Origin of the sequence: Streptomyces olivochromogenes (assembly GCF_001514115.1) — a bacterium.
Classification (GTDB): domain Bacteria; phylum Actinomycetota; class Actinomycetes; order Streptomycetales; family Streptomycetaceae; genus Streptomyces; species Streptomyces olivochromogenes.
Window position 1 is genome coordinate 56,498 of the sequence record NZ_KQ948458.1, and the last position, 45,761, is coordinate 102,258.

The following is a 45,761-nucleotide window of genomic DNA, read 5'->3' on the forward strand; positions in this document are numbered from 1 at the left end:
GAGCGCAGCAGCTGGCACAGACTGCGCACCTGTGGGAGGTCGCGCCGGCCGTCGATCAGGATGACGTCGGCACCGGGGGTGTCGACGAGAGCGGGGCCTTCCGCCGGAGCCACTCGCACGTTGTGCAGGAGCAGGCCGAGAGCGGGAAGCACCTCCGTCGACGGCTGAAGAGCATTGGTCAGGAGCAGCAGAGAACTCATCGCGCCCCACCTGCCTGGGTCGTCCTACGGTCATGCAAGGTTCGCTCGCCCATAACGTCTGGTTCCTCCTCGGTCCCTGCGAGGACGTTTGCGGCACTGCTTCCTACGGTGCGGCTCCCGCGCCCCTGGGAGTCGCCGGACGGCCCACTGGGGGCCGCCACACGTTCTATGCGTTCACCGGCTTCGTACACCTGCGGTTTCCCGCTTCGTATACAACGCTTCAGAAAGCACAAAAGGACCCGGGGGCTACGCTGCCCGAGTCCTCTGCCCAGCAGAATAGCCCACATGAGCTCAGGTCCGGCAGGTCAAGCGACGGGATCTTCCGATCGTCCACCCCTTGAGACGCCCCCGCGCACCCCTTTGCGGAGGTTTCTGCACACGGTCGACGGGGTGACGATCGATGCGGCGTACGACCCTGGAACGCGGCCTTCTGGTGACTCGGCCACTGGTTTGAACGACGTGGTCATTGTCGTCGCGCACGGCTTCACGGGCGATCTGGACCGTCCGCACGTGCGCCACGCCGCGGCCGTTCTCGCCCGGCACGCGGCGGTGGTCACCTTCTCCTTCCGTGGTCACGGCGCCTCCGGCGGCAGCTCCACGGTCGGTGACCGCGAGGTCCACGATCTGGCCGCCGCGGTGGCCTGGGCCCGCGAACTCGGGCACACGCGTGTGGCCACCGTCGGCTTCTCGATGGGTGGTTCGGTGGTGCTGCGGCACGCGGCGCTGCATGGTGGCCCGGACGGTGGCTCGGCCCGGGGCGCGGAGATGGAGCACGAGGGGCGCACCGAGGCGCGTACGGACGCCGTGGTTTCGGTGAGCGCACCCGCCCGTTGGTACTACCGGGGTACGGCCCCTATGCGGCGCCTGCACTGGCTGGTAACCCGGCCGGTGGGCCGCGCGGTCGGCCGATACGGCCTGCGCACCCGGATCCACCACCGTGACTGGGACCCGGTGCCGAGCTCCCCGGTCGAGTCGGTCCCGCTCATCGCGCCCACTCCGCTGCTGATCGTCCACGGCGACCAGGACGGCTACTTCCCGGTCGACCACCCCCAGATGCTCGCCGCCGCCTCCGGCGGCCACGCCGAGCTGTGGATCGAGCACGGTATGGGCCACGCCGAGCACGCGGCGGACGACGAGCTGCTCGGCCGTATCGGGGCATGGGCCGTCGCGGCGGCGGGCTAGCCTGACCGTGTTCACAGAAACCACTGATGACTGATCCGTGTTCACGGAAAACACCGATTGAGGAACGAGATGGCAAAGGGCACGGTGCGTTACTGGGCCGCCGCCAAGGCCGCGGCGGGCGTCGCGGAGGAGCCGTACGACGCGGGCACGCTCGCCGAGGCGCTCGACGCGGCCCGTGTGCGACACCCCGGCGAACTCGTCCGCGTGCTGCGGCGATGCTCCTTCCTCATCGACGGTGACCCCGTGGGCACTCGCGAACATGAGACGGTACGGCTGGCCGAGGGCGGCACGGTCGAGGTGCTCCCGCCGTTCGCAGGAGGGTGAGCGAGACGATGAGCGACCAGCCGTACGAGGGCCGGTACGAGGGTCCCTACGAGGGGTACGACCCGTATCCACAGCCTCAGCAGCAACAGCAACAGCAGCAGGGACAGGGGCAGCAACAGCCTCAGCAGCAACAGCCGCCGCAGCAGCCCGAGTGGCAGCAGCACACCCAGCAGTGGGAGGGGCAGACCTGGGAGACCCAGGTGCAGCCCTCGATGCCGGCGGCGGACACGACGTATCTGCCGCCGCGGGGCTACCAGGCGTACCCCGAGCCGCAGACGTACGGCACGGTCGGGCAGCCACTGCCGCAGGAGGCGCCGACGCCGACGCCGGCACCGGAGTGGACGCCCGCGTACCAGCCCCCCGTCCAGCAGGCACCCGGCACCGGTACCGGCAGCGCGGTCACCCCTGAGACCGCCTCCGGCTACGGCCCCCCGACCGTCACCGGCAACACCCGCGTCACCGACGCCCAGCGCGCCCGGGCCGAGGGCCGCTCCCCGATCATCGAACCCGGCATCCAGCCCGCCGCGCTCACCGCGGTGCTCGGGCTGCTGCTCTCCGGGACGGCGGCGATCGGGCAGTACGCCCTGGTCGTCCCCCTCGTCCTCCTCCAGGCCGTCACCGCGGCGGGCTGGTTCCGGCTGAACGGGATGTGGCCGGCCCGTCAGGGCATCGCGCTGGCGTTCCTCGGCGCGGTCACCGCGGACGTCGCGCTCCTCGCGGCGGGCCGGGAGAACGCGCCCGCCGCGATCCTCGGCACCCTCGGCGTGTGGGTCCTGCTCACCCTCGTCCTGCAACTGCGCAGCCACGCCGACCCGGACACCCGGATGTACGGCCTGATGGCGACCGTCACCTCGGCGGCGCTCGCGATCATCGCGACGGGGCACCTCGCGGCCGAGCCGGACGCCGTCACGGTGGGCGCCGCCGCGGTCGCCGTCGCGATCCTCGCCCGCGCCCTGCCGCTGCCCACCGCGGCCTCCGTGGTGGTGGCGCTGCTGGCCGCCGCGGGTGCCGGTATCGCGGTCGGCGGGATGACGGACCTGGGCAGCAAGGGGGCCTTCCTCGGCCTCGGCGCCGGGGTCTGCGCGCTGATCGGCCACCGGGTCGCCAGCTACGACTACCCGTCCCGCTTCGTCCACTTCACCGCGGGCGTGGCCCTGCCGCTGGCCGCCGCGGCCCCCGCGGTGTACCTGCTGGGCCGCGCGCTCGGCTAGGGCCTGTCGTTTGGATCAGGTCGTTTCAGGCGACCGGGCTTGATCAGTGCCGGTGAGCGAGGTCTGGTGCGTGCAGCTGCAAGGCGGAGGAGGGAGTCATGGCGGAGCCATGGCGACCGACGACAACGCCGCAGATGTGCGTGCCAGACCGCGCGGCCCAGGCCTGATCCAAACGACAGGCCCTAGGAACCGGTCCGGTGGCTGTTCGTCACAGGTGATCTACAACTACTTCGGAGGGCCCCCGTCGCGGGGCCCTTCGGGGTTAGGTTCGCGAGGGAGGGCCACTCGGTCGTCCGGATCCGTTCGAGGTGGGGGAACACCGCGCATGCGTGCACTGCGAATAGTCCTGATCGTCACCGTCATCCTGGGCGGCCTGTTCGTGATCGCGGACCGGGTGGCGGTCGGTTTCGCGGAGAACAAGGCTGCGGACCGGATCAAGAGCACCGAGGGCCTGGCGAGCACGCCGGACGTGTCCATCGAGGGCTTCCCCTTCCTCACCCAGGTCGTCGGTGGCGAACTCGACGACGTGAAGATCGGCATCAAGGACTACGAGGCGTCGACGAGCGGCGCGGGCAGTGCCGGCGGCGCCGGCACCATCCGTATCGACGACCTGAACGCCGAGATGCACGGCGTCGCCTTCAACGGCGACTACAGCTCCGCCACCGCCAGCAGCGCCACCGGCTCCGCGTCCATCGGGTACGCCGAGCTGCTCAAGACCGCCAAGTCCCAGCCCACGCAGGTCGGTCCCGGGGTCACCGCCCGGGTCGTCGGCCTCTCCGACGGCGGCAACGGCAAGATCAAGGTGGCGGTCGAGATCAGCATCGGCGGCACCAAGGTGCCCCAGCCGGTCTCCGTGCTCAGCTCGGTCACGGTCGTCGGCGGCAACACGGTCAAGGTGCACGCGGACTCCCTCCCCAAGATGGGCGTCGAGCTCGCCGAGAACCGGGTGCGCGCGATCACCGACTTCGAGCAGAAGATCGGCGAGCTGCCGGGCGGCATCCAGCTCGACACGGTCCAGGCAGCCGCGAACGGCGTGGACGTCTCCGTGAAGGGTTCGAACGTCAAGCTGGTCGGGTAGAAGGGTCAGCGGCTAGAGGCCAGAGGCCAGAGGCCAGAAGGCAGAGAGCAGCGGGCAGAGGCGCGGGAGGGTGCGGCCCGAGAGCTGTCCGAGGGGCGAGACGTGCCCGTCCGTACCGCAGATGTGCGGTCGGCGTGACGACGGATATGGCCGCCCAGAATCCTCACGGGGACCGCTCCGGCGGTGAGGGCGTCCCACATCCCGGACGATCGCATCTCAACATCCGACACACCGGTGACATGCCCGCCTGTCCGTCCCTACGATCGGACCCATGAAGCGACAGGCGGATCTCACGAAGCGGCGGGCAGTAGACCTGTGCCGCGTCGCCGCCATGCTCTGTCGCACCTTCTGAGCGGGACATTCGTCCGTCCGCCCTCCCCTGGCCCCTCTTCGTCAGGGTCCCCGTGCGCGCCGCGCAGCCTCGACAGGCATGACCGCGCACCCTCTGTCTAACGCACCGCCCCGCCGCAACTGCCCCGGAGGAGAAACAGCATGAGCCGCAGCGACGTCCTGGTCGACGCCGACTGGGTCCAGGACCACCTGGACGACGCGAGCGTGGCCATCGTCGAGGTCGACGAGGACACGTCCGCGTACGAGAAGAACCACATCAAGAACGCGATCCGGATCGACTGGACCAAGGACCTCCAGGACCCGGTCCGCCGTGACTTCATCGACCAGGAGGGCTTCGAGAAGCTCCTGTCGGAGAAGGGCATCGCCAACGACACGCTGGTGGTCCTCTACGGCGGCAACAACAACTGGTTCGCGTCCTACGCCTACTGGTACTTCAAGCTGTACGGCCACGAGAACGTCAAGCTCCTCGACGGTGGCCGCAAGAAGTGGGAGCTCGACTCCCGCGACCTGGTCGTCGAGGTGCCCACCCGCGCCACGACCGACTACAAGGCCAAGGCCCAGAACACCGCGATCCGCGCCTTCCGCGACGACGTCGTGGCGGCCATCGGTTCGCAGAACCTGGTCGACGTCCGCTCGCCCGACGAGTTCAGCGGCAAGCTGCTCGCCCCGGCGCACCTTCCGCAGGAGCAGTCGCAGCGTCCGGGCCACGTCCCGAGCGCCCGCAACATCCCGTGGTCGAAGAACGCCAACGACGACGGCACCTTCAAGTCGGACGACGAGCTCAAGGAGCTCTACGTCGAGGAGCAGGTCGACCTCGCCAAGGACACCATCGCGTACTGCCGTATCGGTGAGCGTTCCGCGCTCACCTGGTTCGTGCTGCACGAGCTGCTCGGCGTGGAGAACGTCAAGAACTACGACGGCTCCTGGACCGAGTACGGCAGCCTGGTCGGCGTCCCGATCGAGCTCGGCGCCAACAAGTAACCCTCAAGGCCTGAAGGACGGAATCGAAATATGTGTGGAGCGAAGGCCGGCGGCCCCGACGCCTCGACGATCAAGCCCGGTGAGACCACCATCCAGGGCCAGGTGACCCGCGACGGCGAGCCCGTCACCGGTTACGTGCGCCTGCTGGACTCGACCGGCGAGTTCACGGCGGAGGTCCCCACCTCCGCGACGGGCCAGTTCCGCTTCTACGCGGCCGAGGGCACCTGGACCGTACGCGCCCTGGTCCCCGGTGGCACGGCGGACCGCACGGTCGTCGCCCAGACGGGCGGCCTCGCCGAGGTCGCGATCGCCGTCTGACGGCACTTCTGAGTGGCCGAAGGGCCGCACCCCAGGGTTGGACGCTCGGGGTGCGGCCCTTCGGCATGTACGGGCCTACGCTTGAGGTATGTACGCACGACGGCGACACGTCTACTTCGCCATGATGGGGACGTGCATCGGTCTTTTCGTCCTGGCCTGGGGAGTCGTAAGGATCTGGTCGATTCCCGTGGCCGTGGGGATGTGTGTGGTGGCGATGGTGATTCCGCCGTTCGCCGCGATGGTCGCCAACCGGCGGGGGCCCGAGGACCGCTGGTGGGACGACCCGTCCGGGGATCAGAAGTCCGACGAGTGGTGGGACGAGCTCGATGGCAAGAAGCGCCGCCCGTAGCCGGACGGCAAGAAGTGCCGCCGCCCGTAGGAGGGCGCGCGCAACATCTTCAGCACGCGCAGCACCTTCAGTAGACGAGCGCCTGGGTCTCGTCCGCCATCGCCTCCTGGACGAACACCTGGGCGCCCGCGATGCGTACGCCGTCGATGACGTCCTTCTCCGTGATGTCCCGGCGCGCCGCGCACTGGGTGCACAGGGTGAGCCGGCCCGCGGCCAGGACCGAGTCGATCAGATCGGGCAGCGGCGCCGCGTGCGGCAGCTCGAACTCGGCGGCCCGGCCCGGCAGCGCGAACCACGCGGACTCGCCGGTCAGCCACAGGGAGACCTCGACCCCGCTGGCCACGGCCACCGCCGCGACCGTGAACGCCTGCGAGCAGCGCTCGGGGGCATCGGCCCCCGCCGTCACCTTGATCACGAGCTTCTTCGCCATGGCCGCATGGTAGTCCGGGGGCGTTCGGGGGGAGTCCGAATCGTGATCATGTTCCTTACAACCCCGTGAGATTCCCATGGGTCACCTGTGCGCGCGGATACGGAATCCGCGCGTCGCGTTCCGTGGGGGGATGTCGTGGAAGTCGAAGAGATGGATGAGGAGATCCGCGAGGAGATCCCTGAGCAGAGCCCTGAGCAGAGCCAGGAGGAGATCCAGGAGGAAACGCCTCGCGTACGTCGGCGGGGGCGTACGGCCCTGTTGATCACCACGGCCGCCGTGCTGGGACTCGTCGGGGGCACCTGCGCCGGCTATCTGATCCAGGCCGACCGGGAGCCGACCAAGCTGCCGTCGCTCTCGCAGCCCGTGGTCGCCCAGGCCAAGGGCGCCGGTCCCGAACCCCTGTCCGCCGCGCAGGACCGCCGGGTGAAGACCGAAGGCGACCTGCGCAAGCTGCTGGTCAAGCGGCCGAAGGGGGCGCGGGACGCCGAGTACGTGCCGGGCCACGAGGGCTGGATGGGCATCGCCGACTACGCGGAGGAGTACACCAAGCCGGCCGGCGCCTTCGGCGACCTGGTCAGCGCCGAGTTCCGGCGTGCGGCTGCCACCGGCTGGACGGTGGGCAGCACGTACAGCGTGGAGGTCCGCCTCATCCAGTACCGGCAGGAGGAGAAACTCGGCGCCTCCGACGCCGCCGAGGGGGCCCGCTACTGGGCGAACACGAAGAGCGGCACCCATGTCTGGGCCGTCCCGGGGACGGGCGACGGCATGGCCTACGTCCACACCAGGCCGGACACGAAGCCCGGTTACCTCCCGATGTACGCGGCCGAGGCGCACGCCTGGCGCGGGGACATCGCCATGGAGATCTGGATCTACGACACCAAGCCGATTTCCAAGGCCAAGATCATGGACCTGGCCGAGCGGCAGATGGAGCGGCTGTGACCGACGAGCAACCGATGAGCGAGCAGCCGGTCCAGGAGCCTGTTCAGGAGCCCGCGCCCGAATCCGTCGCGCCCGAATCCATCGCCCCCGTCAAGAAGCCCAAGAAGCCCAAGAAACCCAGGAAACCCCTCCGCCGGGGGCGCGTCGCCGCAGTCGCCGGTTCCGTGCTCCTCGTCGCGGCCGTCCTCGGCGGTGCCGGCTACACCGTCGTGACCGTCCAGGACGCCGACCGGGCCCCCGGCGCGCCCTCCTGGACCTTCCCGGTTCCCGTCCCCAACGACGCCAAGACGGCGAAGACCGCCTCGGGACTCGCCGCAATGCTCGTGCCGTACGGCACCGAGGGCTGGAGCCGGGGCCCGGACATCGGCGAGTTCGGCTCCGACACCTCGCTCAGCGGGCCCGAGGCCACCGCTCTGCGCAAGGAGGCGCTGCGCGACCTGCCGCGTTCCCAGCGGCGGGAGCTGGAGAAGCGCATCGACAAGCAGCACACCAAGGGCATCGCCATGCGCAGCTACCTCAGCACCTCCAGCGGGTTCAACTCCACGCTGTATGCCGACAGCGGCTTCACCATGAGCGTCGAGCTGGCCCAGATCGAGGACAAGGCGGCGGTGAAGGGCATGTCGACGTTCCAGAACGAGTTCTTCGCCGCCCTCAAGATCTTCCGCAAGGGGCCCGAGATCAAGGGCTACAAGAACGCCAAGTGCTTCCTGCCGCCCAAGGACAAGGACGAGAAGCTCGACATGATGGTCTGCTCCGCCTACCAGGGTGACGTGCTGGTCAGCGCGACCGCCCACGGGGCCAAGCCGTTGGACACCAAGGGTGTCGCGATGCTGCTGCGCGAGCAGCTCGACCGCATCGCCGAGCCGGGGGAGGCGGCATGACCGAGCAGACGAGCTCCGTCGAGGACGCGGCGGCGACGCCGGTCGAGGACGCGACGCCGACACCCGTCGAGGACGGGACCACGACTCCGGTCGAGGCGCCTGCCGCGCTGCCACCCGCGCCCGAGGAGGCGCCGGCGGTCGCCGCCCCCGAGGCCGTGCCCACGGCTGTCGACCCGGAGGTGCCGTCCACGGCCGTCGGGGCCGAGGTGCCCCCGGCCCCGGTGCGCAAGGACCGCCGGGTGCTGCGGGCCCTGCTGCGCTGGACCGCCGCCACCGTGGTCTTCGCGGCGGTCGGCACGTCGGTCGCGTACGGCATCACCCGCATGGACCGCACCGACGTACCCGGCCTGGCGACGGAGTCGGACGGGCGCTGGGACTACCCGACGATCACCCGGCCGCCGCTGCCCTCCGGCAGCCCGCGCCCGCTCGCCGAGTCGAACAGGACCGGTACCCACTACGCCGACCTGCGGCGGCTCGTGCTGCCGGCCCCGAAGGGCGCACACGCCGACGCGGCGCTGCGCGGGACGGACGGCTGGCTGGCGACGAAGACGTTCCTGGCGGAGTACGCCACGCGGGACGACCGGGAGACGGTCGGGCAGCAGTTGACCGACAACGGTCTGCGGCACATCGCGGCGCGCGGCTGGACGACGCCGGACGGTACGCACACGCGGATCTACCTGTTGCAGTTCGACTCGGTCGTCGTCGCGGACGAGGTGAACTCGCCCGGGCTGACCAGCTACAACATGCCGAACTACGCGCTGCGCGGCGCCGAGCGGACGATGGCCGACGACCGGTTCCCGGACCGCGCCGCGGTCGACGACGTGGTCCGTCACGCGTACGACGAGATCAAGCCGTACGGCGCCGAGCAGGTCCGCCAGGCGTACCTCTCGGCCGGGGACACCCTCGCCCTGATCGTGCAGTCCCGCAAGGGCACCGCGAAGGCGGTCCCGTTCCAGCAGACGGTGGTCCTCCAGAGCCAGCTGCTCGGCTGAACACGCCTGGGCGTACCCCGCGGAGAATCGCCCAGGAGTACCTCGCAGAGAGCCCCGAGCCCCGGCCCACTAAGCTGGGGCTCGGCTCTTGTACCGCCCACCCCGCTCATCCGAGGAGCACCCCGTGGAGATCTTCTTCGAAACCCTGCTGGTCCTGGTCTGCGTCGGCGTGCTCGCCTTCGCCGGGCTGACCGTGAAGAAGCTGTACCAGGGCCAGCGCTGACCCCCATCGAGGAACTGCCGAGCTCATGATCGAGATCCCGTCCGACCTGCACAAGGACCTGCTACCTATTGCCTTCCTGCTCGGCAACTGGGCCGGTGCGGGCGTGCACGACTTCCCCGGCTCCGAGAAGTGCAACTTCGGGCAGGAGGTCACCTTCACCCACGACGGGCGTGACTTCCTGGAGTACCACTCGCACACCTGGGTGCTCGACGCCGACGGGAACAAGGTCCGGCCGCTGGAGAGCGAGTCCGGCTTCTGGCGCGTCGACTCCGACCGCAAGGTCGAGGTCGTCATGACCCGCGACGACGGTGTCGTCGAGATCTGGTACGGCGACCTGGCCGCCAAGACGCCGCAGATCGACCTGGTCACCGACGCCGTGGCACGGACGGCGGCCTCGGGTCCCTACACCGGCGGCAAGCGCCTCTACGGCTATGTGAAGAGCGACCTCATGTGGGTCGGTGAGAAGCAGACCCCCGAGGTCGAGCTGCGCCCCTACATGTCGGCGCACCTGAAGAAGGTCGTCACTCCGGAGGACGTCGAGCGCTGGGCCAAGGCTCTCCCGGACGACATGCCGGACGACGGAATCGCGTTCTTCAAGTAGTCGGGCAGCAGTTCGGAAGCCGGTCGGGCAGCAGTTCGGAAGTGGTCCGGCCGGTTCGGCGGTTCTCCTCAGGTCGTCACATCCCGGAATGGTCCTAGACTTCCTGTGTGGTGAGCACCGACTGGAAGAGCGACCTGAGGCAGCGCGGCTACCGGCTGACGCCGCAGCGCCAGCTTGTCCTCGAAGCCGTGGACACCCTGGAGCACGCGACCCCCGACGACATCCTCATCGAGGTGAGGAAGACGGCGTCGGGGGTCAACATTTCCACCGTCTACCGGACCCTGGAGCTCCTGGAGGAGCTCGGTCTGGTCAGTCACGCCCACCTCGGGCACGGCGCGCCGACCTACCATCTCGCCGACCGGCACCACCACATCCACCTCGTCTGCCGGGATTGCACGAACGTCATCGAGGCCGATGTCGAGGTGGCGGCCGAGTTCCGGGCCAAGCTGCGCGAGACCTTTGGCTTCGAGACGGACATGAAGCACTTCGCGATCTTCGGCCGGTGCAAGGACTGTTCTCTCAAGAGTTCAACTACCAAGTCGTAGGCTAGGTGTATGAAGAGCCCTCTCCTGTCCCTGCCCGGCGCCGTCCCCGCCGAAGGCGTGGATGAACAGGTCGCAGCCCATTACGGCGACCTGTTCCGCGAGCAGCGCGCCCTCGCCGACGGCAACGGCTTCGTGGACCTCTCGCACCGCGGCGTCGTCGCCGTCACCGGTGAGGACCGGCTGAGCTGGCTGCACCTGCTGCTCACCCAGCACGTCACGGACCTCCCGGCGAACCGCGCCACCGAGGCGCTGATCCTCTCCGCGCACGGCCACATCGAGCACGCGCTGTACCTCGTCGACGACGGCACCACGACCTGGGCCCACGTCGAACCCGGCACCCAGGACGCGCTGCTCGCGTACCTGGAGTCCATGAAGTTCTTCTACCGCGTCGAGACCGCCGACCGCACGGACGACTTCGCGGTCGTGCACCTGCCGGCCGGTTCGATCGCCGAGGTCCCCGAGGGCGTGGTCGTTCGCGAGACGCCGTACGGGCGTGATCTCTTCCTGCCGCGCGCGGACCTGGAGTCCTACGCCGAGAAGGCCGGTCCGGCGGCCGGGCTGCTGGCCTACGAGGCGCTGCGCGTCGAACACCACCGCCCGCGGCTCGGTTTCGAGACCGACCACCGCACGATCCCGCACGAGCTGGGCTGGATCGACACCGCGGTGCACCTCCAGAAGGGCTGCTACCGGGGCCAGGAGACCGTCGCCCGCGTACAGAACCTGGGCAAGCCCCCGCGCCGGCTCGTCTTTCTGCACCTGGACGGCAGCGAGGTCCATCTGCCGCCGCACGGCGCCGAGCTCCGTCTCGCGGACGACGGCCCCGACGGCCGGAAGATCGGCTTCATCACCACCTCCGTACGCCACCACGAGCTCGGCCCGATCGCGCTCGGCCTGGTGAAGCGGAACGTGCCGCTGGACGCGCGGCTGTTGGCGGACACGACGGCGGCGGCGCAGGAGGTCGTGGTCGAGCCGTAGGGGCGACCTGATCCGCCGGACAAGCCCTAGGCAGGTCGCGTTTCCGGGGTCACATTTCCTGGGCCACCATTCCTGGGTCACATTTCCAGGAGCACGGTGAACGGGCCGTCGTTCGTCAGCGAGACGCGCATCTGCGCGCCGAACCGGCCCGTCGCCACCGTGGCGCCCAGCGCGCGGAGTTGGGCCACGACCTCGTCGACGAGGGGTTCGGCGACATCGCCGGGGGCGGCCGCGTTCCAGGTGGGGCGGCGGCCCTTGCGGGCGTCGCCGTACAGGGTGAACTGGCTGATGACGAGCAGCGGCGCGTCGATGTCGGAGCACGACTTCTCGTCCGCCAGCATCCGGACGGACCAGAGTTTGCGGGCGAGTTGGGCCGCCTTCTCCTTGGTGTCGTCGTGCGTGACACCGACGAGGACGCACAGCCCCTCGCCGTCGATCGCCCCGACCGTTTCCGGACCGTGTTCCCCGTTCACGACGACGCTCGCGCCGTCCACCCTCTGCACCACCGCACGCATGGGAACCATCATGCCGTGCGGGACGCAGCCCCCCTTCACGGGGCTCAATGCCTTCCCTTCGCGGGGCTCAATGCTTTCGCGCGTGATCTCCTGACCTCTTTCGAGGGGTCCTTTGGGGGTTTCTTTTTGCTCCTTACCCCCCCATCTGGGGCCGATCGGGGGCACTCGGTCACATAGCGGCCACTTGGGGTGGCACGATGCGTGTGTTGCGGTGCAACCGTGGGGTGGACCGCGCCGGTCGAGGGGACGGTAGAGGCACATGAGCACACCGAGTACCGGGCAGCAGCCGCCCGGGGCTGTGTCGTTGACCCGTACGAGTCCGCGGGCGGGAGGCGGTCGTACGGGGGTTCATCGTCCTCCCGTGCAGCGCACCGACAGCCCGCTGAACCCGGACCCGCCCGCGCCCGATCTGCCCCTGCTGCGGCTGCCCGAACTGCGGACCCTGCGGCGCGACGCGCAGCGCGACGAGGCCGACCTCAGCTATGTGCGGCGGCTGCTCCAGGGGCGCATCGACATCCTGCGGGCGGAGCTGGCGCGCCGCGGGGGACTGCGGGCGCCCTCCGCGACGTCGGGAGCGCCGCTGGTCTCGGGCTTGGGAACGAGTCCGGGGCTGCGTCCGGCCGGGGGGAGGGGAGCGGGTTCCGGCTCGGGCTCCGGCTCCGGTTTCCGTGAGGCGTCGGTCGTCGACAGGCTCCCCGAGATCCTTGCGGACGCGCCCGCCCGGCACCGTTCGTCGGCCCGCCATGTGACAGTGGGCACACCGTACGGCGAGGAGTACCGGAGGCTGGCCGCGGACATGCTCGCCGAGGTGGAGCTGTCGGACCTGGAAGCACGTACGGACGACGAGCTCGGCGCGGGGATGGGACGGCTGGTGCGCTACGAGCAGCAGGTCTCCCGGCGGCGCCAGCACCTGCAGCGCACCGCCGACGATTGCAGCGCCGAGATCGCCCGCAGGTACCGTGATGGGGAAGCACAAGTAGACGACCTGCTCATGTGACGCGGTGGCCCCCGGCGATCCCGGGGGTGCGAGCGACGGCTGTGGCGGCGCCGGCGGTCCGGGACATCCGGGGCCGGGCCCCATGGCCGCGCCCGGTTCCGCGGTCGCGGCGGCCGCGCCCGGGAACGGCCCGGGTCGCGGTCGTGGGGCTCGGCCGGGGACACGCCCGCGGGGAACCTCCCGTACGGCGCCGCGGTTCGATCACCGGGCGGGTCCCTGTCATGGAAGGCCACCGCCGATGTCCGCCGCCGCTCCTGCCGTCTCCGCAGACCCCTTCATACCGCCTGTTCTCGCCGAGGTCGTCCGTTCGGGATTCGTCGAGGGGCGGCATCGGGGCAGCCTGGTGCTGCTGGCCGCGGACGGGTCGGTCGAGCTGGCGCTGGGCGAGGTGACCGCGCCGGTCTTCCCGCGCTCGTCGAACAAGCCGATGCAGGCGGCGGGTGTGCTGCGGGCGGGGCTTGACCTGGCCGGCGAACGGCTGGCTCTCGCCGCCGCCAGCCACTCCGGGGAGGCCTTCCACCGCGATCTCGTCCAGAAGATGCTGGCCGAGCACGGGCTGGACGCCGGGCAGTTGCAGTGCCCGCCGGATCTGCCGCTGGACCCGGCGGAGGCGGAGACGTATCTCGCCGGGGGCGCGGTCCGTGACCGGGTCACCATGAACTGCTCCGGCAAGCACGCGGCGATGCTCGCGGTGTGCGCGCTGCGAGGCTGGCCCCTGGACTCCTACCTGGACCCCGGGCATCCGCTCCAGCAGCTCATCCACACGGTGGTCGAGGAGGCGGCGGGGGAGTCGGTGGCGGCGGTCGGTACGGACGGCTGCGGTGCGCCGCTGATGGCGATCAGCCTCACGGGCCTCGCCCGTGCCTTCCGCTCCTTCGTCCTCGCCGCCCCCGGCTCCGCCGAACGCCGTGTCGCCGATGCCATGCGCGCCCACCCCGAGTACGTCGCCGGCACGCGCCGTCCCGATACCTGGCTCATGCGGGAGATACCGGGTGCCCTCTCCAAGATGGGCGCGGAGGCCGTCCAGGCGGTGGCCCTCCCCGACGGCAGGGCCCTCGCCTTCAAGATCGACGACGGCGCGACCCGGGCACTCGGCCCCGTCCTCGCCCGCGCCCTGTCCCTCCTGGGCACGCAATCCCCGATCCTCTCCAAAATCGGCCACGCCCCCCTGACAGGCGGAGGCGTCGAGGTCGGCGAGATCCGAGCAACGTTCTAGCCCCGCGCCCCTAAAGGGGCGCTGCGCGCATCTTTCAGCCCGTCCGGCGTTTGAGGACGAGGCCGTTCAGGCCGATGCGGGGGTCTGGGGGCGCAGCCCCCAGGGATGGGACGGGTAGGGGCGGCGGGGGCGAAAACGGTGCGACAGGGGCGTGTTCGGCGCCCTAGCGTGCCCCCATGAGCCGTCGCGAAGACATCGACGTACGAACGATCACAGAGACCGAGATCCCGGCCTGGATCCGTGCGCTGAACACGGGGTTCCTACGCTCCCCGGCCGTATCGGACGAGGAGATCACCAACCGCGGTTCGAGCATCCTCCTCGAGCGGACCCTCGGCGCGTTCGACACCGACCACCCCCACTCCCGACTTCGCTCGACCGGGGGGACCCCCATCGTCGCCACCTTCCGATCGTTCCCGCAGCAGCTCACCCCCGTCGGCGGCACCCCCGTCCCCGCCGACGCCATCACCAACGTCTCCGTCAACCCCACCCACCGCCGCCGAGGCCTCCTCACCCGCATGATGGCCACCGACCTCACCGCGGCGAAGGACCGCGGCGACGTGGTCGCTACCCTCATCGCCGCGGAGTACCCGATCTACGGGCGGTACGGCTTCGGCCAGGCCACCACCGCCACCGAGTGGACCATCGACGTCTCCAGGTCGGGCCTGGACCCCCGCTGGTCGGGGCCGACCGACGGCGCCCGTATCGACCTGGTGGACGGCGAGGAGGTACGCGAGCTCGGCCCGGACCTGCACGAACGCCTCCGTCGTACCCAGCCGGGCGCGGTCAGCCGCGACGAGCGCTGGTGGCAGATCAACACCGGCGTACTGAGCCTGAGCGGCGACCCCTGGAAGGAGCCCTTCTACGCCGTGTACCGCTCGGCGACCGGCGAGGTCGAGGGCCTGGTCTCGTACGAGTCGGACGACAACTGGGGCGACGCCAAGCAACCGCTGAACACGGCGGAAGTGAACTGGCTGATCACGGTGACGCCGGCGGCCGAACGCGCCCTGTGGCGGTACCTCTGCTCGATCGACTGGATCGCCCACGTCAAGACCGGCTGGCGGGCCCCCGACGATCTGCTCCCGCACTTCCTCCCCGATCCGCGCGCCGCCCGCATTACGATTCAGGCGGACTGGCTGTGGGTGCGGATCCTGGACGTCGTACGGGCTCTGGAGGCGCGTACGTACGCGGGGTCCGGGACCTTGGTCCTGGACGTCACCGACGGGGACGGACTGTCCGCCGGGCGCTACCGCCTGGAGGCCGGACCCGACGGGGCGACCTGCGCACCGACCACGACGGCCGCCGACCTCACCCTGGATGTGGGCGAGTTGGCGGCCCTGTGGCTGGGCGACGAGTCGGCGGTGCGGCTCACCGCGCTCGGGCGGGTGCACGAAGAACGAGAGGGCGCCGCCGTCGTCGCCGACGCCCTGCTCCGTACGTCCAGGCGACCGTGGTGCCCGGACATCTTCTGATTCAGACGCTGATTCCGATTCCGATTCCGATTCCGATTCCGATGCTGATGCTGATGCCGATTTCCGAATGGTGCGGCCTGTAAGGGAGGTGTGGTGCTCCTTCCGGTTCTGTCGGTGAGTGGTGGTGCACTGCATCCGTAGCCGTGCGGTTGTGTGGTTGTTCGACGGTGCGGTGGTGCGTGGTACGGACTGACCGAGCTCCCGGCTCCCCTCCGGAGGGGAGCCCGGTCAGCCGGACTGCCGGACGGTGGCGTCCGATCAGCCGGACTGGGCGAGCAGCATCACGAGCAGGACGGCTCCGATGCCGCTGATGGTGGTGTTCTTGGCCTTGAGGCCGACGGACAGCGCGACGAACGCGATGATGCCCAGCGGCCCGTACTTCCACTGGATGAGTTGCTCGAATCCGATGGCGAGGGCGGCGACGGCGAGGGCGATGAGCGGCATGACGTTCCCTCCTTGGGGTCCTGGGGAGGACGACTCTGGCGGCCAACCCTCGGGAAGTGTGACCATGTTGTGCAAGTTGGCAACCAACTCACTGATACTTATCTCCGCGTTGGGTCGACTCATAACCACCTATCCCGCAACTGCCCAAAGATGGCGCGAAGTTGTAGTGTTTGGTCGTGGAACCGGAACACGCCTCCGTCAATGGACGGAACAGGTCACCACGGCCACAGAGGTCACACCGCGAGGTGGCCGACGAGCTGCGCAGCCGGATCAGGTCCGGCCAGCTGCGGCCGGGGCAGCGCATGCCCACGCAGGCCAAGCTGGCCGACGAGTTCGGTGTCGAACGCGGGGCGGTCCGGCAGGCGCTGCGCATCCTGCAGTCGGAACATCTGCTCGTCAACGTGTCCAAAGGGAGCCCGGCGACCGTCGCCGACACCCTGGGACGGGCTCTGACCGGCCCGGAAGCCTCACCGCAGCCCACCACGGTGGCACTCGGCGGCCGGATCACGGCCGCCTTCGAAGCTCCGCACGTGGAGATCGACGCGCTGTGCCTGACGTCGATATCGCTCACCCTTGCCATGGGCGAACCCCTCCGGCAAATTCACGCGGGCCGAATAAAACCGGCCAGGGTGGACGTCCGCGTGCTGCTTCCCAGCAGTGACATCGACCTCGCCTTTCCCGCGCCGGTGGACGCGCCGGTGGACGCCGCGACGGCCGGCCGGCTCCAGCGCAGTTGGCTGACCAACCGCAACGCCCAGGGCCAGGTGCTGCGTCACAACCTGCTCGCCCTGCGCGCCACGCACGGCATCGACGTCAACGTCACCTTCCGCGCGCTCCCCTTCACCCCGCCGGTGAAGTTGTACCTGCTCAACGGGGTCGAGGCACTCTTCGCGTACTACACGCTGACCAGGCGCGAGGAGGAAGTGGACCACGAGTACCTGGAGATGTACGACGTCCAGGGCACCCAGTCCATGCTGTTCCCCTTCGCGCAGGGGACCGGGCTGCGGGACACCACGTTCGTGGAGCAGTCCCACCTCTGGTTCAACGCGCTCTGGGAGACCATCAGCTCGAAGCTGCTGCTCTCGAGCTGACCGACTCTCCCCTGCACGTCACAGGGCAGGACCCGCGACCATCAGGGCGAGGACGACCGCGCCGATGGAGCTGCAGGTGGGGCTCTTGGCCTTGATCCCGATGGTGAGGAGCAGCAGGCCGATGACGCCTGTCGTGCCGTACTGCCACTGCACGAACTGGTCGAAGCCGACGACGAAGAGGGCGGAGAGAAGGGCTATGGCGGGCATGGGCGGTTCTCCTGCTTCTACTGTGGCGTGGTGGTTCCTCTGGGGTGTGCGAGGGTGAGGCCGGGTGAGTCGGTGACGGACTCGGGTGGGGGAGGCAAAACTTCCGCCAACTTGGCTAAGTTGGTGACCAACTCTGATTAAGTTGTCCCCACTTGGCTACTAGCCATAAACAACTTTCAAACAACTCCCCGTAGATGGAGGAGAGTTGTAGCGTTTGGTCGTGACCCAGGAGAACGTTGCAGTGAACGGCAGCAGAAGGCTCTCGCCCCAGGAGATCGCCGACGTCCTGCGGGATCGGATCCGAGCCGGTGACCTCAAGGCGGGCGACCGCCTGCCAACCCAGGCCGAGTTGGCAGAGGAGTTCGGTGTCGAGCGGGGCACCGTCCGGCAGGCCCTGCGCGCGCTCCAGGACGACGGACTGCTGAGCAACGTCAGCAAGGGCAGCCCCCCGCGGATCGCGGAGCCGTCGGCCTCGGCCCGCAGCGAACCGCAGACGACGATGGTCGGACTGGCTCCCCGGCTGGCGGACGCGTTCTCCGCGCCGCACGTCCGGGTCGACGCGGCCTGCCTGACCGCCGAGACCCTGATGCTCGCGCTCGGCGAACCGGTCCGGCTGATCCACGAGGGCCGCATCCGCCCGGAGTCGATCGACGTCCGCATCCTGCTCCCGTCCCGGGACATCAACCTCGCCTTCCCGGTCCCCGTCGACGGCCGCGGTGACGACGACCCGGTCCACGGACGCTGGCTCGCCCAGCGCAACGCCCAGGTCCACGTCCTCCAGCACAACCTGCGCGCCCTGCGCTCCTCGCACGGCATCGACGTACGCGTGGCGTTCCGGGCCCTGCCCTTCACCCCGCCCATCAAGCTGTACCTGCTCAACGGCGCCGAGGCTTTAATCGCCTACTACATGGTCACCCGGCGCGAGGAGGAGATGGCCGACGTGACGCTGGACATGTACGACGCCCTCGGCTCGGACTCCCTCCTCTTCTCCTTCGAGAAGCGGACCGGTCAGCGGGACGCCGCGTTCGTGGACCAATCCCAGAAGTGGTTCGACGCCCTCTGGGAAACCATCACCACGGACCTGACACTCTCCTAGTGACTTCTGATACGGCGCAGACTGAACCTGTGGCAGCAGAGACCGAGAACCTGCGGGAAGTGATCGAACGCGCTCGCTTTGTGCTCTTCGACTTCGACGGGCCGATCTGTCGGCTGTTCGCGGGGCACTCCGCGGAGGACGTGGCGAAGGACCTGGTGGAGTGGCTGGAGCGGCAGGGGCTGCGGGGACTGCTCACCGAGGAGGAACAGGTCCACCCGGACCCGATGGTCGTCCTCTACGCCGTCCACCGCCGCCACCCGCACAGCGATCTGGTGAGCGAGCTGGAGGAACGTCTCACTCAGCAGGAACTCAAGGCGGTGCCGTCCGCCTGGCCCACCGCGTACGCGGACCCGCTGATCCGCACCTGGAGCGCCGTCGGCGCGCGGCTGGCCATCGCGACCAACAACTCGGCCCGCACGGCCACCGGTTACCTCGCGAGCCGGGACCTCACCAACTGCTTCGCCCCCAACATCTACGGCCGGGGCCAGGACCTGCACCACCTCAAGCCGGACCCGCACTGCCTCAACCGCGCCCTGAACGCCCTGGGCGCCGCCCCCGCCACCGCCCTGATGATCGGCGACGCCCCCTCGGACTACGAGGCCGCCCGCCAGGCCGGCGTCCCCTTCCTCGGCTACGCCCGCACCGCCTACAAGGAGAAGCTCCTGCGCGAAGCGGGCGCCGAGGACGTGGTGAACTCACTGGAGCCGGTGCTGAGGGTGCTTCGGGGGTCGGCGTGAAGTGTCGGGCCTGAAGTGTCGGGCCCGGAGGTTTCGGGTCTGAGGCTTCGACCCGGAGGTTTCGGGCCTGGAGGTTCCGGGTCTGAGGAGGTCAGGCCTGAAGCCGAAGGGTCAGCAGGACGAAGAGGCCGGCCAGGGCTCCGGCCGACCAGCGGACCAGGCGGGGATGCTCCGCCTTTACGCCCACCAGGGCCATCGTGAACACGACCAGACCTGCGAACCCGAGTCGTGTCTGCACCAGCTGGGACACGCAGAATTGGACCCCTATGCCCACCAGTTGAAAGAAGATCATGGTCCCCACCCCCGTCCACTTCAGTGAATCGATCAACTAACTGTCCAATTGGACTGGTTGCCTTGAATCTGGTCTGCCCTAACTCTTTGATCCCTTAACGAGTCAGTCCACTTCCAGCTTTCGGCGGCCAAATCCAGCCGCCAATGTGACTGGAAGCGGTTTGTTCGTGAGGTGAGCGAGGTACGGTCGCGGTGTGACGGAAGAACGCGGCGACGGAGGCGGAACGGAGTTCGAGCGCGTCATGGAGACGCTGCGCGCCCGGATCGCCGACGGCACGTACGCGGTGGGATCCCAGTTGCCCCCCCAACGCGAACTCGCCGAGGAACTCGGGGTCTCACGCGACACCGTGCAACGCGTGGTGCGGGAGATGAACAGCGAAGGCTGGATCAAGTCCCGGCAGGGCAGCGGAACGCGGGTGGTGAAGAGCCCGATACACCTGGAAGCGCCGCCGAAGGAGGCGCCCAGGGTGCGTGCGGCCCTGGGTCCCTTCATCGCGCGGGCCTTCGCCCAACCCGTTGTCCGGTTGGACGTGTTCACGCTCACGTCCGAGTCCCTGGACACCCATATCCGCTTGCAGGCCGAGAGCATCCGCCTCGGCATGGTGCGGCCCGACCGCATCGAACTGCGCATGCTGCTGCCCTCGGAGTCCCTTGAGCTTCCGTATCCACGCGCCAAGGAGCCGGAGGACGGTGCGGAGCCTCAGGAACCCGGCCAATTGGAACGTCTGCACGGGCAGCTCCAGGAACGGCTGCGCGCCATCACCCGTCGGCACACGATGTCGCTGCGTGCCGCTCTGCGTGATCTCCAGGGCGAAGGTCTGGTGCCGTCCGTACGGGTGGAGATCCGGCACGTACCGCTGGCCCCGGCATTCAAGCTCTATCTGCGCCCCGGGGCCGAGGCATTGTTCGGGCCGTACGAAATAGTGCGGCGGGCTGTCCTGCTGGACGACGGCACGGAGCTCGACGCCACGGACGTACTGGGTCTGGGGGCGACCCTGACCCGTCACGTCAACGACGAGGGTGATGCGGACTCCCCAGGTTCTGTGTTCATGGAGAGCATGCAGGCCTGGTTCGACTCCTGCTGGCGCCTGCTCGCGGAAGCGCCCTGAGGCGACTCACATTCCACCGGGCCTCCAACGGAGTAACGCCGTGGAGATATACAACTCTCTTTCAAGTAGGCACAGATTCTGCAGTCGGCTCTGCCGTACCCGCGGGTGGGCACTAAGGTGTGCTCACCCCGGTCGGGGCGCATGAACATCTGCAATGACGCACAGTTATTCAGGAGTGACCCGTGGGCGTTCCGCCGATGCCGGGACCGCCTGGCCCACCTGCTCTGGAAAGGGCGGCGGACGCGGCGTACGACGACTTCGTGCGCTACGCCAGGGCGCTCGGCTCGTTCGGCCGAGGACACCACAACCTGAATTACATGGTGCGGCCGCTCACCGAGGACGAGTCCCGCCTGGTGGCGTGCGACGACGGGGCGCCGGTGACGGTACGGGCGCGGATTCCCTCGGCGCTGCCCGTGGTCATCAGGACGTGGCCGGACGAGGCGGAGATCCTGAACACGATCTGCGGTGTGCTGCCGCACGTTCCGCGGTGCCTGGTCAAGCACGCAGACGTGACCATCCTCAGTTATGTGGACGGTGTTCCGCTGTCGAGGGTCTGTCCCAACGGCACCCATGTGGACCCGGGCCTCGTCGCCGCGCTCGCGGACCTCCTCGCGGACATGACGCAGGTGCGCAGGCAGCACCTTCCTCCGCTGCCGGCGTCCTGGCCCCGGTCCAGCCGGGACAGCAGAGCCTTTCTGCGAGCGTTGGCCTTCGCGGCGGAGGAGCAGATCCGGCAGCGCAACCGGGCCGAGTTCGGCGGGCTCTTCGCGATGCTGGGCATCCCGGAAGACGCGATGGTGCGCTTCGCGGAACGGTTGCCGGCGCTCGTCAGCCGCCCCTTCAGCCTCCTCCACACGGACCTGCACCGGGACAATGTGATCGTCTCCTACGCCGGTGTTCCCCCCTTGATCTGCGTCGACTGGGAGTTGGCGACCTATGGGGACCCGCTGCACGACCTCGCCACACATCTGGAGCGGATGGAGTATCCCGATCACCAGTGGCCCGCGGTGATCGAGGCGTGGCGCGAGGCCATGGGACGGCGGCGCCCCAAAGCCGTGCACGGTCTCGACCGCGACCTCAAGCACTATCTGGCCTTCGAGCGCGCCCAGTCCGTCTACCCGGATGTGATGCGGGCCGCCTCCTCGCTCGGCGACTCCTTCGACCAGCAGAGGCTGGACGCCGCCACCCGTGCGGTGCACCGGGCGCTGCTGAAGGCCGAGGAGCCACTGCGGCTCATGAGCGTGCCGGACGAGAGCGAGATCGAGCGCACCCTCTTCCGCTGGAACGAGTCCCACGGAGGCCTGCACAACCGCGACCGGTCGGTCTCGGAGATCGTCTGGGAACGCGACCTCCGCGTCCCCCCGCATCCGGAGTTCCCCGCTTCGGCTGTCAGCAGGGCACTGTTCGAGGAGGGGGCGGCGGCCGCGGACCGCGTGTTCAAGGGAACGGCTCATCTCAACACGGCCGTGCGGGTGCGAGGAGTGGCGTTTCCCGTCATGGTCCGCCGAAAGGTCGGCGCGGCGGACGCCCGGGAGCGCCGTTTCCTCAATGAGCACGCCGTCCTTGAGGCCATCGAGCGGTCAAACGTTTCCCCGCGGGTCCCGGGTACGAGTCCGCGGGTGCGTGCCCCGCGCGTGCTGGCCCTGGGCACCAGTGGACTGAAGGAACAGTTCACCATCCATTCGTACGAAGGGTCGGCCGACGAGTTCCGGCCACCGGAACACCCCGCGGACGGACTCCGGCCGCACGAGGCGGACGACCTCGTGGATCAGCTCCTGGCGCTCACCTTCGTCGACTGCGAGCGGCTGGACCCGGATCTACGGGGGTGGGACTTCTACCGGGGCCTTCGCGACGAACTGGTCCGCATGGTGAACCACCTCCCCAAGGCCACCGGTGACCTGGCGCGGGAACTGGGTCTGCCCAACGGCTACCGACTCGGTGAGATCCTGGACCGCCACACCCTGGTCATGCGTCGGCCCGTGTTGCTGCACGGGGATCTCAACCCATGGAACCTCGTGCGCCAGGACAACGGCGGTCTGATCCTCATCGACTGGGAGATGGCGATCGTCGGTGACCCGCTGTACGACCTGGTCCGCCATATGCACCTCACCCCCACACGCCCCGAGATCCGCGAGCGGCTGTTCTCGCGCTGGGACCGGCTGTTGCCGGAGGAGTGCACCAAGGGCTGGCGCGAGGACTGGCGCGTGTACCGCTGGATGGAGGTCGTGCGCTCGGCCTACGTGGATCTCGACCGGCTGGTGACCGGCGACAGTCTGGACGCCCCCAACGTCCGCCGGGCGGTGGACACCTACGCGATGACCTTGGCCGAGGCCACGGCGGCGCTGGGACTGTCGGGCAAATTGACGGCGAACCCCTATCTTGCCCGCGCGCTGCCGCACGGGGACCATGGAGGCCGACGGACAGCCGGGGTCTCCGCGGACCTCTGACCCCCCGCGGACGTCCGACTCTCCGCTGGGCGCTTCGGCACGGGGGAGGGGACTGCGGATGTCCGGCAACGGGAGCAGATCTGCCCACGGTGGCATGGGCGAACGCCTGAAACGGTTCCAGGCGCGCTACGAGCCGGTGTTCACAAGGATTCTGCTGCTGTTCCTCTTCGTCACCGAGGTGACCGCCCAGTTCGTGACGCCGCTCGGAGACTTCCTGCGGGACAAGGCGTTCATCGGCGGTGCGGTGCTCAGCCTGGTCGGCTATGTGCTGTACGACTCGGTGAAGGACCTGGACGGTTCGCTTCGCCGGCCGAACCGTTTCCAGGTCAAGTCGCATGAACTGGGTACTTTCGTGACCGAGGCCTTCCGTGCCCGCACGGTGGACATCAGATTTCTCGGCTACACCGGCGAGACGCTCTACCACGAGCTCTACCACCGCCTGGAGCGTCTCCTCGACGACCCCGGGCCGACCAGGCACGTATGCATAAGGGTGCTGATCCCGGACTTCGGGCAGCCGATGACCGTTCCGTCGAGGGTCGGTCCGGACGGCAGGCCGCAGGACGACCCCGCCTACCGCAGAGGCCTCGAAGCGCAGTGCCAGATGTACGACCAGCGATTGTCGGCGATCGCGGAGCGGCTCACCTCGGGTGGGCGGGTGACGGCGGAGTGCGAGTACCGCCTCTACCCGGGCATACCGCGGGACAAGATCTGCGTCTTCAACCGGGAGTTGGCGCTGCACGGTCTCTACGACGTGGTCACCCGGACCGTGCAGCGCAGTTCGGAGCCCGAGTTCTACGACCCCAAGGGCTACCGCACCGACCTCAATGTCTGGTCCAGGGAAGGTGACGAGGACTCCAAGTCCGTCGTCGCCACCTGGAACAAGCATCTCGACGACCTGTGGAGCCTGTCGTCGGCCCCGAGCTGGCGCACTCTCACACCTACAGCACCTCCAGCACCACCTTCCCCACCAACCCCCGCCCCTCGATAGCCGCATGCGCCTGCGCCGCCCGTTCCAGTGGGAACACCTCCCCGATCACCGGCCGCAGCCGCCCCGCCGCGGCCTCGGCATAGGCGTCGGAGGTGAAGCGGCGCAGGTCGGTGGGGCCGAACTGGACGTCGGCGATGCCGAAGACCTTGATCCCCCGGCGGGTGGCCTCCTCCGTGTCCAGGGGAGAGAAGCCACCCGACGCCGCCCCGTGGGCGGAGAACCGGCCGCCGTCGACCGTCAGGGGCAGGGCCGCGGCCCCCAGGTCGCCGCCCACACCGTCCAGGACGACGTCCGCCCCCTCCTCGGCCCCGCCGAGCGCCTTGCGGGCGGCGGACACCCAGTCGTCCCGGGTCGCGTCCACCACGTCGTCCGCCCCGAGGTCCCGTACCAGGGCCAGTTTGGCGTCCCCGCGGGCCACGGCGACCACCCGCGCCTCGCGCTCGTGGGCCAGCTGGACGAGCAGCGTGCCCATGCCACCGGAGGCGCCGAGGATCAGTACGCGGTCGCCGGGGCCCACGGCGGTCAGGTCGAGCAGGCCGCCCGCGGTGACGCCGTCGTGCACCAGGGCCGCCGCGCCGCGCAGGTCCAGGCCGTCGGGTACCACCGTCAGCGCCGACACCGCCGCCACGGCCCGCTCCGCATAGCTGCCCGTGACATAGGACGTGACCCGGCGCCCCAGCCACTCGTCGGGAACGCCCGCCCCCAGGGCGCCGACGACACCGGACACGCCGCCCCCGGGGACGTACGGCGGAGCCACCTGGAACCACTCCCGCCCCCACCCCGCCCGCACCTGCGTCTCCACGAAGATCGTGTCCACGTACGCCACGTCGATCACGACCTCCCCCGGCCCCGGAACCGGATCGGGAAGCTCCACGGGAACCAGGATCTCGGGGCCGCCGAACTCCTTCACCTGCACTGCACGCATCGCAACGCTCCTCAAGGCCGAAGACAGGCATGGCCGAACGCCGGACAGTCTTCGACCTGAAGCCTGGTTGAGGTCAAGGAGGGCCAAGGCGGGTCGAGGAGGTGTCGGGGCGGGTCGGGGCGGGCCAAGGCGGGTCAAGGAGGTGTCGGGGCGTGCGTAGGCTCGGGGCATGGGTGAGATCGGACTGCGCGAGCGCAAGAAGCAGCGGATGTACCAGGCTGTCTCCGACATCGCGATCGGACTCTTTCTGGAGAAGGGGTTCGACGCCGTGTCCGTCGCGGAGGTGGCCGCCGCCGCCGAGATCTCCAAGCCGACGCTCTTCCGGTACTTCCCGTCCAAGGAGGACCTGGTCCTGCACCGGTTCGCCGATCACGAGGACGAACCCGCGCGCGTCGCCGCCCGCGGACCGTCCCCGCTGACGGCGCTGCGCCGGCACTTCCTCGACGGGCTGGAGCGCCGCGACCCCGTCACCGGCCTCAACGACGCCCCTCAGGTCCTGGCCTATCACCGCCTCCTCTACGGGACGCCCTCCCTGGCCGCCGGGATGTTCAGATACCTGGAGCGGTCCGAAGCCGCGCTCGCCGGGGCGCTCGGCGGCGACCTCGGCGCCCGGCTCGCCGCCGGTCAGATCATCGCCGTACAGCGCGTCCTCGCCCTGGAGAACTGGCGGCGGATCGCCGACGGTGAGGCCGTCGAGCGGGTGCGGCCCGACGCGGTCGCCGCGGCCGAGGAGGCGTTCGCGCAGCTGGAGGCGGGTCTGCCGCGCTATGCGTAGCTCCATGGGACTCCATGGGACTCCATGGGGACTCCATGGGGATGAGGGACTGGGCAAAGAGAGCTACTGAGTAAAGAATGTTACTCAGTAACGTTATTCGGTATCCTTGGCCGAGTGACGTCAACCGACCCCGCCCTCGCCCGCTCCCTCACCCATGAACGCGCCCACCACGACGCCTGCCGGGCCGGCCTCGCCGCGATGGTCGACGGCGCCGAGGAGCAGGTCGTCACCGGCGAGGACGTCTCCGCCTCCGGTGCCGACGCCGAAGTGCTCGGCCGGCAACTGCGCGGCCAGGCGAGGGATCTGCGCGAACTCCCCGAAGGCCCGCTGTTCTTCGGCAAGCTGGAATTCGCCCCCGGCGGCGGCGAACACGCCGGGCAGAGCTACCACATCGGCCGCCTGCGCATCACCGAACACCCCGCCGCCCCGCCCCTCGTCGTCGACTGGCGCGCCCCCGTCTCACGCGCCTTCTACCAGGCGAGCGCCCGCGACCCCCAGGGCGTGGCCGTGCGCCGGCGCTTCGGCTGGGCGCCGGGGAGCAGGGGGGACTCGGCGGACCTCACCGGCCTGGAGGACGAACACATCGGAGGGGGCCGACCGGATCGGGACGGCCACCGGGATGAGGGCGGTCGCGGGGATCGGAGCCATGAAGGCACCTCGGTTCCGGAGAGCCGCATTCTCACGGGCGAGATCGAACGCCCCCGTGTCGGCCCCATGCGGGACATCGCCGCGACCATCCAACCCGAGCAGGACCACCTCGTCCGCGGCGACCTCGCCATGTCCGTGTGCGTACAGGGCGCCCCCGGCACCGGCAAGACGGCCGTCGGCCTGCACCGGGCCGCGTACCTCCTCTACACCCACCCCCAGCGCATCCGCCGCGGTGGACTCCTGATCCTCGGCCCCAACCCCACCTTCCTCGCGTACATCGCCGAGGTGCTGCCCGCCCTCGGCGAGAGCGGGGTAAGGCAGTCGACGCTCGGGGACGAGATCGCCCGCCACCCCGTCACGGCGCTGGACGACGAGCGCGCCGCCGCCGTCAAACACGACGCACGGATGGCGGAGGTCCTGCGCCGGGCCCTGTACGGGAACATCGGCACGTACGCCGACCCCCTCGTCGTGCCCGACGGTTCGTACCGGTGGCGGGTGTCGGCCGAGGAACTGAACCGCATCGTGGACGGCGTACGGGCGGAAGAACCCCCGTACGGCATCGGGCGCGAGCGGGTACGGACGCGGGCCGTGCGGCGTCTGCGGGAACAGGCCGAATGGCGCGCCGGACCCCAGACGAACGCCTGGGCGCGGAAGGTCTCCGGGTCCCGGCCGGTCGGCTCGTACGTCGACGCGGTCTGGCCCCGGACGCGGCCCGAGGAGGTCCTCGCCCGGCTCCTCACCGACGCCGAGGCGCTGGCCGGCGCGGCGGACGGGCTGCTGGACGCCGACGAGCAGAAGGCGATCCTGTGGGCGAAGCCGCCCCGCTCGTACAAGTCGGCCCGGTGGTCGGCCGCCGACCTCGTCCTCCTCGACGAGGTCGCCGGGCTGGTCGAACACCCGGAAGGCTACGGCCACGTGGTCGTCGACGAGGCGCAGGACCTGTCGCCGATGGAGTGCCGGGCGATCGCGCGCCGGGCCCCCTTCGGGTCGCTCACGGTGCTCGGGGATCTCGCCCAGGGCACGACGCCCTGGGCGGCCCGGGAGTGGGGCGAGCTGCTCGGGCATCTCGGGAAGCCGGATGCGGCCGTGGTGCCGCTGACGATCGGGTTCCGGGTGCCGGAAGCCGTCGTCGGGCTCGCCAACCGGCTGCTGGCACGACTCGACGTGCGCGTACCGCCGGCTCGGTCACTGCGCCGGGACGGGGAACTGACGGTCCGCGCGGTCCCCGACGCAGGGGACGTACTGCCCGCCACCGTCGACGCGGTGCGCGGCGCGCTCGCGCACGAGGGGTCCATCGGCGTCATCGCGGCCGACCCGGACGTCGGAAGGGTGCGCGAGGCGCTGCGCGCCGCCGGGGTTGAGACCGCGGGGCCCGAGGAACTGGGCGCACGCGTCGCGGTGGTGCCCGCCACCCTCGCCAAGGGACTCGAGTACGACCACGTGGTGGCCGTCGAACCGGCGGCCGTCGCCGAGGCGGAGGCGCGCGGCCTGCACCGGCTGTACGTGGTGCTCACCCGGGCCGTGTCGCGGCTGGAGGTCGTACACGCGCGGCCCCTGCCCTGGTGACCCGACGGCTACCGGGGCCAGGACCGACCGTGCGACCCGGCGGCTACCGAGGCCAGAACCGGCCGTGCGACCCGGCGGCTACCACGGCAGGGGCTGCCCGTCGCGGAAGAAGCCGCCGGTGGGGCCGTCGTCCGGGAGGGTCGCCGCCCATACGACGCTCGCGGCGCCCTCCGCGACCGGGCGCCCGCCGGGACCGCCCATGTCGGTGGCGACCCAGCCGGGGCAGACGGCGTTCACGAGGACCCGGTCGGGGCCCAGTTCGGCGGCGAGCATGCGGGTGAGGGCGTTGAGGGCCGTCTTGGTCGCCGTGTACGCGGGGGTGCCGCCGCCCATGGACGTGAGGGACGCGACCTCGCTGGAGACGTTGACGACCCGCGGGTGCGCGCTAGCACGCAGGAGCGGGAGCAGCGCCTGCGTCAGCCGCCAGGGCCCGTAGAGATTTGTCTCGGCCGCCTCCCGTACGACGTCCAGGTCGGCGTCGGTCGCGCGCTGCCAGGTGTCGTACGTGATCGCCGCGTTGTTGACCAGCACGTCCAGGGCGGTGAGGTCCCGGGCGACCGCGGTGATGTCCGCCTCGGACGTGACGTCCAGGCGCAGCGGGTGCGCGTCGGGTCCGGTGGTGCGGGCCGCTTCGGCGGCGGCCTCGGTGGATCTGGCCGTCAGATACACGGTGTGGCCCGCGGCGGCCAGCTGCCGGGCGACCTCGCGGCCGATGCCGCGGTTGGCGCCGGTGACGAGCGCGATCATGTGGGGTGCTCCTCGGGGCGGTGACCGGACCACGGTAGGCGTACGGGGGTCCGGTCACCGCTCGCGCCACTCGGCGGAGGCCGACCGACTTCAGGAGCGGGTCAGGGGGTGGCCACTGCCTCCAGGGCCGGGATCAAGTGCTCTTCCTCGTAGGCGAGATGGGCTTCCAACTCCTCCGTCAGGCGGACCACCTCGGGGAGTGCGCGGGTCGGGTCCGCGGGCCGCTCGCCGATCACCCGGCGCAGCTCCTCGATCAGCACCGCGATCCGTTCGTGTTCGCCGCGCAGCCGGTCCAGGACCGGGATGAGGGCGGGGTGGCCGTCGGCGAGGACACGGAAGAGACCGAGGTCCTCGCCGGTGTGGTGCTGGTGCAGGCCCCGGCAGAGGGAGAGGCAGTTGACCCGCAGCTGGGCGCCGAGGGAACTGCCCGAGGCGGCGAACTCTTCGCGGATGAGCGCCAGTTCGCGTCGGAAGGCGTCGTGGACGGCCTTCAGGGCCTCGCCCGTCGAGCCCGCGTTGACCTGCGGCGGGCCGTCCCGCGGGATCTCGCGGAGCGCGACGACGGGGATCACCCGGTCCGTCTTCGCCTGGTACTCCGCCCATCCCTGATCGGCCTCCACCGCGCGGGCGAAGAGCCGGTCGCGCTCGGCGCCCTCGAGGACGACGGCCTCGGCGTCGTAGATGAAGACGCCGCTCTCGACCCGCACGCGCGGGTGGGCGACGAGGTTGCGGTACCAGTCCGGGTGCCGGTGCGCGCCCCCGGCGGAGGCGATGACGATGACGCGCTCGCCGCCGTCGGGGTAGTAGCCGACGGGGGTGGTGTGCGGGGTTCCGGTGCGGGCGCCGGTGGTGGTGAGCAGAAGGAGCCGGGCTCCCTCGAAATGTCCGCCGACTTTCCCGTGGTGGGCGCGGAACTCTTCGATGACTTTCTGATTGAAGGGGTTGGGCATGCGTCGCTTTCTTTTGTTTTCGGGCAGGGTGAATTGCCGCGGGGCGTTTTGGGGCGCGACGCGGTAAGGGGGTGCGGGAGAGCGCGCGGAATTCCGCGAGAAGCGGACACGCGGTGAGGTGAAGAGGTGATGCGAAGAAGAGGGCGGTCGGGGTGGGCGGGGCTCTACCCCGCCTCGGCCTCACTCGGAGGCCGGGCAACCAACTCGCTCACGGCACAAGGCCGACCCGGCAGTCATGGGCGCAACGGTAATGCCGTACACGCGTCGAGGCAATCCAGTATCGAGGGAAATACGGGATTGCCTCGCGATCTACTGAAAGCCCGGCCGCGGCCGCCGGCTACGGAAAGGGGGCTGTCCGAAGGGGTTAGCTGTCGGAAGGGGGATACCCAAAGGGGGCTGCCCGCTCCTTTCCACTCTCAACGTATAGCGCACAGGGGGGCTTGCGGCAAGGCCCGGGGCGTGCCGCAGAATGGCCGGCCAAGGCCAGTACCTGCGGAAATGGCGGATTCGCGACGTGCGTGCGGTGATGTCGGCGTATGGCCGAAATCCAATCTCGTTGAATGGGTGTTCGATGATTGACGTGATCGTGGTCGGCGGCGGACCGACCGGTTTGATGCTGGCCGGCGAGTTGCGGCTGCACGGCGTGCACGTGGTCGTGCTGGACAGGTTGACCGAGCCGACCAAGGAGTCCCGCGGGCGCGGCCTGCACACGCGCAGCGTCGAGATGATGGATCAGCGCGGTCTGCTGGACCGGTTCCTCGCGGTCAGTGAGAAGTTCCAGGTCGGCGGTTTCTTCGGCGGCATCCTCAAGCCGTGGCCGGACAGGTTGGACACGGCTCACCCGTACGGTCTCTCCACCCTGCAGCCGGCCACCGAGCGGCTGCTCAACGAGCGTGCCCTCGAACTCGGTGCCGAGATCCGGCGCGGCTGCGAAGTGGTCGGGCTGAGTCAGGCCGACGACGGGGCCGGGGCCGGGGCCGGGGTGAGCGTCGAGCTGGCGGACGGCACGCGTCTGCGCTCGCGCTACCTCGTCGGGTGCGACGGCGGCCGCAGTGTGGTGCGCAAGGAGCTCGGTGTCGGTTTCCCCGGTGAGCCCGCCAAGGTCGAGACGCTGCTGGGCGACATGGAGATGACCGAGGATCAGGCGACGGTCGCCGCCGTCGTCGAGGAAGTCCGCAAGAGCCAACTGCGGTTCGGCACCATCCCCAACGGGGACGGGACGTACCGCGTCATCGTGCCCGCCGAGAGCGTGTCCGAGGACCGTACGACCGCGCCGACCCTCGAGGAGTTCAAGCAGCGGCTGCGGGCCGTCGCGGGCACCGACTTCGGCGTGCACTCACCGCGCTGGCTGTCCCGGTTCGGCGACGCCACCCGGCAGGCCGAGCGCTACCGGGTCGGCCGGGTGCTGCTGGCAGGCGACGCGGCGCACATCCACCCGCCGACCGGCGGGCAGGGGCTCAACCTCGGTGTGCAGGACGCGTTCAACCTCGGCTGGAAGCTGGCCGCCGAGGTCAACGGCTGGGCACCGGAGGGGCTCCTCGACAGCTACCACGCCGAACGGCACCCGGTGGGCGCCCGCGTGCTGGACAACACCCGCGCGCAGATCACGCTGCTGGGGACCGATCCGGGTGCGACCGCGCTGCGGGAGCTGTTGTCGAGGCTGATGGACTTCGAGGAGGTGAACCGGTACGTGACCGGGATGATCACCGCGGTCGGGGTCCGCTACGACTTCGGCGAGGGCCATGAACTGCTCGGCCGGCGGATGCGGGACGTGGGGCTGGAGCGGGGGCGCCTTTATGAGCTGATGCACGGCGGCCGCGGGCTGCTGCTCGACCAGACAGGCCGGCTCTCGGTGGCGGGCTGGGCGGATCGGGTCGACCACGTCGTCGACGTCAGCGAGGAACTGGACGTGCCCGCGGTGCTGCTGCGGCCGGACGGCCATGTGGCGTGGGTCGGTGAAGACCAGCAGGATCTGGCCGGCCGACTGCCGGAGTGGTTCGGCGCCGCCGTCGGCTGAGCGCGCGGACACTCTCGTCGTGGCGCAGCGCGCAGGCACCCCCTTCGTGGCGCAGCGCACTTTTGCAAGCGGGTGCTTGCAATTGTTAGCGGAAGTGCGGCAAGGTGGAGTCATGGCATCACTCAACGTCGGCAATCTCGGTGAGTACCTGCGCGAGCAGCGGCGCAACGCGCAGCTGTCGCTGCGGCAGCTCGCCGACGCCGCCGGGGTGTCCAACCCGTATCTGAGCCAGATCGAGCGCGGGCTGCGCAAGCCGAGCGCGGAGGTGTTGCAGCAGGTCGCGAAGGCGCTGCGGATCTCCGCCGAGACGCTGTACGTGCGAGCCGGCATCCTCGACGCCGAGCGGGACCGGGACGAGGTGGAGACACGTGCCGTCATCCTCGCCGATCCCACGCTGAACGAGCGGCAGAAGCAGGTAATGCTCCAGATCTACGAGTCCTTCCGCAAGGAGAACGGATTCGAGATCACGCCGGACCTGGCCCAGGGCATGGCCCGGAACGTGACCCAGGACATGGCGCAGGACGAGGCGCAGGGCATGGCAGAGCACATATCGGGCACCCAGCAAGCGCCGGACACCGCCGTCCGGGGCCCCCGCACGGCCGACGGCAGCGATGCCGATCCGCAGCAGACCGCCAGTTGACGACAACGACGTGCAGCACCGCCGGCCCCACGCGGGCCTGCGGGTCTCGCCGCGGAACACCAAAACCCTCAGCTGAAAGCGACCGGAGGACCATCACCATGGCCATCACCGACGACATCCGCAAGGCCGCCACGGACCCCACCCCGCTGTACTTCCTGGCCGGCACCGCCGACCTGGCCGTCCAGCAGGCGAAGAAGGTCCCCGGCCTCGTGGAGCAGATCCGCACCGAGGCCCCGGCGCGGATCGAGACCGTGAAGAACATCGACGCGAACACCGTTCAGGAGAAGGCCGCCACCCGCGCGAAGGAAGCGCAGGAGACCATCCAGGCCAAGGTGACGGAGTTCATCAGCACCCTCGACACCGACCTGAAGAAGCTCGGTGAGTCCGCTCAGGACCTCGCCCTGCGCGGTGTCGGCGTCGCCGCCGAGTACGCCGTGAAGGCCAAGGAGACGTACGAGAAGGTCGCCGAGCACGGCGAGCAGACCGTGAAGACCTGGCGTGGCGAGGCCGCCGAGGAGATCGAGGAACTGGCCATCGCCGTCGAGCCGAAGGGTGAGCCGGTCGAGGTCAGGTCCGAGGACAAGCCGGCCGCGACCGCCGCCGTGCCCGCTCCGGCCAAGAAGCCCGTGGCGAAGAAGGCACCGGCCCGCAAGATCACCGCCAAGAAGACGACGCCGCCCGTGAAGTAGCAGACGACGGGACTCCTCGTCCCAGGACGAGAGGTCCGGACGAGAGGTCCGGACGCAGGGGCAGGATGACGGGCCGGGCACTCTCAGAGTTCCCGGCCCGTTCTGCGGGTACGGTGGCGTAGAGATGAATCGACTCGGGCGGTGGGCATAGTGCTGTTGACGGCATTCGGCGGCTTCTTGTCGCTGATCTTCCTTGCCATGCTGGTGCTCGCCGTGGTGGCACTGGTGATGGCGGCGGTGGCCCGCGAAGACGCGTACCGCGCGGCCGACAAGCAGAACAAGATGTTCTGGCTGATCATCCTGGGCATCACGGTGGCCGTGAACCTGCTGGTCCCGGTCATCTTCCTGCAGATCGCGGGGCTGGTCGCCACGATCGTCTTCTTCGTGGACGTACGCCCCGCGCTCCGTCAGGTCTCCGGCGGTGGCCGGGGCCGCGGCGGAAGCAGCAGCGACGGCCCGTACGGCCCCTACAACGGAGGCCGCTGACCACCGGCGGTCGAGCAAGTCGACCACCGGCGGTCAGTCCCGCAGGCCTGAGGGTTACGCAGGCCGGTCCGTCGGACGGGCCCGACGGTCACGCGGTCGTACGGCGGTAACGGCGTGACCGGCACACGGTGGTACGGCGGTCACGGCGTCCGGTCCAGCAGAAGTACCGCCACGTCGTCCGTCAGCTCTCCGCCGTTGAGGTCCCTGACCTCGTTCACCGTCGCCCGCAGCAGCTCCTCGCCCGCCAGGCCCTCGGCGAGCCGACGGCGTACCAGGTCCACCATGCCGTCCTGGCCCAGCCGCTCCTTGCCCTCGCCGATGTGACCCTCGATCAGGCCGTCGGTGTAGAGCATCAGACTCCACTCGCCGCCCAGCTCCACCTGCCGGCGCGGCCAGCGGGCACCGGGCAGCAGGCCGAGCGCCGGGCCGCCGTTCTCGTACGGCAGTAGCTCGGCGGGGCGGCCGGGGCGGGAGATCAGCGGGGACGGATGGCCCGCGAGGCAGAGCCCGGCGCGGCGCCCGTCCGGCGCGATGTCCACCGAGCACAACGTCGCGAAGATTTCGTCGTTCTCGCGCTCGTGCTCCAGGACCTGCTGGAGGGTGGACAGGAGTTCGTCGCCGCACAGGCCCGCGAACGTCAGCGCCCGCCAGGCGATGCGCAGCTCCACGCCGAGCGCGGCCTCGTCGGGCCCGTGTCCGCAGACGTCGCCGATCATGGCGTGCACCGTGCCGTCGGGTGTACGGACCGTGTCGTAGAAGTCGCCGCCGAGCAGGGCGCGGGAGCGCCCCGGGCGGTAGCGCGCGGCGAAGCGGAGCGAGGAGCCCTCCAGGAGAGGGGTCGGCAGCAGACCGCGCTCCAGGCGGGCGTTCTCCTGGGCGCGCAGCCTGGACTCGGTGAGTCGCCGCTCGGCCTTGTCGGAACGTTTCCGCTCCACTGCGTACCGGATCGCGCGGCTCAGCAGCCGTCCGTCCAGCTCGTCGCGGAACAGATAGTCCTGGGCGCCGACGCGCACCGCCTCGGCACCGCGCTCGGCGTCACCGGAGGCGGTGAGCGCGAGGACGGCGTGCCGGGGCGCGAGCCGCAGCACGTGCTTGAGCGTGGTCAGCTCGTCGTCGCTCTGGGTGGCCGCCCGGCCGGGGGCGGGCAGCGCGAGGTCGAGCAGGATGCAGTGGACGTCGTCGGTGAGCAGCCGCTCGGCCTCGGTGAGGTTGCGGGCGGTGCGGATGCGGATCGGCTTGCCGGCCGCGTCGAGCATCTCGGGCACGCTGAGCGAACCCGCCGGGTCGTCCTCGATGACCAGCAGGGTCAGGTTGGTGGTGCTGTCGACCGGGGTCGTGGCGGCTTGGGGCGCCGGTACTGCCCCGGCCGGGCCGCCGGTCGCTTCTCCGGATGGGCCGCCGGGTGAGAACGCGCCTTGAGCCTGACCGCTCTCCGCGGCCGGGATCGCTCTCTGCCGCGGTATGGGTACGGGCATCGTGTGGGTTCCTTCCCTCCCCCCGAGGGCGTGGTGGGGCGAAGGTCCTCGACCCACCGACGGGGACCATAGCGGTAGCGGACGCCGCAACGGAATGGTGTGCGTCATGGCGTCCGGCAGGCGGCCACCGTCATATGCCGCATCCTGTACCGCACTTGGACAGGATGCGGTTGCGCCCAGGATGACGAACGTCACGTCCGCGAGGTTGAGGGGTATGTACAACCGTGGGGTGGGTCACGTGCGGTGCATCACGAGGGGCGGCGCGTTTTTTCGGGGTTGATGGCGGTTTGGTCGCTCGGGTCGCTCGGTCGGCCCGAGCCGCATCGGCTCCCTGCGCCCCGCCCCGTCACGCGTCGGGTCGTACGACCCCCAGTATCGGCATGGACCCGGCCCCCGTGATCGTCACCGTCCGGCCCGGCCGGGGGGCGTGCACGATCGCGCCGTCGCCGATGTACATCGCGACATGGCTGGCGTCGTCGAAGTAGATGATCAGGTCGCCGGGGCGCATGTCCTTGACGTCGACATGGGGAAGCTGCTTCCACTGCTCCTGTGAGGTGCGCGGAATGCCGTGGCCGGCGGAGGCCCAGGCCTGTGAGGTCAGCCCCGAGCAGTCGTACGAGCCCGGGCCCTCGGCGCCCCACTCGTACGGCTTGCCGATCTGGTCGGTGGCGAACTTCACCGCCTTCTTGCCCTGCTCCGACGCCTTGCCGCTGATCTCGGCGAGGACGCCGGAACTCAGCCAGGCCGTCTGCGCCTTGTACGCGGCCTCTTCCTCGAGCTTCGCCAGCCGCTCCTTCTCCTTCTTCTCGAGCTGGGACTCCAGCTTCTCGGCGGCGGCGATCTGCTTCGTGATCTCCTTCTGCGCCGTGGCCTTGGCCTGGCGGTTGGCCTCCAGCTTCTGCCACTGCGCGGAGGCGTCCTTCGCGTACTGCTCCAAGTCCTGCTGCGTGCGGGTCATCTCGGCGAGCAGCCCCTTGGTCGCGTGCTCGCCCTGGAGCACCCGCCCCGCGCCGTCCAGGTACTGCTGGGGGTTGTCGCTCAGCCACAGCCGCATCTCGGGCGGCAGCCCGCCGCCCCGGTACTGCGCCCGGGCCGCGGCGCCCGCGCGGTCCTTCAACTCGTCCAGCTTGTCCTGGCCCTTGACGATCTCGCGGGCCAGGTCGACGATCTCGGCCGACTGCTGCTTGGCCTGCTCCTCGGCGGCGTTGTACGCGTCCGTGGCGACCGCCGCGTCGTGGTAGAGAGCGTCCAGCTTCTTGCGGATCGCCTCAAGGTCCTTGCCGGCCGACGAGGTTGTCGGAGTCGGTGTCGGTGTGCGCGTGGGCGCTGGTGTCGGGCTCGCGTACGCCACACCCGGTGCTGACAGCACCGCGCAGGCGCAGGCCAGAACCATGGCCGCCGTGGTCAGGCTCCGCTTGCCGGATCCCATTGCTCCGCCCCCAAACTGATTTACCGTCAGTAACTTACGGACGCCTGGGGGATCGTGCCATGTCGGCGCGCAATGCGACAGAGGTGGGCAAGAACTCCCTTCCCCCCGGCTCGCCTCCGTGAAACGATCTCCCCGCCTGTGTGACGAGTCAGTCACGCAGTTCGTTCCGTGCAGCTCACGGGCGTGCGGTGGCCACCCCTCCACCGATGAGGCACGCCCGCACGACCCTCGGCGTCAACTGCCCGCACGACCCTCGGCGTCAACTGCCCGCACGACCCTCGGCGTCAACCGCCCGCGCGACACTCCGACCTCGCACACCCGTGCGTCCCGGTTCGTCGCACCCCAGCCTTCAACGCCCGCGCCTCGCCCGGGTGTCCGGTGTCTGTGCGGCGTTCGACGCCCGTGAGTCATCCAGACGTCGCACGCCTGTCCGGCACCCCCGCGCCCCGCGCCCCGCGTTTACGCGAAGGTCCCGCGGGGAGCCAGCGCCTCCCAGCGCACCGTGACTTCGCCCTGGCGCCAGCGGGATATTCCGTCCGTCACCGGCCAGTCCGCCGTCAGGTCGCCGACCGTGCGTATCCAGCGCTGCCGCGCGCCGTACGAGGCGTACGGCGCGGCCGCGGCCCAGGCGCGGTCGAAGTCGCGGAGGAACGCGTGCACGGGCTCGCCCGGGATGTTGCGGTGGATCAGCGCCTTGGGCAGGCGCTCGGCGAGGTCGGAGGGGCGGTCCAGGGAGCCCAGGCGGGTGGCGAAGGTGACCGTGCGCGGGCCCTCGGGGCCGAGGGCGACCCAGACGTGCCGGCGGCCGATCTCGTCGCAGGTGCCCTCGACGAGCAGCCCGCCCCGGGAGCCGGGGCCCGCCGGTGCGAGGCGTGCGCACAGACGCTGCCAGACCTCGGCGACCTGCTCCTCGTCGTACTGGCGCAGCACGTTCGCCGCGCGGATGAGCGAGGGGCTGCCCTGTACCGGGACCTCGAAGCCGCCGTGCCGGAAGACGAGTCCTTCGCGCTCGTACGGCCGGGCCGCCGCTACCCTCGCCGGCTCGATCTCCACGCCCACCACGCGGGTGCGGGGGGCGGCCGTGCGCAGGCGGGCCAGCAGCTCGACCGCGGTCCAGGGAGCCGCCCCGTATCCGAGGTCGACCGCCACCGGGTCGGCGCTTCTGCGCAGCTCGGCGCCGTGGGTGGCCGCGATCCAGCGGTCCATGCGGCGCAGTCGGTTGGGGTTGGTCGTCCCGCGCGTCACCGTACCCACGGGGCGGGACGCGGCGCGGGTTGTCATGCGTACGAGAGTAGGCGGCCGGGAGGAAGCCCGTGCGGGCCTGTGGATAACCTCCGGCAGCCCTCCGTCAACCTGTGGAAAAGAAGGGAACAGAAGGGAAGAGAGCCGCCGCACGCAGCTCGTCATCGAACGGTTGAGCGACTCTCGGTAATGATTCGGCAAAGGGGAGCGGGAGGGGGCGCGGAGGGGAAATGGAGCGGACCGCTCCGGCGTTGCCGCTCTTTGGAGGGTGCCGTGCGTCCTCCGACCGGCATGCCCGCAGCAAGGAGGAACGCCACGTGAGCCAGTACGTCAGCAGGCTCGGGCGACGCTCCCCGGCGACGCCCTCACGGCTCAGGCTGCACCGCAGGCCCCGTCGCGTCGCGATGCTCTCCGTCCACACCTCCCCGCTGCACCAGCCCGGCACCGGCGACGCAGGCGGCATGAACGTGTACATCGTGGAGCTCGCCCAGCGCCTCGCCGCGATCAACATCGAGGTCGAGATCTTCACCCGGGCCACCACGGCCGCCCTCCCGCCGACCGTCGAACTGGCCCCCGGCGTCCTCGTCCGGCACGTCGACGCGGGCCCGTACGAGGGCCTCGCCAAGGAGGACCTGCCCGCCCAGCTGTGCGCCTTCACGCACGGCGTCATGCAGGCCTGGGCCGGGCACCGACCCGGTTACTACGACCTCGTGCATTCGCACTACTGGCTCTCCGGCCACGTCGGCTGGCTCGCCGCCGAACGCTGGGGCGCGCCCCTGGTGCACGCGATGCACACCATGGCCAAGGTCAAGAACGCCGCGCTCGCCGAGGGCGACACCCTCGAACCCGCCGCCCGTGTCATCGGCGAGACCCAGATCGTGCGCGCCGCCGACCGTCTCATCGCCAACACCTCCGAAGAGGCCGACGAGCTCGCCCGTCACTACGAGGCCGAGCCCGGCAAGGTGGCCGTCGTCCACCCGGGCGTCAACCTCGACCGCTTCCGCCCGGCCGACGGCCGTGCCGCCGCCCGCGCCCGCCTCGGGCTCCCGCAGGACGCGCTGATCCCGCTCTTCGCGGGCCGCATACAGCCCCTGAAGGCCCCCGACGTGCTGCTGCGCGCGGTCGCCGTCCTCCTGGACGAGCGCCCCGAGCTGCGCGGCAACATCGTCGTCCCCGTGGTGGGCGGCCCCAGCGGCACCGGTCTGGCCAAGCCCGAGGGGCTGCAGAAGCTCGCCGCCCGGCTCGGGATCGCCGATGTCGTGCGCTTCAGGCCGCCCGTCGACCAGGAGCAGCTCGCGGACTGGTTCCGGGCCGCGTCGGTGCTGGTCATGCCCTCCTACAGCGAGTCCTTCGGGCTGGTCGCCATCGAGGCGCAGGCGGCCGGCACGCCGGTCCTGGCGGCCGAGGTCGGCGGGCTGCCCGTCGCCGTGCGCCACCAGGAGACCGGATTCCTGATCCCGGGGCACGATCCCGTCGCCTACGCGCGCGTGCTGCGCGACTTCGCGGACGACCAGTCGCTGTCGGCCCGGATGGGCGAGGCCGCCGCCCGGCACGCGCAGCGCTTCGGCTGGGACACCGCGGCCGCCGCCACGGCGGATGTGTACACGGCGGCCGTACAGGCCCACCGCCGCAAGGTGCGCGCCCACCAGGGCTGACGCGCGCACCGCCCGAGGGCCGGTCCACCGGACACCTGACGTACGCTCCCTTCATGGCTGACGCAGCGTCGATCATCGAGCAGGTCCTCACCGAGGCCGAGCTGGAGTGGGAGAGCCCCAAGGCGGGCTCATACGTCGTGAAACTGCCCGGCACCCGCAAGCTCTCGACGACCGTCTCGCTGATCGTCGGCAAGCACTCCCTGTCGCTGAACGCCTTCGTGATCCGCCATCCCGACGAGAACCAGGAAGGCGTCCACCGCTGGCTCCTGGAGCGCAATCTCAAGCTCTATGGCGTGAGTTACGCGGTCGACCCCCTGGGGGACGTGTATCTGGTCGGCAAACTGCCCCTCGTCGCGGTCACGCCGGACGAGGTCGACCGGCTGCTCGGCTCGGTCCTGGAGGCCGCCGACGGCGCTTTCAACACTCTCCTTGAGCTCGGTTTCGCCTCCGCGATCCGCAAGGAGTACGCCTGGCGGGTGTCCCGCGGTGAATCGACCCGCAATCTGGATGCGTTCACCCACCTGACTCAGCGTTCCGCTGGCTGAATTTCAGGTCCAGTCCAACTAAGTAGTGCACGACCCCTTCCGGGCCAGGTGTCTCAGTGGCATGCTCACCGCCGACGCAGATCTGAACTTCATTCACATCCATGAAAGTCGATGGAATGCGACGGAAGGCGGGCGGGTATGAGCAAGGAGTACGTGAGCATCACCAGACGGGGCCTGCTCGGCAGCGCCGTGGCCGTGGCGGCCGCCGCGGTGACCGGCGGACCGGCGACGGCCGCGACCGCTGTCGCACGCCCCCATGACCCAGGTCGAGTCCCCACCGTCTGGCGGGAGTTCACCCGCACCCCCTTCACCCACCCGCAGATCCCGTACGTCGGCAGGGCCGGCCACCGGGGCGGGTCGGCGCGCTTCCCCCGCCGCCCCGTCGTGGCCGACGTCCGCGCCTACGGCGCCGTCGCGGACGGCACCACGGACTGCGCGCCCGCGATCAACCGTGCCATCGCCGCTGCCGGGAGGGCCGGCGGTGGCACGGTGCTCATCCCGCCCGGCACCTTCCGCATCGACGACCTCATCCGCATAGGCCACTCGAACGTCGTGCTGCGCGGCGCCGGAAGCGACCGTACGAAGCTGTACGCGACCAGGAACCTCACCGAGCTGATCGGCGTCTACGGCTCCCGCTACGGCGGCGACAAGTCGTCCTGGTCCTGGGCGGGCGGCCTCATCTGGCTCGCGCCCACGGCCCGTTGGGACTCCCTCGTCGCCGCCATCAAGGACAAGGCCTGGCCCTTCGAGGGCTGGACCGGCAACAAGCGCGACGAGTGGGAGACCCTGACGACCGTGGCCCCCGCCACCCGCGGCTCCTGGTCGGTGACGGTCGCCGACCCCCGCGGACTGAAGCCGGGCCGGCTCGTCCTCCTGCGGCTCGCCGACGACGCCGACCACACCCTCCTGGAGCACATGGCGGGCGGCGGTCCGGGTCCTGAGGCGTACTACTGGGACGACAAGACCAAGCTCACGAGTTACGTCCCCTACGAGTGGCCCGTACGCATCGCGCGTGTGCGGGGCAGAAAGGTCACCCTGGAGCGCCCGCTGCCCCTCGACGTACGACCCGAGTGGGACCCGCGTCTGACCACCCACGTCGAGCCGCTGACCGGCTCCGGCGTCGAAGGCCTCACCCTGGAGGCCGTCGAGACGCCCCAGTCCCCGCACCTCCTCGACAAGGGCTACAACGGGGTCGTCCTCCAGTGCGCGTACGACTGCTGGGTCGACGACGTGACGGTCCGCCACGTCGACAACGGCTTCGGATTCGTCGCCGCCTCCGCCTGCACCCTGCGCCGCACCCGTGTGGCGGGCCGCGGCTCGCACCACCCGTACTTCTGCCGCGAGGGCTCGCACGACAACCTCGTCGAGGACTTCACCATCGAAGAGCGCACGGTCCCGGCCCCGCCGAACACCCAGCTCCACGGCATCAACGTGGAAGGCCTCTCCTCCTACAACGTCTGGTCGCGCGGCGACCTCCGGATGGGCACCTTCGATTCCCACCGGGGCCTGCCCTTCGCCAACGTCCGCACCGACATCACCGTCGACAACAACGGCCGGCACGGCGGGGACGCGAGCGCCGGTCCGCTCTTCGGCGCGCGCTTCACCCACTGGAACATACGTGTCACGAACGGCCGCGCTGGGTTGATGAAGATCGACGGTCTGGCGCCCTACTCCGCCACCGTCGGCCTCAACGAGGTGACCGAGTTCGACCAGATCGACGTCCCCGACTTCACCGGCGACCTGCGCTCCCGCCTGGAGCTGTACGGGACCACGGACGTCGTACGCCCGCGCAATCTGTACGAGGCTCAGCGCGAGCTGGCGCGGTAGCGCCCGGGGGGCACCCCCACCAACCGCTTGAAGTGGCGCGTGAGATGGGACTGGTCGTAGAAGCCGGTCGCGGCGGCGACGTCACCCGGCGGCCGCCCGTCGAGCAGCAGTCGGCGGGCCCGGTCGACACGGCGGGACATCAGGTACTGGTGGGGTGCGATGCCGTAGGCGCCGCTGAACGCCCGCACCAGATGGGTGGGATGGGCGTGCATGAGTCGCGCGGCCTCGTCGAGACCGATGCCCTGGGTGAGGTGTCCGTCGAGGAGTTCGCGCAGGGTGCGGGCGAGGGTGGGGGAGTCGCGCGGGGCGGCGGCGGGAGTGCGGGGCCGCAGATGCGTGCGCAGCCGCTCGGCGATGAGCGTCAGTCGGCTCTCGGCCTCCAGTTCGTCACCGGGGTGACCGAGCGCAGTGTGCAACTGGCCGACGCGCAGTCGTAGCACGGGGTCACGCAGGTCGGGATCGTCCACCGCGGATCCGATGAGGTCCTCGCCCAGATGCGTGCCGTCGAGATAGACGACGCGCTTGCGGAAGCCGTGCGCGGTGACCGGGGAGCCGTTGTGCGGGACGTGCGGCGGCAGCAGGGACACCGTGTCGTGCGGGGTGCCGTGCTCGTGCCGGTCCAGGTCGTACCGTACGGCCCCGTCGTCGACGATGAGCAGCGTCCAGGCCTCGTGCACATGCATCGGATAGGCGTACTCGGTGAAGTGGGCGTGGAAGACCTCCGTGACACCCGGAACGCGCGGGCGCCAGGCGGAGACCTCCGGCTGAGCGACCATGCAAAGAACGTACAAGACGGCGCCGTACGGCGGTCGGCAGTCTCGACGTATGAACAGCGAACCGATCCGCTTCGACACGAAGATCGTCGTCCTGCTGCGGGACGACCTTGAGCCCTGGCAACGTCTGAACGTCACGTCCTTCCTGGTCAGCGGCCTGGGCACGCAGGTTCCCGAGGTGATCGGGGAGCCGTACGAGGATGCGGACGGGGTGCCGTATCTGCCGATGTTCCGGCAGCCTGTGCTGGTCTTCGAGGGGACGAAGGAGGTCCTTGTGGCGGCACACGGCAGGGCGCTCAGCCGCGCGCTGCCCCGAGCCGTCTTCACGTCGGATCTCTTCAGCACCGGCAACGACCGGGACAACCGGGCGGCGGTGCGGGCTGTCGCCACGGCTGGACTGGATGTGGTGGGGCTGGCTGTGTACGGGCCTCGCAACGCGGTGGACAAGGTGGTGAAGGGGGCGCGGATGCATCCGTGAGGTCGGCGGGGGGCGCTTTTCCGGGGAGCCCTTGGGCCTGAGGGAGGCTCGCAGCCGGGGCGTTGGTGAGCGCCGTGCTGGTACAGAGCCAGGACATCCGTCAGGACGAGTCGGCGTCAGGCCGCGCTGACCTCGGGCTTCGCCACCGCCGGGCCGGCCTCCACCACCGGTTCCTCCGTGGGCAGCCGCCGCATCAGCAGTCCGTACCCGAGCCCGGCCACCGTACCCACCAGCGCGCACAGCCCCCACAGCCACTCGGCGCCGAACCGGTCGATGACCACGCCGGACATCAAAGGAGCGATCAGCGCGGCGAGTGACCAGGAGAGGGTGTACATGCCCTGGTAGCGGCCCCGGCCGTGGGTCGGGGAAAGCTGCACGACCAGGCCCGTCTGGGTGGGCGCGTTGACGATCTCGGCCAGGGTCCACACGCAGACGGTGAGCGCGAAGACGCCGACCGACCCGGCGAAGGCGGTGAGCCCGAAGCCGTACCCGGCGAGGACCGAGGAGATCACGAGCAGCCGGCGCGGATCCCGGTGCTGGATGAAACGGGTGACCGGGATCTGCAGCGCGACGATGAGGACGCCGTTGACGGCGATCGCCATGCCGTAGTCGGCGGGGGTGAAGCCCGCCCTGCCCATCGCGACGGGGAGTCCCACGGAGCCCTGCTGGAAGACCAGGGCGACGAGGAAGGACAGCCCGACGACGCTCATGAAGCGCCGGTCGCGCAGTACGGTCCCGAGGCCGACGTCGTCCCTCGCCTCCTTGGCGTTCTGCACCGGCCGGGACTCCGGCAGCTTCGCGAAGACGAGGAGCGCGCAGGCCAGGGTCATGCCGGCCTCGATGAGGAAGCCCGCGAGGTAGCTGAACTCGGCGATGAAACCGGCGGCCATGGAGGAGACGGCGAAGCCGAGGTTGATCGCCCAGTAGTTGAGGGAGAACGCCCGGACGCGGTCCTCGGGCCGCACGATGTCGGCCATCATCGCCTGGACGGCGGGCCGGGAGGCGTTGCTGGCCATTCCGACCAGGAAGGCGACCGCGGCGATGCTCACCGGGTCGTGCATAAAGCCGAGCAGCGCGACGGAGGCGGCCGTGGAGGTCTGGGCGACGAGGAGCGTGGGCCGGCGCCCGAGCCGGTCGGTCATCACGCCCGCGCCGAGCGAGGAGACGACACCGCCGAGGCCGTGCAGGGAGGCGACGAGACCCGCGTACGAGGCGGAGTAGCCGCGGTCGAGCGTCAGGTACAGAGCCATGAAAGTGGCGACAAAAGCACCGAGTCGGTTGACCAGGGTGCTGGTCCACAGCCACCAGAACTCGCGGGGGAGCCCCGAGACGGTCTCTCGGGCGGCGCGTCGCATGACGGCGAGTGGCATCGGTCGTCCCCCACGGATGTAAGCGGCTCATGTACTGATGGCAACTTACGAGCGGGAGGTCTCCGGGGGCCACTCAATTAGCAGATGCCGTCAACTGTCCGCCTTCCGGGCAGGGGCGCGAGGGGACGAAGGCTTCCATTACGCTCGGACGTATGGCCGACGCACCGTACAAGCTGATCCTCCTCCGCCACGGCGAGAGCGAATGGAACGCGAAGAACCTGTTCACCGGATGGGTGGACGTCAATCTCAACGAGAAGGGCGAGAAGGAGGCAGTCCGCGGCGGTGAGCTGCTGAAGGACGCCGGCCTGCTGCCCGACGTCGTGCACACCTCGCTCCAGAAGCGCGCGATCCGCACCGCCCAGCTCGCGCTGGAGGCCGCCGACCGCCACTGGATCCCCGTCCACCGCTCCTGGCGCCTGAACGAGCGGCACTACGGCGCTCTCCAGGGCAAGGACAAGGCCCAGACCCTCGCCGAGTTCGGCGAGGAGCAGTTCATGCTGTGGCGCCGCTCGTACGACACCCCGCCGCCGCCCCTCTCCGACGACAGCGAGTTCTCGCAGGCGAACGACCCGCGCTACGCGTCGATCCCGCCGGAGCTGCGCCCCCGCACGGAGTGCCTGAAGGACGTCGTCTTCCGCATGCTGCCGTACTGGTACGACGGCATCGTCCCCGACCTCCTCACCGGCCGCACGGTCCTGGTCGCCGCCCACGGCAACTCGCTGCGCGCCCTCGTCAAGCACCTCGACGGCATCTCCGACGCCGACATCGCGGGCCTGAACATCCCGACCGGCATCCCGCTCGCCTACGAGCTCGACGCCGACTTCAAGCCGCTCAACCCCGGCGGCACGTACCTCGACCCGGAGGCGGCCGCGGCCGCGATCGAGGCGGTCAAGAACCAGGGCAAGAAGAAGTAGGTTCCGTGATCATGCCCCCGACCTGCGCATACGGCGCGGGTCGGGGGCGTTTTCACGGCCTGGGCCCTCTGGGGGACCTCAGCGTGGCGGCTCTTTCGGCGGTCGGAGTGCCTGACCGAGAGCCTTCCGGGCACGGTCCCGGCTACTCGGCATGAGGTGCGCGTACACCTTCAGCGTGAGCCCCGGGTCGGACGGATGCGCGCGTCGAAGTGCCCTCGCAGAGGGCTGAGACGCAGACCAACGGAGACTTGACCAGCGAGAAGGGAACGACGCCCTGACATCAACGGCTGACATCAAGAGTCACGTACACCAGTGCACAACCACGTACCGATGCGGGCCCGTCATCGTGGACCGACCGCGTTGAACAGCTGGTCGAGGGAGCGGGCTTCCGGGGTAAACGCGCCTACGGATCACAGGACCGAA

48 protein-coding genes (1 of these 48 cut by a window edge) are annotated in these 45,761 nt (G+C 70.1%); 34 read left to right on the forward strand and 14 right to left on the reverse strand.

The window, feature by feature from the left end; all coding sequences use genetic code 11:
* Positions 1–200 carry the beginning of a response regulator transcription factor gene (locus AQJ27_RS22260; RefSeq protein WP_067371503.1) on the reverse strand. Its footprint begins 592 nt before the window's first position, so 200 of the gene's 792 nt are visible here — the first part of the coding sequence; its start codon is at positions 198–200; the stop codon falls past the left edge of the window.
* A 285-nt stretch (positions 201–485) separates the two neighbouring features.
* On the opposite strand from AQJ27_RS22260, the gene AQJ27_RS22265 reads away from it, so the two are divergent.
* The 8 genes from AQJ27_RS22265 (at position 486) to AQJ27_RS22295 (ending at position 5,994) form a co-directional block, all read left to right on the forward strand.
* On the forward strand, positions 486–1,382 hold the full coding sequence (locus AQJ27_RS22265; RefSeq protein ID WP_067371505.1) for an alpha/beta hydrolase family protein: 897 nt from the start codon (positions 486–488) through the stop codon (positions 1,380–1,382).
* 69 nt (positions 1,383–1,451) lie between these two features.
* Positions 1,452–1,706, forward strand: a complete 255-nt coding sequence (locus AQJ27_RS22270; RefSeq protein WP_054232388.1) for a MoaD/ThiS family protein — start codon at positions 1,452–1,454, stop codon at positions 1,704–1,706.
* 8 nt (positions 1,707–1,714) lie between these two features.
* Complete coding sequence (locus tag AQJ27_RS22275; RefSeq protein ID WP_067372392.1) at positions 1,715–2,917, forward strand: hypothetical protein; 1,203 nt, start codon at positions 1,715–1,717, stop codon at positions 2,915–2,917.
* Positions 2,918–3,242: 325 nt separating this feature from the next.
* Positions 3,243–3,995: an LmeA family phospholipid-binding protein gene (locus AQJ27_RS22280; RefSeq protein WP_067371507.1), complete on the forward strand. Its 753-nt coding sequence runs from the start codon at positions 3,243–3,245 to the stop codon at positions 3,993–3,995.
* Between the two features lie 271 nt (positions 3,996–4,266).
* Positions 4,267–4,347: a putative leader peptide gene (locus AQJ27_RS60835; RefSeq protein ID WP_350310325.1), complete on the forward strand. Its 81-nt coding sequence runs from the start codon at positions 4,267–4,269 to the stop codon at positions 4,345–4,347.
* A gap of 140 nt (positions 4,348–4,487) precedes the next feature.
* A complete protein-coding gene (locus AQJ27_RS22285; protein ID WP_067371509.1) occupies positions 4,488–5,327 on the forward strand; it encodes a sulfurtransferase in 840 nt (279 codons plus the stop codon).
* Positions 5,328–5,357: 30 nt separating this feature from the next.
* The gene (locus tag AQJ27_RS22290) at positions 5,358–5,645 is read left to right on the forward strand and encodes a DUF1416 domain-containing protein (RefSeq protein WP_054232391.1); all 288 of its coding nucleotides are present in this window, start codon (positions 5,358–5,360) and stop codon (positions 5,643–5,645) included.
* A gap of 88 nt (positions 5,646–5,733) precedes the next feature.
* A complete protein-coding gene (locus tag AQJ27_RS22295; RefSeq protein ID WP_067371511.1) occupies positions 5,734–5,994 on the forward strand; it encodes a DUF3099 domain-containing protein in 261 nt (86 codons plus the stop codon).
* 67 nt (positions 5,995–6,061) lie between these two features.
* Here the strand turns inward: AQJ27_RS22295 and AQJ27_RS22300 are convergent, their stop codons facing one another.
* On the reverse strand, positions 6,062–6,424 hold the full coding sequence (locus tag AQJ27_RS22300; protein WP_054232393.1) for a DsrE family protein: 363 nt from the start codon (positions 6,422–6,424) through the stop codon (positions 6,062–6,064).
* A gap of 135 nt (positions 6,425–6,559) precedes the next feature.
* On the opposite strand from AQJ27_RS22300, the gene AQJ27_RS22305 reads away from it, so the two are divergent.
* From AQJ27_RS22305 to ygfZ, 6 genes are all read left to right on the forward strand, one after another.
* A complete protein-coding gene (locus AQJ27_RS22305) occupies positions 6,560–7,363 on the forward strand; it encodes a hypothetical protein (RefSeq protein WP_235613884.1) in 804 nt (267 codons plus the stop codon).
* Positions 7,360–8,244, forward strand: coding sequence for a hypothetical protein (locus AQJ27_RS22310; protein ID WP_235613885.1), 885 nt, complete (start codon positions 7,360–7,362; stop codon positions 8,242–8,244). The genes AQJ27_RS22305 and AQJ27_RS22310 overlap by 4 nt, the downstream gene beginning before the upstream one ends.
* The gene (locus AQJ27_RS22315; protein WP_235613886.1) at positions 8,241–9,236 is read left to right on the forward strand and encodes a hypothetical protein; all 996 of its coding nucleotides are present in this window, start codon (positions 8,241–8,243) and stop codon (positions 9,234–9,236) included. Before AQJ27_RS22310 ends, AQJ27_RS22315 begins: the two co-directional genes overlap by 4 nt.
* 248 nt (positions 9,237–9,484) lie before the next feature.
* Complete coding sequence (locus AQJ27_RS22320; protein ID WP_067371513.1) at positions 9,485–10,060, forward strand: heme-binding beta-barrel domain-containing protein; 576 nt, start codon at positions 9,485–9,487, stop codon at positions 10,058–10,060.
* Positions 10,061–10,167: 107 nt separating this feature from the next.
* Entirely contained in the window at positions 10,168–10,605 is a 438-nt protein-coding gene (locus AQJ27_RS22325) for a Fur family transcriptional regulator (protein WP_067371515.1), read from the forward strand.
* A gap of 9 nt (positions 10,606–10,614) precedes the next feature.
* Complete coding sequence (gene ygfZ, locus AQJ27_RS22330; protein ID WP_067371518.1) at positions 10,615–11,580, forward strand: CAF17-like 4Fe-4S cluster assembly/insertion protein YgfZ; 966 nt, start codon at positions 10,615–10,617, stop codon at positions 11,578–11,580.
* A gap of 77 nt (positions 11,581–11,657) precedes the next feature.
* Here ygfZ and dtd read toward each other — a convergent pair whose 3' ends face one another.
* Positions 11,658–12,095: a D-aminoacyl-tRNA deacylase gene (dtd, locus tag AQJ27_RS22335; protein ID WP_060897698.1), complete on the reverse strand. Its 438-nt coding sequence runs from the start codon at positions 12,093–12,095 to the stop codon at positions 11,658–11,660.
* A 259-nt stretch (positions 12,096–12,354) separates the two neighbouring features.
* Between dtd and AQJ27_RS22340 the strand changes: the two genes are divergently transcribed.
* The 3 genes from AQJ27_RS22340 (at position 12,355) to AQJ27_RS22350 (ending at position 15,777) form a co-directional block, all read left to right on the forward strand.
* On the forward strand, positions 12,355–13,092 hold the full coding sequence (locus AQJ27_RS22340; protein WP_067371520.1) for an RsiG family protein: 738 nt from the start codon (positions 12,355–12,357) through the stop codon (positions 13,090–13,092).
* A 238-nt stretch (positions 13,093–13,330) separates the two neighbouring features.
* On the forward strand, positions 13,331–14,308 hold the full coding sequence (locus AQJ27_RS22345) for an asparaginase (protein WP_067371522.1): 978 nt from the start codon (positions 13,331–13,333) through the stop codon (positions 14,306–14,308).
* A 176-nt stretch (positions 14,309–14,484) separates the two neighbouring features.
* Positions 14,485–15,777: a GNAT family N-acetyltransferase gene (locus AQJ27_RS22350; RefSeq protein ID WP_067371524.1), complete on the forward strand. Its 1,293-nt coding sequence runs from the start codon at positions 14,485–14,487 to the stop codon at positions 15,775–15,777.
* Positions 15,778–16,035: 258 nt separating this feature from the next.
* Here AQJ27_RS22350 and AQJ27_RS22355 read toward each other — a convergent pair whose 3' ends face one another.
* Entirely contained in the window at positions 16,036–16,221 is a 186-nt protein-coding gene (locus AQJ27_RS22355) for a hypothetical protein (RefSeq protein WP_054232402.1), read from the reverse strand.
* Positions 16,222–16,391: 170 nt separating this feature from the next.
* Here AQJ27_RS22355 and AQJ27_RS22360 point away from each other — a divergent pair, with 170 nt between their 5' ends.
* The gene (locus AQJ27_RS22360) at positions 16,392–17,312 is read left to right on the forward strand and encodes a winged helix-turn-helix domain-containing protein (RefSeq protein ID WP_079065156.1); all 921 of its coding nucleotides are present in this window, start codon (positions 16,392–16,394) and stop codon (positions 17,310–17,312) included.
* A gap of 18 nt (positions 17,313–17,330) precedes the next feature.
* Here the strand turns inward: AQJ27_RS22360 and AQJ27_RS22365 are convergent, their stop codons facing one another.
* On the reverse strand, positions 17,331–17,519 hold the full coding sequence (locus tag AQJ27_RS22365) for a hypothetical protein (protein ID WP_054232404.1): 189 nt from the start codon (positions 17,517–17,519) through the stop codon (positions 17,331–17,333).
* Positions 17,520–17,733: 214 nt separating this feature from the next.
* Here AQJ27_RS22365 and AQJ27_RS22370 point away from each other — a divergent pair, with 214 nt between their 5' ends.
* Both AQJ27_RS22370 and AQJ27_RS22375 read left to right on the forward strand, forming a co-directional pair.
* On the forward strand, positions 17,734–18,615 hold the full coding sequence (locus AQJ27_RS22370) for a GntR family transcriptional regulator (protein ID WP_067371528.1): 882 nt from the start codon (positions 17,734–17,736) through the stop codon (positions 18,613–18,615).
* Positions 18,615–19,352: an HAD family hydrolase gene (locus AQJ27_RS22375; RefSeq protein ID WP_425275220.1), complete on the forward strand. Its 738-nt coding sequence runs from the start codon at positions 18,615–18,617 to the stop codon at positions 19,350–19,352. Before AQJ27_RS22370 ends, AQJ27_RS22375 begins: the two co-directional genes overlap by 1 nt.
* A 91-nt stretch (positions 19,353–19,443) precedes the next feature.
* Here the strand turns inward: AQJ27_RS22375 and AQJ27_RS22380 are convergent, their stop codons facing one another.
* Positions 19,444–19,644: a hypothetical protein gene (locus AQJ27_RS22380; protein ID WP_159064379.1), complete on the reverse strand. Its 201-nt coding sequence runs from the start codon at positions 19,642–19,644 to the stop codon at positions 19,444–19,446.
* 193 nt (positions 19,645–19,837) lie between these two features.
* On the opposite strand from AQJ27_RS22380, the gene AQJ27_RS22385 reads away from it, so the two are divergent.
* The 3 genes from AQJ27_RS22385 to AQJ27_RS22395 all read left to right on the forward strand — a co-directional run bounded on the left by AQJ27_RS22385 (position 19,838) and on the right by AQJ27_RS22395 (position 24,187).
* Positions 19,838–20,752: a GntR family transcriptional regulator gene (locus AQJ27_RS22385; RefSeq protein ID WP_067371541.1), complete on the forward strand. Its 915-nt coding sequence runs from the start codon at positions 19,838–19,840 to the stop codon at positions 20,750–20,752.
* A 182-nt stretch (positions 20,753–20,934) separates the two neighbouring features.
* Entirely contained in the window at positions 20,935–23,199 is a 2,265-nt protein-coding gene (locus AQJ27_RS22390) for an aminoglycoside phosphotransferase family protein (protein WP_067371544.1), read from the forward strand.
* A 94-nt stretch (positions 23,200–23,293) separates the two neighbouring features.
* Positions 23,294–24,187: a hypothetical protein gene (locus AQJ27_RS22395; protein WP_235613887.1), complete on the forward strand. Its 894-nt coding sequence runs from the start codon at positions 23,294–23,296 to the stop codon at positions 24,185–24,187.
* Here AQJ27_RS22395 and AQJ27_RS22400 read toward each other — a convergent pair.
* Positions 24,138–25,112 carry a zinc-binding dehydrogenase gene (locus tag AQJ27_RS22400; protein WP_067371547.1) on the reverse strand — a complete coding sequence of 325 codons (975 nt, stop codon included), beginning with the start codon at positions 25,110–25,112 and terminating at the stop codon, positions 24,138–24,140. The two genes, AQJ27_RS22395 and AQJ27_RS22400, sit on opposite strands and share 50 nt — an antisense overlap.
* A 169-nt stretch (positions 25,113–25,281) precedes the next feature.
* Here AQJ27_RS22400 and AQJ27_RS22405 point away from each other — a divergent pair, with 169 nt between their 5' ends.
* Positions 25,282–25,887: a TetR family transcriptional regulator gene (locus AQJ27_RS22405; protein ID WP_067371550.1), complete on the forward strand. Its 606-nt coding sequence runs from the start codon at positions 25,282–25,284 to the stop codon at positions 25,885–25,887.
* Between the two features lie 114 nt (positions 25,888–26,001).
* Positions 26,002–28,101: a HelD family protein gene (locus AQJ27_RS22410; protein ID WP_067371554.1), complete on the forward strand. Its 2,100-nt coding sequence runs from the start codon at positions 26,002–26,004 to the stop codon at positions 28,099–28,101.
* Between the two features lie 78 nt (positions 28,102–28,179).
* Here AQJ27_RS22410 and AQJ27_RS22415 read toward each other — a convergent pair whose 3' ends face one another.
* Together AQJ27_RS22415 and AQJ27_RS22420 are read right to left on the reverse strand one after the other, a co-directional pair.
* Entirely contained in the window at positions 28,180–28,848 is a 669-nt protein-coding gene (locus AQJ27_RS22415) for an SDR family NAD(P)-dependent oxidoreductase (RefSeq protein WP_067371557.1), read from the reverse strand.
* 101 nt (positions 28,849–28,949) lie between these two features.
* Positions 28,950–29,798: a nitroreductase/quinone reductase family protein gene (locus AQJ27_RS22420; protein WP_067371559.1), complete on the reverse strand. Its 849-nt coding sequence runs from the start codon at positions 29,796–29,798 to the stop codon at positions 28,950–28,952.
* A gap of 571 nt (positions 29,799–30,369) precedes the next feature.
* Here AQJ27_RS22420 and rox point away from each other — a divergent pair.
* From rox to AQJ27_RS22440, 4 genes are all read left to right on the forward strand, one after another.
* Positions 30,370–31,815, forward strand: coding sequence for a rifampin monooxygenase (rox, locus tag AQJ27_RS22425; protein WP_067371562.1), 1,446 nt, complete (start codon positions 30,370–30,372; stop codon positions 31,813–31,815).
* A gap of 112 nt (positions 31,816–31,927) precedes the next feature.
* A complete protein-coding gene (locus AQJ27_RS22430) occupies positions 31,928–32,455 on the forward strand; it encodes a helix-turn-helix domain-containing protein (RefSeq protein ID WP_067371565.1) in 528 nt (175 codons plus the stop codon).
* 98 nt (positions 32,456–32,553) lie between these two features.
* On the forward strand, positions 32,554–33,144 hold the full coding sequence (locus tag AQJ27_RS22435; protein WP_067371568.1) for a hypothetical protein: 591 nt from the start codon (positions 32,554–32,556) through the stop codon (positions 33,142–33,144).
* Positions 33,145–33,294: 150 nt separating this feature from the next.
* On the forward strand, positions 33,295–33,630 hold the full coding sequence (locus tag AQJ27_RS22440; RefSeq protein ID WP_067371572.1) for a DUF2516 family protein: 336 nt from the start codon (positions 33,295–33,297) through the stop codon (positions 33,628–33,630).
* Positions 33,631–33,770: 140 nt separating this feature from the next.
* Here the strand turns inward: AQJ27_RS22440 and AQJ27_RS22445 are convergent, their stop codons facing one another.
* From AQJ27_RS22445 to AQJ27_RS22455, 3 genes are all read right to left on the reverse strand, one after another.
* Entirely contained in the window at positions 33,771–35,105 is a 1,335-nt protein-coding gene (locus AQJ27_RS22445; RefSeq protein ID WP_067371575.1) for a PP2C family protein-serine/threonine phosphatase, read from the reverse strand.
* Between the two features lie 346 nt (positions 35,106–35,451).
* The gene (locus AQJ27_RS22450; protein WP_067371578.1) at positions 35,452–36,534 is read right to left on the reverse strand and encodes a C40 family peptidase; all 1,083 of its coding nucleotides are present in this window, start codon (positions 36,532–36,534) and stop codon (positions 35,452–35,454) included.
* A 459-nt stretch (positions 36,535–36,993) separates the two neighbouring features.
* Positions 36,994–37,815 (reverse strand): class I SAM-dependent methyltransferase, encoded by an 822-nt coding sequence (locus AQJ27_RS22455; protein ID WP_096240433.1) that lies wholly within the window; start codon positions 37,813–37,815, stop codon positions 36,994–36,996.
* A 278-nt stretch (positions 37,816–38,093) separates the two neighbouring features.
* Here AQJ27_RS22455 and mshA point away from each other — a divergent pair, with 278 nt between their 5' ends.
* From mshA to AQJ27_RS22470, 3 genes are all read left to right on the forward strand, one after another.
* Positions 38,094–39,431: a D-inositol-3-phosphate glycosyltransferase gene (gene mshA, locus AQJ27_RS22460; protein ID WP_067371584.1), complete on the forward strand. Its 1,338-nt coding sequence runs from the start codon at positions 38,094–38,096 to the stop codon at positions 39,429–39,431.
* Between the two features lie 53 nt (positions 39,432–39,484).
* Complete coding sequence (locus AQJ27_RS22465; RefSeq protein WP_067371588.1) at positions 39,485–39,976, forward strand: type III secretion system chaperone family protein; 492 nt, start codon at positions 39,485–39,487, stop codon at positions 39,974–39,976.
* A gap of 153 nt (positions 39,977–40,129) precedes the next feature.
* The gene (locus tag AQJ27_RS22470) at positions 40,130–41,803 is read left to right on the forward strand and encodes a glycosyl hydrolase family 28-related protein (protein ID WP_425275221.1); all 1,674 of its coding nucleotides are present in this window, start codon (positions 40,130–40,132) and stop codon (positions 41,801–41,803) included.
* On the opposite strand, the gene AQJ27_RS22475 is transcribed toward AQJ27_RS22470, so the two are convergent.
* Positions 41,782–42,579 carry a helix-turn-helix transcriptional regulator gene (locus AQJ27_RS22475; protein ID WP_067371594.1) on the reverse strand — a complete coding sequence of 266 codons (798 nt, stop codon included), beginning with the start codon at positions 42,577–42,579 and terminating at the stop codon, positions 41,782–41,784. The genes AQJ27_RS22470 and AQJ27_RS22475 overlap by 22 nt on opposite strands.
* On the opposite strand from AQJ27_RS22475, the gene AQJ27_RS22480 reads away from it, so the two are divergent.
* Positions 42,578–43,054 carry a DUF2000 family protein gene (locus AQJ27_RS22480; protein ID WP_179436524.1) on the forward strand — a complete coding sequence of 159 codons (477 nt, stop codon included), beginning with the start codon at positions 42,578–42,580 and terminating at the stop codon, positions 43,052–43,054. The two genes, AQJ27_RS22475 and AQJ27_RS22480, sit on opposite strands and share 2 nt — an antisense overlap.
* 116 nt (positions 43,055–43,170) lie before the next feature.
* Here AQJ27_RS22480 and AQJ27_RS22485 read toward each other — a convergent pair whose 3' ends face one another.
* Positions 43,171–44,424: an MDR family MFS transporter gene (locus AQJ27_RS22485; RefSeq protein ID WP_201264471.1), complete on the reverse strand. Its 1,254-nt coding sequence runs from the start codon at positions 44,422–44,424 to the stop codon at positions 43,171–43,173.
* Positions 44,425–44,576: 152 nt separating this feature from the next.
* Between AQJ27_RS22485 and AQJ27_RS22490 the strand changes: the two genes are divergently transcribed.
* Positions 44,577–45,338 carry a phosphoglyceromutase gene (locus AQJ27_RS22490; RefSeq protein WP_054232425.1) on the forward strand — a complete coding sequence of 254 codons (762 nt, stop codon included), beginning with the start codon at positions 44,577–44,579 and terminating at the stop codon, positions 45,336–45,338.
* Positions 45,339–45,761: the final 423 nt, after the last annotated feature.

Coding starts and splice junctions, on each gene's coding strand:
- AQJ27_RS22265 (WP_067371505.1), top strand. CDS start 486: ATGAGCTCAGGTCCGGCAGGTCAAGCGACGGGATCTTCCGATCGTCCA.
- AQJ27_RS22270 (WP_054232388.1), top strand. CDS start 1,452: ATGGCAAAGGGCACGGTGCGTTACTGGGCCGCCGCCAAGGCCGCGGCG.
- AQJ27_RS22275 (WP_067372392.1), top strand. CDS start 1,715: ATGAGCGACCAGCCGTACGAGGGCCGGTACGAGGGTCCCTACGAGGGG.
- AQJ27_RS22280 (WP_067371507.1), top strand. CDS start 3,243: ATGCGTGCACTGCGAATAGTCCTGATCGTCACCGTCATCCTGGGCGGC.
- AQJ27_RS60835 (WP_350310325.1), top strand. CDS start 4,267: ATGAAGCGACAGGCGGATCTCACGAAGCGGCGGGCAGTAGACCTGTGC.
- AQJ27_RS22285 (WP_067371509.1), top strand. CDS start 4,488: ATGAGCCGCAGCGACGTCCTGGTCGACGCCGACTGGGTCCAGGACCAC.
- AQJ27_RS22290 (WP_054232391.1), top strand. CDS start 5,358: ATGTGTGGAGCGAAGGCCGGCGGCCCCGACGCCTCGACGATCAAGCCC.
- AQJ27_RS22295 (WP_067371511.1), top strand. CDS start 5,734: ATGTACGCACGACGGCGACACGTCTACTTCGCCATGATGGGGACGTGC.
- AQJ27_RS22300 (WP_054232393.1), bottom strand. CDS start 6,424: ATGGCGAAGAAGCTCGTGATCAAGGTGACGGCGGGGGCCGATGCCCCC.
- AQJ27_RS22315 (WP_235613886.1), top strand. CDS start 8,241: ATGACCGAGCAGACGAGCTCCGTCGAGGACGCGGCGGCGACGCCGGTC.
- AQJ27_RS22320 (WP_067371513.1), top strand. CDS start 9,485: ATGATCGAGATCCCGTCCGACCTGCACAAGGACCTGCTACCTATTGCC.
- ygfZ (WP_067371518.1), top strand. CDS start 10,615: ATGAAGAGCCCTCTCCTGTCCCTGCCCGGCGCCGTCCCCGCCGAAGGC.
- dtd (WP_060897698.1), bottom strand. CDS start 12,095: ATGCGTGCGGTGGTGCAGAGGGTGGACGGCGCGAGCGTCGTCGTGAAC.
- AQJ27_RS22340 (WP_067371520.1), top strand. CDS start 12,355: ATGAGCACACCGAGTACCGGGCAGCAGCCGCCCGGGGCTGTGTCGTTG.
- AQJ27_RS22345 (WP_067371522.1), top strand. CDS start 13,331: ATGTCCGCCGCCGCTCCTGCCGTCTCCGCAGACCCCTTCATACCGCCT.
- AQJ27_RS22350 (WP_067371524.1), top strand. CDS start 14,485: ATGAGCCGTCGCGAAGACATCGACGTACGAACGATCACAGAGACCGAG.
- AQJ27_RS22355 (WP_054232402.1), bottom strand. CDS start 16,221: ATGCCGCTCATCGCCCTCGCCGTCGCCGCCCTCGCCATCGGATTCGAG.
- AQJ27_RS22365 (WP_054232404.1), bottom strand. CDS start 17,519: ATGCCCGCCATAGCCCTTCTCTCCGCCCTCTTCGTCGTCGGCTTCGAC.
- AQJ27_RS22380 (WP_159064379.1), bottom strand. CDS start 19,644: ATGATCTTCTTTCAACTGGTGGGCATAGGGGTCCAATTCTGCGTGTCC.
- AQJ27_RS22395 (WP_235613887.1), top strand. CDS start 23,294: ATGGGCGAACGCCTGAAACGGTTCCAGGCGCGCTACGAGCCGGTGTTC.
- AQJ27_RS22400 (WP_067371547.1), bottom strand. CDS start 25,112: ATGCGTGCAGTGCAGGTGAAGGAGTTCGGCGGCCCCGAGATCCTGGTT.
- AQJ27_RS22405 (WP_067371550.1), top strand. CDS start 25,282: ATGGGTGAGATCGGACTGCGCGAGCGCAAGAAGCAGCGGATGTACCAG.
- AQJ27_RS22415 (WP_067371557.1), bottom strand. CDS start 28,848: ATGATCGCGCTCGTCACCGGCGCCAACCGCGGCATCGGCCGCGAGGTC.
- AQJ27_RS22420 (WP_067371559.1), bottom strand. CDS start 29,798: ATGCCCAACCCCTTCAATCAGAAAGTCATCGAAGAGTTCCGCGCCCAC.
- rox (WP_067371562.1), top strand. CDS start 30,370: ATGATTGACGTGATCGTGGTCGGCGGCGGACCGACCGGTTTGATGCTG.
- AQJ27_RS22430 (WP_067371565.1), top strand. CDS start 31,928: ATGGCATCACTCAACGTCGGCAATCTCGGTGAGTACCTGCGCGAGCAG.
- AQJ27_RS22435 (WP_067371568.1), top strand. CDS start 32,554: ATGGCCATCACCGACGACATCCGCAAGGCCGCCACGGACCCCACCCCG.
- AQJ27_RS22445 (WP_067371575.1), bottom strand. CDS start 35,105: ATGCCCGTACCCATACCGCGGCAGAGAGCGATCCCGGCCGCGGAGAGC.
- AQJ27_RS22450 (WP_067371578.1), bottom strand. CDS start 36,534: ATGGGATCCGGCAAGCGGAGCCTGACCACGGCGGCCATGGTTCTGGCC.
- AQJ27_RS22455 (WP_096240433.1), bottom strand. CDS start 37,815: ATGACAACCCGCGCCGCGTCCCGCCCCGTGGGTACGGTGACGCGCGGG.
- AQJ27_RS22465 (WP_067371588.1), top strand. CDS start 39,485: ATGGCTGACGCAGCGTCGATCATCGAGCAGGTCCTCACCGAGGCCGAG.
- AQJ27_RS22480 (WP_179436524.1), top strand. CDS start 42,578: ATGCAAAGAACGTACAAGACGGCGCCGTACGGCGGTCGGCAGTCTCGA.
- AQJ27_RS22475 (WP_067371594.1), bottom strand. CDS start 42,579: ATGGTCGCTCAGCCGGAGGTCTCCGCCTGGCGCCCGCGCGTTCCGGGT.
- AQJ27_RS22485 (WP_201264471.1), bottom strand. CDS start 44,424: ATGCCACTCGCCGTCATGCGACGCGCCGCCCGAGAGACCGTCTCGGGG.
- AQJ27_RS22490 (WP_054232425.1), top strand. CDS start 44,577: ATGGCCGACGCACCGTACAAGCTGATCCTCCTCCGCCACGGCGAGAGC.